The organism is Fictibacillus macauensis ZFHKF-1 (genome assembly GCF_000269865.1).
Lineage (GTDB): Bacteria > Bacillota > Bacilli > Bacillales > Fictibacillaceae > Fictibacillus_C > Fictibacillus_C macauensis.
Genome location: NZ_AKKV01000025.1, coordinates 170678 through 220714, shown reverse-complemented (window position 1 = coordinate 220714; position 50037 = coordinate 170678). Strand labels below are relative to the sequence as shown.

61 protein-coding genes and 2 riboswitches (1 of these 63 running past the window's edge) are annotated in these 50037 nt (G+C 39.9%); of the genes, 39 read left to right on the top strand and 22 right to left on the bottom strand.

Annotated elements, in window-relative coordinates; translation table 11 throughout:
- Positions 1-229: 229 nt before the first annotated feature.
- Positions 230-469 carry a NifU family protein gene (locus tag A374_RS10435; RefSeq protein ID WP_007202176.1) on the bottom strand — a complete coding sequence of 80 codons (240 nt, stop codon included), beginning with the start codon at positions 467-469 and terminating at the stop codon, positions 230-232.
- Between the two features lie 172 nt (positions 470-641).
- Here A374_RS10435 and A374_RS10430 point away from each other — a divergent pair, with 172 nt between their 5' ends.
- Positions 642-968 carry a YuzD family protein gene (locus A374_RS10430; protein ID WP_040340526.1) on the top strand — a complete coding sequence of 109 codons (327 nt, stop codon included), beginning with the start codon at positions 642-644 and terminating at the stop codon, positions 966-968.
- A gap of 94 nt (positions 969-1062) precedes the next feature.
- Here the strand turns inward: A374_RS10430 and A374_RS10425 are convergent, their stop codons facing one another.
- On the bottom strand, positions 1063-2127 hold the full coding sequence (locus A374_RS10425; protein WP_007202174.1) for an NAD(P)/FAD-dependent oxidoreductase: 1065 nt from the start codon (positions 2125-2127) through the stop codon (positions 1063-1065).
- A gap of 213 nt (positions 2128-2340) precedes the next feature.
- Between A374_RS10425 and A374_RS10420 the strand changes: the two genes are divergently transcribed.
- Positions 2341-2577 (top strand): YuzB family protein, encoded by a 237-nt coding sequence (locus A374_RS10420; protein ID WP_007202173.1) that lies wholly within the window; start codon positions 2341-2343, stop codon positions 2575-2577.
- Between the two features lie 66 nt (positions 2578-2643).
- On the opposite strand, the gene A374_RS10415 is transcribed toward A374_RS10420, so the two are convergent.
- A complete protein-coding gene (locus tag A374_RS10415) occupies positions 2644-3222 on the bottom strand; it encodes an ECF transporter S component (RefSeq protein ID WP_007202172.1) in 579 nt (192 codons plus the stop codon).
- A gap of 177 nt (positions 3223-3399) precedes the next feature.
- Positions 3400-3550, bottom strand: a riboswitch (FMN riboswitch).
- Between the two features lie 193 nt (positions 3551-3743).
- Here A374_RS10415 and A374_RS10410 point away from each other — a divergent pair.
- Positions 3744-3980, top strand: coding sequence for a hypothetical protein (locus tag A374_RS10410; protein ID WP_007202171.1), 237 nt, complete (start codon positions 3744-3746; stop codon positions 3978-3980).
- Positions 3981-4022: 42 nt separating this feature from the next.
- Here A374_RS10410 and mqnE read toward each other — a convergent pair whose 3' ends face one another.
- Positions 4023-5117 carry an aminofutalosine synthase MqnE gene (gene mqnE, locus A374_RS10405; protein WP_007202170.1) on the bottom strand — a complete coding sequence of 365 codons (1095 nt, stop codon included), beginning with the start codon at positions 5115-5117 and terminating at the stop codon, positions 4023-4025.
- A 333-nt stretch (positions 5118-5450) separates the two neighbouring features.
- On the opposite strand from mqnE, the gene A374_RS10400 reads away from it, so the two are divergent.
- A complete protein-coding gene (locus tag A374_RS10400) occupies positions 5451-5807 on the top strand; it encodes a HesB/IscA family protein (protein ID WP_007202169.1) in 357 nt (118 codons plus the stop codon).
- Positions 5808-5976: 169 nt separating this feature from the next.
- Here the strand turns inward: A374_RS10400 and A374_RS20620 are convergent, their stop codons facing one another.
- Both A374_RS20620 and A374_RS10395 read right to left on the bottom strand, forming a co-directional pair.
- The gene (locus A374_RS20620; protein ID WP_156793197.1) at positions 5977-6147 is read right to left on the bottom strand and encodes a hypothetical protein; all 171 of its coding nucleotides are present in this window, start codon (positions 6145-6147) and stop codon (positions 5977-5979) included.
- 18 nt (positions 6148-6165) lie between these two features.
- Complete coding sequence (locus A374_RS10395; protein WP_007202168.1) at positions 6166-7146, bottom strand: NAD(P)/FAD-dependent oxidoreductase; 981 nt, start codon at positions 7144-7146, stop codon at positions 6166-6168.
- Positions 7147-7610: 464 nt separating this feature from the next.
- Between A374_RS10395 and A374_RS10390 the strand changes: the two genes are divergently transcribed.
- The 6 genes from A374_RS10390 to A374_RS10365 all read left to right on the top strand — a co-directional run bounded on the left by A374_RS10390 (position 7611) and on the right by A374_RS10365 (position 12813).
- Positions 7611-8813, top strand: coding sequence for an NAD(P)/FAD-dependent oxidoreductase (locus tag A374_RS10390; RefSeq protein ID WP_007202167.1), 1203 nt, complete (start codon positions 7611-7613; stop codon positions 8811-8813).
- A gap of 151 nt (positions 8814-8964) precedes the next feature.
- On the top strand, positions 8965-9393 hold the full coding sequence (locus A374_RS10385; RefSeq protein ID WP_050979739.1) for an NUDIX hydrolase: 429 nt from the start codon (positions 8965-8967) through the stop codon (positions 9391-9393).
- Between the two features lie 142 nt (positions 9394-9535).
- Positions 9536-9661, top strand: a complete 126-nt coding sequence (locus A374_RS20820; protein WP_007202165.1) for a YuiA family protein — start codon at positions 9536-9538, stop codon at positions 9659-9661.
- Between the two features lie 557 nt (positions 9662-10218).
- Positions 10219-10536 (top strand): YuiB family protein, encoded by a 318-nt coding sequence (locus tag A374_RS10375; protein ID WP_007202163.1) that lies wholly within the window; start codon positions 10219-10221, stop codon positions 10534-10536.
- Between the two features lie 88 nt (positions 10537-10624).
- A complete protein-coding gene (locus A374_RS10370; RefSeq protein ID WP_007202162.1) occupies positions 10625-11299 on the top strand; it encodes a 3D domain-containing protein in 675 nt (224 codons plus the stop codon).
- A gap of 239 nt (positions 11300-11538) precedes the next feature.
- On the top strand, positions 11539-12813 hold the full coding sequence (locus A374_RS10365; RefSeq protein ID WP_007202161.1) for an MFS transporter: 1275 nt from the start codon (positions 11539-11541) through the stop codon (positions 12811-12813).
- Positions 12814-12871: 58 nt separating this feature from the next.
- On the opposite strand, the gene A374_RS10360 is transcribed toward A374_RS10365, so the two are convergent.
- Both A374_RS10360 and A374_RS10355 read right to left on the bottom strand, forming a co-directional pair.
- Positions 12872-13669, bottom strand: coding sequence for a cobalamin-binding protein (locus A374_RS10360; RefSeq protein ID WP_007202160.1), 798 nt, complete (start codon positions 13667-13669; stop codon positions 12872-12874).
- Positions 13670-13683: 14 nt separating this feature from the next.
- Complete coding sequence (locus tag A374_RS10355) at positions 13684-14166, bottom strand: divergent PAP2 family protein (protein WP_007202159.1); 483 nt, start codon at positions 14164-14166, stop codon at positions 13684-13686.
- A gap of 143 nt (positions 14167-14309) precedes the next feature.
- Here A374_RS10355 and A374_RS10350 point away from each other — a divergent pair, with 143 nt between their 5' ends.
- The 4 genes from A374_RS10350 to A374_RS10330 all read left to right on the top strand — a co-directional run bounded on the left by A374_RS10350 (position 14310) and on the right by A374_RS10330 (position 19332).
- The gene (locus A374_RS10350; protein ID WP_007202158.1) at positions 14310-14702 is read left to right on the top strand and encodes a DUF309 domain-containing protein; all 393 of its coding nucleotides are present in this window, start codon (positions 14310-14312) and stop codon (positions 14700-14702) included.
- A 24-nt stretch (positions 14703-14726) separates the two neighbouring features.
- Positions 14727-16217: a leucyl aminopeptidase gene (locus tag A374_RS10345; RefSeq protein WP_007202157.1), complete on the top strand. Its 1491-nt coding sequence runs from the start codon at positions 14727-14729 to the stop codon at positions 16215-16217.
- Positions 16218-16941: 724 nt separating this feature from the next.
- On the top strand, positions 16942-17874 hold the full coding sequence (locus A374_RS10335; protein ID WP_007202155.1) for a cation diffusion facilitator family transporter: 933 nt from the start codon (positions 16942-16944) through the stop codon (positions 17872-17874).
- A gap of 141 nt (positions 17875-18015) precedes the next feature.
- Positions 18016-19332, top strand: a complete 1317-nt coding sequence (locus tag A374_RS10330; protein ID WP_007202154.1) for a Na+/H+ antiporter family protein — start codon at positions 18016-18018, stop codon at positions 19330-19332.
- Positions 19333-19381: 49 nt separating this feature from the next.
- Here the strand turns inward: A374_RS10330 and A374_RS10325 are convergent, their stop codons facing one another.
- Positions 19382-19972 (bottom strand): biotin transporter BioY, encoded by a 591-nt coding sequence (locus A374_RS10325; RefSeq protein WP_007202153.1) that lies wholly within the window; start codon positions 19970-19972, stop codon positions 19382-19384.
- A 105-nt stretch (positions 19973-20077) separates the two neighbouring features.
- Here A374_RS10325 and A374_RS10320 point away from each other — a divergent pair, with 105 nt between their 5' ends.
- Together A374_RS10320 and A374_RS21300 are read left to right on the top strand one after the other, a co-directional pair.
- On the top strand, positions 20078-20674 hold the full coding sequence (locus A374_RS10320) for a sulfite oxidase-like oxidoreductase (RefSeq protein WP_007202152.1): 597 nt from the start codon (positions 20078-20080) through the stop codon (positions 20672-20674).
- Between the two features lie 86 nt (positions 20675-20760).
- A complete protein-coding gene (locus A374_RS21300) occupies positions 20761-20892 on the top strand; it encodes a hypothetical protein (protein ID WP_274517055.1) in 132 nt (43 codons plus the stop codon).
- 53 nt (positions 20893-20945) lie between these two features.
- On the opposite strand, the gene A374_RS10315 is transcribed toward A374_RS21300, so the two are convergent.
- Positions 20946-22046: a CapA family protein gene (locus tag A374_RS10315; protein WP_007202151.1), complete on the bottom strand. Its 1101-nt coding sequence runs from the start codon at positions 22044-22046 to the stop codon at positions 20946-20948.
- A gap of 214 nt (positions 22047-22260) precedes the next feature.
- Here A374_RS10315 and A374_RS10310 point away from each other — a divergent pair, with 214 nt between their 5' ends.
- From A374_RS10310 to A374_RS10295, 4 genes are all read left to right on the top strand, one after another.
- Positions 22261-22722 carry a hypothetical protein gene (locus tag A374_RS10310; RefSeq protein WP_007202150.1) on the top strand — a complete coding sequence of 154 codons (462 nt, stop codon included), beginning with the start codon at positions 22261-22263 and terminating at the stop codon, positions 22720-22722.
- Between the two features lie 30 nt (positions 22723-22752).
- Positions 22753-23319 carry a signal peptidase I SipW gene (gene sipW, locus A374_RS10305; RefSeq protein WP_007202149.1) on the top strand — a complete coding sequence of 189 codons (567 nt, stop codon included), beginning with the start codon at positions 22753-22755 and terminating at the stop codon, positions 23317-23319.
- 75 nt (positions 23320-23394) lie between these two features.
- Positions 23395-23976, top strand: coding sequence for a TasA family protein (locus tag A374_RS10300; RefSeq protein ID WP_007202148.1), 582 nt, complete (start codon positions 23395-23397; stop codon positions 23974-23976).
- A gap of 67 nt (positions 23977-24043) precedes the next feature.
- Positions 24044-24376 (top strand): helix-turn-helix domain-containing protein, encoded by a 333-nt coding sequence (locus A374_RS10295; protein ID WP_007202147.1) that lies wholly within the window; start codon positions 24044-24046, stop codon positions 24374-24376.
- 20 nt (positions 24377-24396) lie between these two features.
- Here the strand turns inward: A374_RS10295 and A374_RS10290 are convergent, their stop codons facing one another.
- Both A374_RS10290 and A374_RS20030 read right to left on the bottom strand, forming a co-directional pair.
- Positions 24397-24726, bottom strand: coding sequence for a helix-turn-helix domain-containing protein (locus A374_RS10290; RefSeq protein ID WP_007202146.1), 330 nt, complete (start codon positions 24724-24726; stop codon positions 24397-24399).
- Positions 24727-24920: 194 nt separating this feature from the next.
- Positions 24921-25070: an anti-repressor SinI family protein gene (locus tag A374_RS20030; protein WP_007202145.1), complete on the bottom strand. Its 150-nt coding sequence runs from the start codon at positions 25068-25070 to the stop codon at positions 24921-24923.
- Between the two features lie 279 nt (positions 25071-25349).
- Here A374_RS20030 and kynU point away from each other — a divergent pair, with 279 nt between their 5' ends.
- From kynU to A374_RS10270, 4 genes are all read left to right on the top strand, one after another.
- Entirely contained in the window at positions 25350-26618 is a 1269-nt protein-coding gene (gene kynU / locus A374_RS10285; protein ID WP_007202144.1) for a kynureninase, read from the top strand.
- The gene (kynB, locus tag A374_RS10280; RefSeq protein ID WP_007202143.1) at positions 26618-27241 is read left to right on the top strand and encodes an arylformamidase; all 624 of its coding nucleotides are present in this window, start codon (positions 26618-26620) and stop codon (positions 27239-27241) included. Before kynU ends, kynB begins: the two co-directional genes overlap by 1 nt.
- Before the next feature lie 76 nt (positions 27242-27317).
- On the top strand, positions 27318-27620 hold the full coding sequence (locus A374_RS10275) for a hypothetical protein (RefSeq protein ID WP_007202142.1): 303 nt from the start codon (positions 27318-27320) through the stop codon (positions 27618-27620).
- Positions 27617-28750 (top strand): conserved virulence factor C family protein, encoded by a 1134-nt coding sequence (locus tag A374_RS10270; protein ID WP_007202141.1) that lies wholly within the window; start codon positions 27617-27619, stop codon positions 28748-28750. The genes A374_RS10275 and A374_RS10270 overlap by 4 nt, the downstream gene beginning before the upstream one ends.
- A 26-nt stretch (positions 28751-28776) precedes the next feature.
- Here A374_RS10270 and A374_RS10265 read toward each other — a convergent pair whose 3' ends face one another.
- Positions 28777-29631 carry an alpha/beta fold hydrolase gene (locus tag A374_RS10265; RefSeq protein WP_007202140.1) on the bottom strand — a complete coding sequence of 285 codons (855 nt, stop codon included), beginning with the start codon at positions 29629-29631 and terminating at the stop codon, positions 28777-28779.
- 170 nt (positions 29632-29801) lie between these two features.
- Here A374_RS10265 and A374_RS20025 point away from each other — a divergent pair, with 170 nt between their 5' ends.
- The 3 genes from A374_RS20025 (at position 29802) to yugI (ending at position 32338) form a co-directional block, all read left to right on the top strand.
- Positions 29802-29966: a hypothetical protein gene (locus A374_RS20025; RefSeq protein ID WP_007202139.1), complete on the top strand. Its 165-nt coding sequence runs from the start codon at positions 29802-29804 to the stop codon at positions 29964-29966.
- Between the two features lie 445 nt (positions 29967-30411).
- Complete coding sequence (locus A374_RS10260) at positions 30412-31794, top strand: class II fumarate hydratase (RefSeq protein WP_007202137.1); 1383 nt, start codon at positions 30412-30414, stop codon at positions 31792-31794.
- Between the two features lie 139 nt (positions 31795-31933).
- On the top strand, positions 31934-32338 hold the full coding sequence (gene yugI, locus A374_RS10255; protein ID WP_007202136.1) for a S1 domain-containing post-transcriptional regulator GSP13: 405 nt from the start codon (positions 31934-31936) through the stop codon (positions 32336-32338).
- Positions 32339-32383: 45 nt separating this feature from the next.
- On the opposite strand, the gene A374_RS10250 is transcribed toward yugI, so the two are convergent.
- On the bottom strand, positions 32384-32620 hold the full coding sequence (locus tag A374_RS10250; RefSeq protein ID WP_007202135.1) for a DUF378 domain-containing protein: 237 nt from the start codon (positions 32618-32620) through the stop codon (positions 32384-32386).
- 221 nt (positions 32621-32841) lie between these two features.
- On the opposite strand from A374_RS10250, the gene A374_RS10245 reads away from it, so the two are divergent.
- From A374_RS10245 to A374_RS10235, 3 genes are all read left to right on the top strand, one after another.
- The gene (locus A374_RS10245) at positions 32842-34005 is read left to right on the top strand and encodes an iron-containing alcohol dehydrogenase (protein WP_007202134.1); all 1164 of its coding nucleotides are present in this window, start codon (positions 32842-32844) and stop codon (positions 34003-34005) included.
- Between the two features lie 156 nt (positions 34006-34161).
- A complete protein-coding gene (locus A374_RS10240; protein WP_007202133.1) occupies positions 34162-35511 on the top strand; it encodes a glucose-6-phosphate isomerase in 1350 nt (449 codons plus the stop codon).
- A 128-nt stretch (positions 35512-35639) separates the two neighbouring features.
- Positions 35640-36047, top strand: coding sequence for a YugN-like family protein (locus A374_RS10235; protein WP_007202132.1), 408 nt, complete (start codon positions 35640-35642; stop codon positions 36045-36047).
- Between the two features lie 20 nt (positions 36048-36067).
- Here A374_RS10235 and A374_RS10230 read toward each other — a convergent pair whose 3' ends face one another.
- From A374_RS10230 to A374_RS10220, 3 genes are all read right to left on the bottom strand, one after another.
- The gene (locus A374_RS10230) at positions 36068-36853 is read right to left on the bottom strand and encodes an ion channel (protein WP_007202131.1); all 786 of its coding nucleotides are present in this window, start codon (positions 36851-36853) and stop codon (positions 36068-36070) included.
- A 98-nt stretch (positions 36854-36951) separates the two neighbouring features.
- Positions 36952-38730, bottom strand: coding sequence for an anti-sigma-I factor RsgI family protein (locus A374_RS10225; RefSeq protein ID WP_007202130.1), 1779 nt, complete (start codon positions 38728-38730; stop codon positions 36952-36954).
- Positions 38727-39164: a hypothetical protein gene (locus A374_RS10220; RefSeq protein WP_007202129.1), complete on the bottom strand. Its 438-nt coding sequence runs from the start codon at positions 39162-39164 to the stop codon at positions 38727-38729. The genes A374_RS10225 and A374_RS10220 overlap by 4 nt, the downstream gene beginning before the upstream one ends.
- 506 nt (positions 39165-39670) lie before the next feature.
- On the opposite strand from A374_RS10220, the gene A374_RS10215 reads away from it, so the two are divergent.
- From A374_RS10215 to A374_RS10205, 3 genes are all read left to right on the top strand, one after another.
- The gene (locus A374_RS10215; RefSeq protein ID WP_007202128.1) at positions 39671-40084 is read left to right on the top strand and encodes a MerR family transcriptional regulator; all 414 of its coding nucleotides are present in this window, start codon (positions 39671-39673) and stop codon (positions 40082-40084) included.
- Positions 40085-40195: 111 nt separating this feature from the next.
- Positions 40196-40966 carry a DeoR/GlpR family DNA-binding transcription regulator gene (locus A374_RS10210; RefSeq protein WP_007202127.1) on the top strand — a complete coding sequence of 257 codons (771 nt, stop codon included), beginning with the start codon at positions 40196-40198 and terminating at the stop codon, positions 40964-40966.
- Complete coding sequence (locus A374_RS10205; protein WP_007202126.1) at positions 40963-41826, top strand: Cof-type HAD-IIB family hydrolase; 864 nt, start codon at positions 40963-40965, stop codon at positions 41824-41826. The genes A374_RS10210 and A374_RS10205 overlap by 4 nt, the downstream gene beginning before the upstream one ends.
- Positions 41827-41893: 67 nt before the next feature.
- On the opposite strand, the gene A374_RS10200 is transcribed toward A374_RS10205, so the two are convergent.
- Positions 41894-42739: a YitT family protein gene (locus A374_RS10200; RefSeq protein ID WP_007202125.1), complete on the bottom strand. Its 846-nt coding sequence runs from the start codon at positions 42737-42739 to the stop codon at positions 41894-41896.
- Between the two features lie 167 nt (positions 42740-42906).
- Positions 42907-43134, bottom strand: a complete 228-nt coding sequence (locus tag A374_RS20015) for a CotD family spore coat protein (RefSeq protein ID WP_162098294.1) — start codon at positions 43132-43134, stop codon at positions 42907-42909.
- 136 nt (positions 43135-43270) lie between these two features.
- On the opposite strand from A374_RS20015, the gene A374_RS10195 reads away from it, so the two are divergent.
- Positions 43271-43519 (top strand): hypothetical protein, encoded by a 249-nt coding sequence (locus A374_RS10195; protein WP_007202124.1) that lies wholly within the window; start codon positions 43271-43273, stop codon positions 43517-43519.
- A 142-nt stretch (positions 43520-43661) separates the two neighbouring features.
- Positions 43662-44531: a polysaccharide deacetylase family protein gene (locus A374_RS10190; RefSeq protein WP_007202123.1), complete on the top strand. Its 870-nt coding sequence runs from the start codon at positions 43662-43664 to the stop codon at positions 44529-44531.
- Positions 44532-44572: 41 nt separating this feature from the next.
- Here A374_RS10190 and A374_RS20615 read toward each other — a convergent pair whose 3' ends face one another.
- Positions 44573-44713: a hypothetical protein gene (locus tag A374_RS20615; protein ID WP_156793196.1), complete on the bottom strand. Its 141-nt coding sequence runs from the start codon at positions 44711-44713 to the stop codon at positions 44573-44575.
- Between the two features lie 176 nt (positions 44714-44889).
- Between A374_RS20615 and A374_RS20970 the strand changes: the two genes are divergently transcribed.
- The 3 genes from A374_RS20970 (at position 44890) to A374_RS10175 (ending at position 48653) form a co-directional block, all read left to right on the top strand.
- On the top strand, positions 44890-45216 hold the full coding sequence (locus A374_RS20970) for a hypothetical protein (protein WP_007202122.1): 327 nt from the start codon (positions 44890-44892) through the stop codon (positions 45214-45216).
- Positions 45217-45576: 360 nt separating this feature from the next.
- Positions 45577-47430, top strand: coding sequence for a PAS domain-containing sensor histidine kinase (locus A374_RS10180; RefSeq protein ID WP_007202121.1), 1854 nt, complete (start codon positions 45577-45579; stop codon positions 47428-47430).
- Between the two features lie 101 nt (positions 47431-47531).
- Positions 47532-48653, top strand: coding sequence for a glycosyl hydrolase family 18 protein (locus A374_RS10175; RefSeq protein WP_007202120.1), 1122 nt, complete (start codon positions 47532-47534; stop codon positions 48651-48653).
- A 39-nt stretch (positions 48654-48692) separates the two neighbouring features.
- Here A374_RS10175 and A374_RS10170 read toward each other — a convergent pair whose 3' ends face one another.
- On the bottom strand, positions 48693-48893 hold the full coding sequence (locus tag A374_RS10170; RefSeq protein ID WP_007202119.1) for a hypothetical protein: 201 nt from the start codon (positions 48891-48893) through the stop codon (positions 48693-48695).
- On the bottom strand, positions 48893-49216 hold the full coding sequence (locus A374_RS10165; RefSeq protein ID WP_007202118.1) for a heavy metal-binding domain-containing protein: 324 nt from the start codon (positions 49214-49216) through the stop codon (positions 48893-48895). Before A374_RS10165 ends, A374_RS10170 begins: the two co-directional genes overlap by 1 nt.
- A 155-nt stretch (positions 49217-49371) precedes the next feature.
- Positions 49372-49480: riboswitch (SAM riboswitch) on the top strand.
- 89 nt (positions 49481-49569) lie between these two features.
- Between A374_RS10165 and A374_RS10160 the strand changes: the two genes are divergently transcribed.
- A protein-coding gene (locus A374_RS10160) for a Na+/H+ antiporter NhaC family protein (protein WP_007202117.1) crosses the window boundary here: on the top strand, positions 49570-50037 show its beginning. The gene runs 831 nt beyond the window's last position; the window shows 468 of its 1299 coding nt (coding positions 1-468); it begins with the start codon at positions 49570-49572; the stop codon falls past the right edge of the window.

Here is a 50037-nt window from a genome sequence, read left to right as displayed (position 1 = left end):
GCGAATCGAGGGCCCCTGCGCGCGAACGGACCTGGCCTGCGCGCGAATGGACCTGGTCTGCGTGCGAATCAGGGGCTCCTGCGGGCGAATGGATCTGACCCGCACGCGTTTACAGAAGGGCTTGTTCTCTACTCCTTGCTTAATATGAAAAAATGGCTTCAGCATCAAAAACTGATGCTGAAGCCATTTTTTATGAGTGAGGGCTGTTTATGTCCCAGCCTTTTCTACATTAAAATACTTGTTCTAGTTCAACAACGCCCGGTACTTCTTCAAGAAGAGCGCGTTCGATCCCTGCTTTAAGCGTAATTGTAGAGGATGGACAGCTTCCGCATGCACCCATCAAACGAACTTTAACGATACCTTCTTCGATATCTACGAGTTCAACGTCTCCTCCATCACGAAGTAGGAATGGACGTAATTTATCTAATACTTCTTCTACTTGTTCACGCATTGTTGTTTCAGTAGCCATTATTGTATACCCCTTTCAATAGAAAACTGTATCTCTATTATATCGGTTCCACTAAAAAAAATCCATGACTTGCACTCATCTGTTTGCAAGAAGATCTTACTTTATTATCTGAAAGAAATCGTTTACAATAATGAAAGCAAGGAAATGCATGTGGGGTGGTGGCAGAATGGAAATGAAACAGCCAATTACGATTAAAGTGTTCGGTGGGGAACAAAAGTGTGCTAGTTGTGTAAACTTACCGAGCTCAAAAGAAACGGCCGAGTGGCTTGAAGCAGCAATCGCTCGTAAGTTTCCTAATCAGGTTTTTATTGTAGAGTATGTTGATATATTTACGACAACAGAAGGTGATAATTTCCTTTTTGCGCAACGTGTTGTGGAAGAAGATTTGTTTTATCCTGTTGTTGTCATTCATGATGAAATTATTGCAGAAGGAAATCCGCGCTTGAAAGACATTTATGATATTATGCAACAGCATGGTTATCAACATCCTGCTGTTTAAAAGATCAACGATGGTTGCAGCGCTAGTGATAGTGCGCCAATCATCGTTTTTTTTTATAAAGAAAGCCCGATCGTAGCAACGATCGGGCGAAGAGCTAGTTTTGATATTTGTACAACCAAAGAATCCCGGATTTTAAAAGACGTGGCACGCGTCCAATAAGAGAGGCGCTTCCCATCGTACCAAATCCACTTTTCTTACCAAGTGAGCCCATTACCCCTTTAAGCTTAATTTCATCAAGCTTAGGCATTGGCTCGTCTTTCCAACGGCAAAGTAAGACTTTAGCAATATGTTCTGCTTGTTCTTCTGCAAGTTGTGCACTTGGTGAGAACGGCATGCTAGCACAGTCACCTACAACGAAGACATGTTCGTTTTCTGGAAGGTGATGATAGTTCGCTAAGATCACACGACCTTGTGGGTCTTTTTCAACATCAAGATCACGAACTAATTTATTAGGTTGAATACCTGCTGTCCAAACGATGGCATCGCTCGGAATCGCAGTGTCATGATTGTAAAGAATGCCTTCTTCAACACGAGTAATATTGGAGTTGTTAATCACTTCAACGCCACGTTGAATGAACCAGTTTTGTACATAGTTACTTAAGCGTGGTTTAAAGCCATTAAGAATGATTGGTCCACGATCGAACAGCTTAATTTTTAAGTCAGGGCGACTTTCATGTAATTCACTAGCAAGCTCAACCCCACTTAACCCAGCTCCAACAACACTTACAACACCGTTATGAGGTAAGTTATTTAATGTTTGGTACGTATCGCGTGAATTATCGATGGATTGAATGCTATGTGTAAATTCAGCTGCCCCAGGAACGTTATGATACTTGTCTTCACAGCCTAAGCCAATCACTAATTCATCAAAGGAGATTGGTTCTTCATCAAGGAGATGAATTTCTTTTGTTTCTAAATTCATTCCTGTAATTTCTCCATACTTAATGTGAAGCTGTGGATGTTCTGGAAACGGCACGCGGATATGGTGATCAGAAATCGTACCAGCCGCTAGAGCATAATATTCTGTTTTTAAACAATGATAAGGGTTCTTGTCAATCAAAGTAATTTGTACATCGGACGGTAAATCTGAAGCATTTAATAAGCGCTTCATCAGGCGCATACCGCCATAGCCACCGCCAAGTAATACTAGATGTTTCATTGTCTTTCCCTTCTTTCTTCAGACGCTAAGTATATTGAAAATAATGTAAGACAACACAATAACAATAACCGATTTTTCTCCAAACACTACTTAGTATAGACATATTGTGACGATTTCTCAACCATTTTCACTAAAAGGCTCATAATTACCTCTCATTTATTGACTGGTATAATGATTCAAGTTACGATAAATAGCGTAAGGCGAGGTGAAGAAATGAAGCCACTGATAGAATTTTGTGTCAGCAACTTAGCAAGTGGCGCCCAGCGCGCACTAGAAAAGTTAGAGCAAGATTATGATCTTGATGTCATTGAATATGGTTGCCTCGGGTATTGTGGTCAATGTGCACGATCGCTTTTTGCCCTCGTGAATGGAGACATTGTTCACGGAGAGACAGCAGATGAGCTTGTCACGAATATCTACAAACATTTAGATGAAAATCCAATGTTCTAATCCATAAATGAAAATGCGCTTAGCAGATCGCTGCTAGCGCATTTTTTTAATAGAACAACTGTATGATTAGACCGTCGGCTGGGCTTGCTTGTTAAGCCATGGTGCAAGACGTGTATAGAGAAACACAAACAATGCTGTAATGAGCAGTCCTTTAATAATATTAAATGGTGCAATCCCAATCGTAATTAAGTTCAACATCGCTGTGTTTGACATTTGTGGCGCATGAAGAAACCATGTATACGCTGGTAAAATAATAATGTAATTTAACAGTGACATCATTAATGTCATCGCTACTGTTCCAATGACGAGGCCACCTGATAAACTTTTCGTTGTACGGTATTTTCGCACAAAGTAAGAGGCCGGTAAGATGAAAATCGTACCAGAAATAAAGTTTGCCACTTCACCGACAGGAACGCCTGTTAAATTTCCGATTAACCCGTAGTGTAATACATTTTTAATTCCCTCAACAGCTAATCCTGCCAAAGGTCCGAAAATAATGGCTGCTAGTAAAGCTGGAACCTCGCTAAAATCAATTTGTAGAAAAACCGGTAAACCTGGAAATGGAAAATCAAGTAACATGAGGACGTAAGCAATGCTGCTTAGCATAGCAACGGCCACCATTTTGTATACTTTTCCCTTGTGCATTGAAATCTCTCCTTTGTTGCGCCATCCTATGATTTCAAATGCAGTGCATGATGCGTACATAAAAATCCCCTTAACGAACAAGACGTTAAGGGAGAATGCAGGCATCGCTCAAGAGAGCGTTTTTTGATGTTACAAAAAACACTACTGAGGTTCAGTTAATTAAATCCGAACGTGCACCGTCATCTTCTCCCATCCAGACTATACTGTCGGCTCTGGAGTTACACCAGATCAGCACGTTCGTTTTAGCAACGATTGCGCTCACGGGCTGATGAAGAGGGAATCTTCAATTACCGCCGGTCGGGAATTTCACCCTGCCCCGAAGATGGATCGCTATTTTTAATTGAATGTACATTCATTATACTTGATAATTGCGCGCTTGTGAACTATGATGCTTTTACCACTTTTTTACCGATGGTTAAGGTAAAAAAATGCTGAATAGATGCACACAGTAGGGTCATTTGCTGTACAATGAATACTGAATTCATCAGCTATTTATAAGTTAGGTGTAAGGAGGGATCAGCATGTTAAAGTTTGAAAACTCTTGGCCATATGATCAAGTGATGAATGATATTTATGTAAATGAATGTCCATTTTGTCAACAAGAGAATGTACTAACCTCATTTTCTGAAAATAAATTACAGCTTGCGAAAGAAGGGATTAAGCAACTATTGGTAATGCCGTGCTGTCATAATAAATTGACGATTGTGCAAGCGGATGATGACTATTTTTGGAGCAATGAAAAGCTAAGAAATCAGTAAAAAAGAACCGTCCCAAATGGGAGCGGTTCTTCTTTCAATTGTTTAATATTCTTTAATAATATTGTAAAACGTATCGCGTTCAATCGGTTTTTTGTTCGCTGTTTTAATTAAGTGAACAAGCTCTTTACGCGTAATACCAGAAGACGTTAGGGCTCCTACAGAGTGAGAAATACGTTCTTCAATTAACGTACCGTGAATGTCATCTGCGCCAAACGTTAACGCCATTTGTGTTAATTGTACACCAATGTTAATCCAGTACGCTTTAATATGATCAAAATTATCAAGCATAAGACGACTAATCGCAATGGTTCTCATATCATCGAATGCAGATGTACGACGTGTAAGCCCCATAGAAGCTGTACGTGGTTGCATCGCTAATGGAATGAATACCATGAAGCCATTTGTTTCATCTTGTAGTCGACGAACACGATCCATATGAATTAAGCGTTCTTCTTTTGATTCAATGGATCCGTAAAGCATTGTCGCATGCGTACGTAAGCCAAGCTTATGAGCAATTTCATGTGCTTCTAGCCATTGATCCGTGGATGCTTTATCTGGGCTCATTTTTTCACGATAGCGCTCTGTTAAGATTTCAGCTCCACCACCAGGCATTGTATCTAAGCCGGCTTTTACTAATTCTTCAATCACTTCTTTCATAGACAAACCAGAAAGACGAGAGAAGAACTCGATTTCAGCACCTGTATAGGCTTTAACAGAAGCCGTTGGATAATGTTTCTTTAACGTACGAATCGTATCTAAATAATAATCAAAAGGTACTTCGTTATTATGGCCACCTACGATATGGAATTCACGAATGTTATCGTTCCAACGCTTGCTTACATATTCAAGCAATTGCGCCTCATCCATCGTATACGCGCCATCTTCTCCGGGCTTGCGTTTAAACCCACAGAAGCTACAAGAAGCTTCACATACGTTTGTTGGATTAATGTACATGTTTTCAATAAAGTATACATTGCTTCCATTTTTCATTTCATTTGCTTCATTCGCTAATTGCGCAACGCCCAATAGGTCGTTTGTTTCGTATAAATACAGCCCGTCTTCAATGGAAAGACGTTCGCCGTGGCGAATCTTTTCTGCGAGTTCTAAAATTTTCGCATCTTGTGTAATGATTGCCATTCTCTCTCTTCCTCCATTCGAAAAAAACGTCAAGTAATAATATTTCAGCTCAACACGCTGTCTATTATACGCTCATTTATTTGGAGAGACAAATGAATACCTTTACTTCTTTTTTATAAAAGAGTAGCAAATATTTCATTAAAAAGCAGAAAAGACACCAAATGTGGGAAAAATGGAGAGCGTGGGCTGTGATTATAAAAAACCTTCACCCTTTGCTCCTAACAGAAATATCAATAAGAAAGAGAAAGGACATTGGAAACGTAAAGGTTGAGTGTTAGAACATTCACTTGTATACTATACTAAGGATAACCTTCCATGAAGGAGAGTGTAGACATGATTGTAAATTTTACAGAAGCAGCGGTAAGCCGCATTAAAGAAATGATGGCTGCCGAAGAAGAGCAAGGATTAATTCTTCGCGTTGGTGTAAAAGGTGGCGGATGTAGCGGCCTATCTTATGGAATGGGATTTGATACAGAAGTACAGCCTGGCGATCACGAAGAAGAAGTGGACGGCTTGAAATTTGTCGTTGACGATGAAAGTGCTAAAATTCTTAACGGTACTACCGTTGATTTTAAACAAAATATGATGGGTGGCGGATTTACGATTGACAATCCAAATGCCATTGCATCATGTGGCTGTGGCTCATCGTTTAAGACCGCAACGAATGCTGGGACACCAGAAGAGTGTTAAGAAAGATGGATAAAGGAAAAACGGTGAGCGCTGCTCATCGTTTTTTTTTTTCATATATATAAAGAAAAACCCGATGCGCCAACATCGGGTTGTGTGTGTTTTATTGGGTTGCAGCTCTTGTCTGCATACGTAAGTTTAGCATAGAATGCTATCTCACTCAATGCCCTTTTTATTCCAAGTGCGCTAACACTTCATCAAGTAATTGTTGAATTTTTGGAAGTTCACCTTTTACCGTTTCCATAAAGTCTTCATCGGTAATGTGTAAGGTGCCAATTTTGCGTTGTATATCTTGAAGAAGTTCTGCTACGTGCATTTCATCTTCGGTCCATTGTCTATTCATAAGTAACTCCTTTACGATTTAAAACAAGCTCGTACTATGTTGAGGTTGTGTTTTAGCTTTCGGATCAATGTACGTTTTTGCATTGTTAACGGCCGTTGGTGCTTCACCAAAGCCAGCAGCGATGAGCTTAATTTTCCCATCATACGTACAGATATCTCCAGCAGCATAAATTCCTTTAATGTTTGTTTCCATGCGGGAATTGACAATAATGGAGTTTCGTTCAATGTCCAAACCCCAATTCTTGATCGGTCCTAGCGATGAAACAAAACCGTAATTAACAATCATAGCGTCTACTGCTATTTTTTCCTCTATGCCTTCATTTTCAAGAATAACCTCGGTAAGCTCTTCATTGTTACCAACTAATTCTTTTATTTGATAGGGCGTTTTCAGTTTAATGGAAGAATTGAGGAGCTGATCAACACTATGTTCATGTGCACGGAATTTCGGGCGACGATGTGTTAAAGTCACTTCACTTGCAAGTGGTTCTAACATGAGTGACCAATCGACTGCTGAATCACCACCGCCAGCGACAAGCACTTTTTTATTTTGAAAAGCTTGCAAATCGTTTACAAAATACAATAAGTTCTTGCCTTCGTACTGTGAGGCGTTAGGAAGCTCAAGACGTCGTGGTTGAAAAGCCCCAACTCCGGCTGTAATGATAACAGCTTTTGAATAATGTGTCTCTTTGTCTGTCGTTAAATGAAAGATATCTTCTTTCTTTTCAACGGTTTTAACAGATTCTTCCAATACAATATGGGGTTCGAACTGTTCTGCTTGTTGAATGAGATTATTGACGAGATCTTGTGCGAGTATTTTTGGAAACCCAGCTACATCGTATATGTACTTTTCAGGGTACAAGGCAGCAAGTTGACCGCCGAGCTGTGGCATGCTTTCAATGACTTTCACTTTCATTTGGCGCATGCCTCCGTAAAACGCAGCAAATAACCCGGTTGGACCACCACCAATAATCGTGATATCGTATAGATTTTCTTCCTTCATACTTACACCCCCGTTAAGATTTCTTCCTTTATTATACTATTAGAGATAGCAAATGGACAGCAGAGAGGACTAGGGTTCGTACGTAACAAAGTATACGCAAAAGGAACGCACTTTAGATTTAAAATAGTTGAAAAAAGTACCAAAACATATCATTTTAAGTGTACCGACTGTTTATGATAGTGTAGAACACGAAATCCATTCAAACGATGATTTCGATAAAGAAAAGGCTTTTATACACTAAGTCCTCACGATGTGTCAACTATTATATGGTTTTTTTCAAAAAACGGTTGAAATTGTGTAGAAAAAGGAATAAGATAAATGAAGTTGAAAAATATGTTGATTTTGTGACGTATTTTGTTTTTTTGTGTCATACTTAGTGAAAAGAGTCACAAACTTTTTTGATCTATCATATTTCGATCCAGGTTAGGTCAAACTAAAAAAAATTCGAACTGGAAGTGATCAAAATGAGTAAGCCAAAAATTTTGATTATTGGTGGAGGATACGGCGGCATGATGTCAGCTGTGCGCCTTGGAAAAGAACTAGGCACCAATGATGCAGAAATTACGCTTGTTAACAAGCATAACTACCATTACCAAACAACATGGCTTCATGAAAATGCGGCTGGTACGCTTCACCACGATCGTACGCGTATTATGATTGATGATGCCCTTAACTTGAATCGTGTGAACTTTGTTCAAGATACGGTAGTAGAAATTAAAAAAGATGAAAAACGTGTCATTCTTGAGAATGGCGAGTTAACATACGATTACTTAATTATTGCGTTAGGATCTGATCCAGAGACATTTGGCATTCCTGGTCTTAAAGAGCATGCTTATAGCATTCGTAGCATTAACTCTGTTCGTGAAATTCGTGAACATATCGACTATTGCTTCGCTCGTTACAACAATGAAGGTCAAAAGCAAGATTTGATTAACATCATCGTTGGTGGAGCAGGCTTTACAGGAATTGAATTTGTTGGTGAGTTAGCAGATCGTGTTCCTGAACTTTGCAAAGAATACGACATTCCACGTGAAAAAGTTCGTGTGATTAACATTGAAGCAGCGCCAAATGTTCTTCCTGGTTTTGATGAAGAACTTGTTGAGTATGCCATTAACAATCTTGAGCGTCGTGGTATTGAATTCCTAGTGAATACACCGATTAAAGAATGTAACGAAGATGGTGTTATTCTTGCATCAGGTGAAGAAATTAAAGCAGCTACCGTTGTTTGGACAGGTGGCGTTCGCGGTAATCACCTTGTAGAAGAAGCTGGTTTTGAAACAATGCGCGGTCGTGTGAAAGTTGAAAAAGATCTTCGTATGCCAGGTTATGACTACATTTTCGTTGTTGGTGATTGCGCATTAATTATTAACGAGGAAATTAATCGTCCATACCCACCAACTGCACAAATTGCGATTCAACAAGCGTACACGCTAGGACGCAATATGAAAACACTCATTAAAGGTGGCGGCCAATTAGAAGAGTTTACGTTCCATAACAAAGGTACAGTAGCCTCTCTTGGTAAAGGAGAAGCAATCGGGGTTGTTGGTAACAAGAAACTTTTCGGTACTTCCGCATCTGCAATGAAAAAAGTCATTGATAACCGTTACTTGTTCTTACTTGGTGGCGTACCAATGGTCTTGAAAAAAGGGAAATTGAAATTATTTTAAGGTAAAAAAAGAGCAATCGTTCCTTTGGGGCGTTGCTCTTTTTTTAATGTTGTTTTATGATGCATGAGATACCTACAGAGAGGGTTAAGAAAGGAGAAGCAAGGTGAAAAAAGAACGAGGAAACGTATGGCTTGGTGTTTCAGGCGTTGTCATGAAAGAGGGTAAGTATTTAGTTGTAAAGAAAAAATATGGAGGAAATCAAGGGAAATGGACGTTTCCTGCCGGCTTTGTAAATCCTAATGAAACGGCTGACGAAGCGGTTGTTCGTGAAGTTTTAGAAGAAACGGGGATTGAGACTACCGTACAGCGCATCATCGGCTTACGAACGGGTGTCATTGCTGAGGAAGTAAGCGACAATATGATTGTATTTCAGCTTGAAGCAACTGGCGGGAGATTACAAGCACAAGAACGAGAAATTGCCGAAGTTTGCTTTATGAGCAAAGAAGAACTGTTAAACGATCAGCAAACGTCGTTAATGGTCCCAATCTTTATGAATGAAAAAGAAGAAATGTTATATGACCAATTAAATCCTGGCGATGTTTTTCGTTATACATCTTATAAGTTATTTGATATTCGTTGAAATTGTAAGAAAATTTAAACATTTAAGAGGAAAACCTGTATTGTTTCCGCTTACATGACGAAAATCAGCGATAATGACCCCTTTTCAAGTAGGAGAATTCTTGTTATATTATCAGAAAATTCTAACAAGGGGAGTGTCGCATATGACAGCAACAAGAACGAAAGAAAAGTGTCAATATTGTGGAGGAAAGGGTTATTTTCAGCTTCTACTCGGCGGCTCTGAAACTTGTGAAGAATGTTCTGGTAGTGGAACCTCAAAGAAATCATAACGTCTCTTAAAAAGGTGTGAAAGAGGCTGAACATAAACAGCCTTAACACGTAAAAAATGGCTTCATCATCCGTTTCGGTGATCAAGCCATTTTTTTATGACACTCGTTAGATTGATTTTTAAAATTATCTTGCGTATGGTTGTAGCCAAAAAATGGAGTAGGGAGCAAGCTCTTCTGTAATCGCGCGCAGACCAGTTCCATTCGCGCGCAGGAGTCCCCGATTCGCGCGCAGACCCGGTCCGTTCGCGCGCAGGAGTCCCCGATTCCGATTCGCGCGCAGACCCGGTCCGTTCGCGCGCAGGCCCCCCCAATTCGCGCGCAGACCAGGTCCAATCGCGCGCAGGACCCCCCGATTCGCGCGCAGACCAGTTCCGTTCGCGCGCAGGAGCTTCCGGTTCGCGCGCAGACCAGTTCCATTCGCGCGCAACCAAGTCAATTCCCCCGCATGCGCCACGCAACAAAGGAAGTAGTGTGTTCTAAGTCTTTTTTTATCCTTTTATTGACTTTATCTGCATTTTTTTAGTAAACTATCACTGACATAGAGGGGAGAGGGACATATGTACGTACCGCAAATGTTTGTTTCGATGCTTCTTTTTATCGTTCTTTTTTTTGGAATCGGTTTCTTACTGAATATGCTGTTGCGCATGACGTGGGTGATGGCGATTGCCTATCCAATTGTTGTCATGCTCATTGTAGATAAAGTAGGGATTGCTGCCTACTTCAAAAGCCCTGGGACAAGCTTTACAGCGTTAGGCACGAATTTTATGCATTTAGCCATGGCTGATATTTTTATTTTAGCGAGTGGTATGATTGGTGCCATTTTTGCTGGCGTAGCGATTAAAATGCTTCGTGTTCGCGGCTATCAGATGTTCTAGATCTTCTATAATGAATAGAAGGTCTTTTTTCATGGTGTATAAACGTTTCCTTTCCTGGTAACTACTACTAGGGAGAGGGGCGAACACGATGAGAAAAATAATAAAGCGATTGATCATGACTATGTTATTTCTGCTTGCTTTTACAACAACTTGGCATGCCTTAACAGGCGTTGAACCAAAAGATATCGCCTTGTGGGCGCAAGCAAGCAAAAAAGAAGAGACATCAACCATACAAAAAGGAATGTTTGAAGTCATTGATGGCATGGCAAGCGCACTTGAACAATTACCTCTATTATGGAATCGTACGCTGAAAATTCATGCTGAAGCAAAAAATAATGCAGCGGCACTAGCAATTGATACTACGCACTATGAAGCAATCGCAGTAACGGCTACAGGGTATACAGCAGGTGTTGAATCAACAGGAAAAAGAAAAGGTCATCCAGCCTATGGCATTACGAAATCAGGAATTAAAGTGAAACGAGATGTCTATTCAACGATTGCAGCGGATCCGCATCTATTTCCACTTGGTACGATCCTGTTTATTCCTGGCTATGGCTTTGGTGTCGTTGCAGACACAGGCTCTGCGATTAAAGGTCATCGAATTGATTTATATTTTGAAACAACAAAAGATGTGTACGAGCAGTGGGGTAAAAAAACCCTGCGCGTTTTTGTCGTTCAAAAAGGAAAAGGGAAAGTGACAGAGCAAGAATTAAAAGCATGGAATGAGCAAAAGTCACTTCGTGCACTTCGTAAAAAAATGTAATGGTTGATATCAAACCGTTTAGAGTAAAGGATTACTCTAAAACGGTTTTTTCTTTGGAACTTTGGCTAGTAGGTCTTGGGTACTAAATTGAGAGCAATGTAAGACGAAAGGGTAGAGAGTGCGGTATGCTACTAGTAGTGTTTACTTAATTAATATAAATAAGAAACGCTTTAAGTAGGGTGCGTATACGCTTATACGGCTCTCTTTGACGTTGGTTTTAGAAAGGGATGTATTTGAAAATGAACAAACAAACAAGCCGTTATCGCTGGATTGTATTTGGTGTGGTGTTGTTTGCTTACTTTGTCATTGTTAGCCAGCGAACGGCTCCTGGACTCATTACCGATCAACTGATGAAGGATTTTGGCGTATCGGCATCAGTTATTGGTCTTATGAGTGGCTTGCAATTTTTTGCCTATGCAGGCTTGCAAATTCCTGTAGGCCTCCTATCTGACAGATATGGTCCCACTTATTTTTTAGTGATTGGAACGTTAATAAATGGCATCGGTGCTTTATTGTTAAGTGTGGCACCTAATGAATACGTACTGCTCCTTTCAAGGTTTTTAGCTGGAACAGGAGATGCAGCCATTTTCGTAAATGTTGTTCTGTTGCTTAATACGTGGTTCACTTCACAGGAATTTGTTCGTTTACTCGGACTCGTAACGATGGCAGGCAGTCTTGGGTCTCTTACTGCAACGGTTCCATATTCCATGTGGATGTCAGTGAGTGGATGGCGAATGCCGTTTGCTACAATCGCGATTACGTTATGTGTGACGAGTTATTTCATTTACTTGATTGTTATTGCTCAGCCGAAAAAACGATTTAAGGAAAGTGTTAAACAGAATAAGCCTACAGAGCGAGAGAGAATCTTACCTACACTAAAAGCATTATTTAGTGAAAAACAGGCATGGGCTACGTTTCTCTGTCATTTCGGACTTGTAGGAACGTATATTGGATTTATCGGTTCTTGGGGCGTTCCGTATGGCATTCATGTGTTTGGAATGAATCGACCAGAGGCGAGTCAGCTTATGATGTATGGACTATTTGGGGCGATGCTAGGCGGGCCGCTCGTTACATGGATTGCTAGTAGATTAGGAGCCATTAAAAAAGTATATATGAGCATTCATTTCCTCGTAGTACTGAGTTGGATGGGGCTATTTTTTAGTGGTGTTCATCCTTCCTTTACACTTGTTGTGGTCTTGCTGTGCTGTATTGGAATTGGTAACGGAGCAAGTGGATTAACATTTGCAATTGTCAGAGCTTCCTTTTCTGTAAAGAAAGTAGGCGCTGTTTCAGGGTTTGCAAACATGGGTGGTTTTTTAAGTGCAGTGTTATTGCCGAGTTTTTTTGGAAAAGTGTTAGATGCTTTTCCACAAACAAATGGAGTGGAAAGCTATCATTATGGATTGCTCATACCCGCTGTTTTTTCAATAGCTGGACTACTTGGCAGCATGCTTATTGTAGAACAGAAGAAAAACCGCTCAAGTGAGGAGGAAAAGCGCAGCGCTGTTTTGTGAAAAACAAAGAAATCACCATGTGCTAAAAAAGCGCGTGGCGATTTCTTGTCATTGCTGCTTAAGATTTTGTGGAGGATTGCAGTGGTTGTTCGTTCCAAAGCAACCGGTGTAATTTCTTCAGTCCATCTAACAAGCGTGGAGATGGTCGGCAAAATAAATGTTCTTCGAGAATATGAACCTTATTATTTTGAACTGCGCGAAGCTCATGCCAGTTAGGACGCTTCTCTAAGACGGATCGTTTTACTTTCGTTTGACGTACACCTACCCAGGCAATGCAAAGCACATCGGGATCACGCGACACGACGTCCTCCCATGTCGTTTGGATGGAGGCAAGCTCAACATCAGCAAATACATTCTCACCGCCAGCAAGCTGAGAGATTTCTGTTAACCAATTTAGTTTACCAGGTGTGAAAACAGGCTTTGGCCACCATTCCCAATACAATTTTTTCTTTTCTGTTACCGTTTCAGCAAACGCCGCGTATTCTTTAAGCGACTGTTTATATTGCGTAACAAGCTGTTGTGCGCGTTTCTCTACGCCGGTACGTCGTCCAAGATCAAGCAAATCGTTACCGATATCTTCTAATGTTTGGGGATTATACGTGACATGCGGAATATTGCGGCGCTTCAGTTCAGCAATGTTTTTTTCCATGCCAGGTACACTGAGTGACGCAATCACAAGGTCTGGCTTTAATTCTTCCACCATGTCCATATTAATCGAGAGATCGGGGCCAAGCTTAGGCAGCATTTGGACACGCTTTGGCCAATCGGAAAAATCATCAACAGCAACAAGCTGCTCCGTTAAACCTAAATAATCCACAAGCTCTGTATTGCTTGGGCATATTGAAATTAATCTCATGAATCAACCACTCCTTACAGAACGAAAAAAAGCCAATAGATGAAGAGAGTCTGAGCGATCCCGAGAACAGCGCCAACAAACACTTCACTTGGTCGATGTCCGAGCAGTTCTTTCAGCTGCTGTTGCTTTTCTTTTGCTCCGCTTTTTTGAAACATTTTACTGAGCTTTACATGCTCACGAAAGTCGCTTACTAATTTATTCAACACAGCAGCTTGTTCTCCTGCATGCCAGCGTATTCCTTTCGCATCATACATCACGATAATGGCAAACATACAGGCAATGGCAAATAAAGAACTACCAAAGCCTTCTTGGAGGCCAACAGCTGTAGCAAGTGCTGTCACGGAGGCTGAATGTGAACTTGGCATTCCCCCGGTACTAATGAGCAACGCCCACTTAAGTTGCTTCGTTTCGAAATATGTAATGGGGATTTTTAAAAATTGTGCCATGAAGACACCGAATAAAGCAGCGAGTAACGGGAAATTCGTTAATAATGCCATAACCATTCTCCTCACTTCATTAAGGATTGATTAGCTTTATTTTACCCTTTTTTTGTGCATAGCAATCTTCTTGTTCTTTACCGACTTACAAGTATATGATGGTCATATACTATGAGTGTATGTCTATATGGTGGAGGCGAATCATGGACCTCAAGCAGTATCCGATGGAATATTATACGTTTTTTATTACGTTTAATGAGGGCGATTATTATACGTGTCATGATTTATTAGAAGATCTATGGATGGTGGAGAAAGATAATTATTTCCTTAAAGGCTTATTGCAAATGACCGTTGCCATTTATCACTATGAATATGGAAATGTAAAAGGAGCACGGGCGATGATGCAAGCGGGTTATGAGTATATACAACCGTATCGTCCACTTTATTGGGGCTTGGATTTAGATCACGTTCATACGTTTATGGAACAATGTATTGCGAGGATACCTGCAGACATTGATAAAGTACCATTTGAGCAGGTTCACACGTTACCTTCATTTCCAGATCTTGTTCTCGTACTGCAAGAGGAACGTCAATAAGTAGACTAGGATGGAGGAATAAAGATGTTTACAACGAAAGTAGATTGGCAACGAGCCAATCATGATGAAGCTTTAATTATAGGTGTATGGTCAGATCGTAAAAAACTAGAAGGCTACGTGAAGGAAATAGATGAAGCATTTAACGGACATATTACGCAGCTCTTTAAAGAAGGCGACATTTCTACTAGTTACAAGGCTTTGTCTAAACTTCATACGTTTGGCATTATCGGTGCGAAACGTCTCTATTTTATCGGCCTTGGACGCAAACAAGATAGCTCTTATGAAAGAATAAGAGCTGCACTTGGTAAAGTCGTAAAAGAAATAGATCGTGATCAACGCGAGAGTGTGTCTATTCTTTTAGATACGTTTACGACGGAAAATGTAGCCATTGAACAGATGGCGCATGCATTTAGTGAAGCGATTCTTTCCGCAAGCTATACGATTCAGCATTACAAAGAGCGATCTAATCAACGAGACGTTTGGCTGAAAGCTGTTACCGTTTATACGAAAGAAGAGGTAAATCGTGCGCTACAGGAAGGAGCTGTTTTTGGAGCGGGGCTTAATACGGCTCGAACCCTCGTTAATACGCCTGCTAATTTACTCACTCCGTCAGATCTTATCGGTACTGCCGTAGAGCTGGCAATTTCGTCTGATATGGAATATGAGGTGTTAGAGCGAGCGGACATGGAGAAATTAGGGATGGGCGCTCTATTAGCCGTATCACAAGGATCTGTGGAACCTCCAAAGTTATTCGTAGCTAAATATACAGGAGGCGAAAAGGATGCTCCGTATTTAGCGCTTGTAGGCAAAGGTGTAACGTTTGATGCAGGTGGCTATTCCATTAAAACAGCAACTGGAATGGTGGATATGAAAAGTGATATGGGTGGTGCCGCAGCGGTGATTGGGGCATTAGAAGTCATTGGGAAATTGCGACCGCAAACCAACCTGCTGTTCGTCATTCCAGCTTGTGAAAACTTAATTAACGGTGCTGCTATGAAACCAGGTGACGTAATTACCTCGCTGAGTGGTTTAACAATTGAAGTGAAAAATACGGATGCTGAAGGGCGCTTGCTTTTAGCAGATGCCGTAACCTACGCAAAACAGCTTGGTGCTCATGCTGTCGTTGATGTAGCGACGTTAACCGGTGGAGTATCCGTTGCTCTCGGCGATTGCACAACAGGTGCAGTCACGAATGATGAAACGCTGTATCATCAACTGAAACAAGTAGCTGCTCATGAAGGCGAACTGCTCTGGTTATTGCCGAGTCATCAACCGTTTAAAGATATGATTCGCACAAGCGATGTAGCAGATCTTACGAATTCGAGTGGTCGGCTAGGTCATGCAATTACGGGAGGTTTATTTATTGGTACATTTGCTGGCGAAACGCCATGGGTGCATTTAGATATTGCCGGTACTGCATTTAGTGCTAGACCTTCGGATCTTGGGCCAAAAGGAGCCACAGGCGTCATGGTGCGTACGTTAGCGCGACTGGCTATGCAATGGCAAGCGGAATAAGTAAATAGCCTTCATTCATAAAAAAATGGCTTCACCATCGTTTTTGATGCTGAAGCCATTTTTTTTGCTTGTTCGCTTCATTTTAGAGTGTCTTGCGTTCACGTTTCCTGTCATGAACGCAACGCCTTATCGGTGAACGTGTTAACTTAAAGAGCATGTCAGAGAGGGAGAGGGGGTTCTCTAGAAATAATGATCGGGAAAAGAGTGAATCGCGCGCAGAGGTATTGGATTCGCGCGCAGAGGCACTCGAATCGCACGCAAACAAGACAAATCCACCCTCAGAGCATGTGCAAGAAATCAAAAAGAGAGCCAAGCTCGCGAATGCGCCCAAAAAACGAGTAAAATACTGTGCAAACCATGCAATGATCGCGAAAAGAGTATTCGCGCGCAGAGCAAGGTCGTTCGCGCGCAGAGGCATTCGATTCGCGCGCAGACCAGGTGAGTTCGCGCACAGAGGTACTGGATTCGCGCGCAGACCTGGTGAGTTCGCGCACAGAAGCACTCGAATCGCGCGCAAACAAGACAAATCCTCCCTCAGAGCAAGTGCAAGAAATCAAATAGAGAGCAAATCAACAGCCAGGCTCGCAAATGCGCCAGAAAACAGAGAAAATAGTGTATCCCAAGTCCTTTTAATCGTGTAAAATGATGGTTGCGTAGCATATAAAAAATGATTATAATAAAATTACTATTATTTTATAATTATTATAAAAAAGGGAGTTCGCATATGGCAGAGTATGACTTTCATCATCTTCCCCACGTAAAAGTTCAAGCGAAATCGAAAAAGACGTTATGGATTACGTTGCTGCTAACGTTATTTTTTACAATCGTTGAAGTTATTGGTGGGTTGCTTTCTAATTCATTAGCGTTGTTATCGGATTCAGCTCATATGATTTCTGACGTTCTGGCACTTGGTTTAAGTATGTTAGCTATTTATATGGCGACAAAACAACCGAATGCAAAGCATACGTTTGGTTATTTGCGTTTCGAAATTATTGCGTCATTTTTAAACGGTCTAGCATTAGCGGTTATTTCTATCGGAATTTTTATAGAAGGTATTAAACGATTTATTCATCAAGAAACCATCGATTTCACATTAATGATGACGATTTCTTCTATTGGGTTAGTCGTTAATATAATCTTAACGATTGTTCTTAGTCGTAGCATGAAAGAAGAAGAAAACTTAAATGTACAAAGTGCGCTTTGGCATTTTATCGGCGATCTCTTAAGTTCTATCGGTGTAATTGTATCTGCTATACTCATTAAGTTAACAGGCTTTTACTGGTTTGATCCGCTCATTTCCGTTATTATTGGTGGAATCATTTTCACAGGTGGTTTTAAGATTATTAAAGAATCCTATCATATCTTAATGGAGGCTGTGCCGGAAGAATTAGACGTAGAAGCCATTCGCGCCGATATTCATGGAATTGAAGGCGTAGAAGATGTTCATGAGCTTCATTTATGGACAATCACGTCTGAACATCATTCTTTAACTGCCCATGTTTTTGTCGCTGAACATATTCAACCACACTGTGTTATTTTAGCGATTAACGAAATGTTAAAAGAGAAATACAAATTAAGACATACAACGATTCAAATTGAAAATGCGCGCATTCATCATCATGGTGAATATGGCAAGCAATTTTTGGCACATAACTAATAAGGAAATGTAAAAAGCTGAATGGGTTCAACCCATTCAGCTTTTTACATTGACATTCGACGTTATTCGTGTTAATTTTGTAAATGATTTAATACATTATCGATTTAGCGGAATAAAGTGTTGGTTTTAGGGGGAATTTCAGTGAATTCAGTCATCGTTGCGATTGTGATCATGCTCGTGCTTAGCTTATTGCGTGTTCACGTTGTACTTTCATTAGTAGTAGGTGCCTTAATTGGAGGCCTTACAGGGGGGCTAGGTTTCGAGAAAACGATTCAAGTATTTAGTAATGGCTTAGGAGATAATAGCATTGTCGCGCTTAGCTACGCGATGCTAGGTGCTTTTGCTTTAGGACTTTCTAAGACAGGGTTACCAGATGTCCTTGTGCGCAGTGCTCTGAAACTCGTTAGCCGTAAAGGAGAAAGCGCTAAGAAATCGTTATCGAAAGCACTCGTTGTTCTTATTGTACTCATGCTTTCGTGTTTTTCACAAAACTTAATACCGGTTCATATTGCGATTATTCCTATTTTTATTCCACCGATGATAAAAATTATGAACGAGCTACAGATTGATCGTCGCCTCATCGCATCCGTAATTACGTTCGGCTTAATTACGCCTTATATGTGGTTTCCGGTTGGCTTTGGTAGCATCTTTCATGAAGTGCTTCATACGAATATGAAAGCAAGTGGTTTAAATGTAGCGTTAGATAGTATTCCTCGTGCTATGACAATTCCATCTCTCGGCATGATCGTCGGATTGTTAGTAGCTGTATTCATTAGTTATCGTAAACCGCGAAGCTATAATGAACAAAGTGATGCGGCAATCGTAGAAGAGCATACCTATACGAAGCGCTCGCTAATCGTTGCAGGTCTATCCATTGTTGCAACATTAATCGTTCAAATAGTAACTGACTCTATGATTTTTGGCGCTTTAAGCGGTATTATTGTTTTATACTTTAGCGGAAGCTTTAACGTGAAAGAATCAGATGCATTATTAACAGATGGGATGAAAATGATGTCCTTTATCGGTTTTGTTATGCTATCTGCGGCAGGGTTTGCTGCTGTTCTTCGTAAGACAGGCGATGTTGAGACGCTTGTAAAACAAAGCGCTTCACTCATTGGAGGCAGTCAAGCCATCGGAGCATTGCTCATGCTAATTATTGGCTTACTCATTACATTAGGAATTGGCTCTTCATTTTCAACCATTCCGATTATTACAACCATTTTTGTTCCACTTTGTATTCAACTTGGCTTTAGTGTACCGGCTACGATTGCGATTATTGGAACAGCAGCAGCGCTCGGTGATGCTGGTTCACCAGCCTCCGATAGCACACTTGGACCAACGTCCGGGTTAAATGTTGACGGACAGCATAATCATATTTGGGATACGTGCATTCCGACGTTTCTACACTATAATATTCCATTAATCGTGTTTGGTTTTATTGCTAGCATGGTACTATAAAGAAAATCGTCCACAATCAGATGACTGTGGACGATTTTTTTATAGAACTCTATGCGTAACGTTGTGTATGTGACGTTCGATTTTTAGAAATCGCATAGTAAATGCGCGGAGCAATGACCGCCGTAACGAAGGTTAAGACAAGATCTTTAGGAATAAAAACGAGCATACCTTTCCAAGTATTAAGGTATGTGATTCCAGGGACTGCTGCCCAATTTGTAAGCGCGACGTATAGAAGCGTTGTACCAATAACATAGCTTACCGCTAAACTAACAAAGGCTGCAACGAGGAACGTTGGGAACGTTGGCTTTTTGCTGCGATCCACAATAAGCCCAGCTGCATAAGCACCAGCGATATATGATAAAATAAAGCCGAAACTTGGTTTCATAATGGTAGCGAATCCGCCGGTAAAACCAGCAAAAATGGGAGCACCGATGAGACCAACGAGCAAGTAAACAATCATCGAAACAGCGCCCAATCGACGTCCGAGTAAAAGTCCAGCTAATACGCAGAAAAAATTTTGTAGCGTAAGGGGAACAGACCCAAAGGCAAGAGCAGGAATCCAAGCGGTAATATTTGCGCCAATCGCCATTAGAGCAGCGAACATAGCCGCTAATGTTAAATCAATAGGTTTAAATTTCATGATGTCACCTCAAAAAATAGTTATGTTCTATGTTTACTTTAAAGTACAGAAAGAATGATTGTCAACTTTATTTTATTAAAGGGTTAACGAAAAGGAGGAGCTACCATGTATTTTGGAAAACGCCGTAAACGTAACGATGATGGAAGAGTCCCTCCCAATCAAAATGTAACAGAACGATGGCCTGTACTACACTATGGAAATGTTCCGCACTATCCATCGTTGGATGAGTGGGATTTACACGTCTATGGTATGGTGGAACGTCCTAAGCGCTTTACATATAAGGAGTTGTTACAGCTTCCAAAGACTACGGTTGTGAACGATATCCATTGTGTCACGGGCTGGTCCAAGCTAGATAATACGTGGGAGGGCGTATTGGTAAAGGACGTCATCGCCTCATGCGGAATTCATCCTTTAGCTAAGCACGTTTTGTTGCATGCAGAGGAAGGTTGGACAGCTAATTTACCAATTGAAGATTTTCTAAAAGAGACAAGTTTGCTCGCGATGAAGCATAATAACGAACTTCTTTCACCTGAACATGGCTATCCGTTGCGTGGCGTTTTTCCTCATTTATATTTTTGGAAAAGCGCAAAGTGGTTACGCGGAATTGAGTTTTTGCCACTTGATACACCAGGATTTTGGGAACGAAATGGGTACCATAATTATGGTGATCCATGGAAAGAGCAACGTTTCACATGGGATTAGAAGCCATACATAAAGAAGCCCCTTTTGCATAAAACTTGTATAGAGCAAGTCATAAATAAAAAGCAAAGGTGGTGGCATAAAGAAGCGTGGATAATCCTTTCACAGCAGAAGATGATCGCTGTATTGTATGTGCAGGTGAGCTCATGAGCTTTGAAGAAGAGCAAATTACCGTTTGTGATCAGTGTGTGGAACGCGTAATTACATCTTTTAATAAGTAATGAAAAAGAAACCGAGCGATTTAGCAAAAAGTCGCACGGTTTCTTTTTTTTCGTTAGAAAGCAAGCTTAGGTACTTGCTGTTTCATATGTTGCTTAATGGAATCGTAGCTATGTTTCATAGCTGGAATGTCTTTCATCGGTTGAATAATCCACGACTTATTTACCCATGTTGGTAAAAAGGCAGGGTTTTCAATTTCAATAGAAGTATGCTTGTTTTTCGTTATTTTTTTAATCGTAAGTGTTAGAATTCCACCAATATCCTTATAATTTCCCCGCTGACCGGATATGAAGTTACCAAGCGAGTAAATGGCAAAGGCACTGCCACCATTTTTACTTTTTACCCATGTAGCTGGTTGAAGAACGTGTGGATGATGACCGATGATCACATTCGCGCCGGCATCAGCTGCTAATTGGACAAGCTGTTTCTGTTTAGGTGTCGGCATGCGCTCATATTCATTACCAAAATGAAGGCTAAGTACGACAACATCTGCTTTCTTTTTTGCTTTTCTAATATCATGTGCAATTGTAGTAGGTTCAATAAGGTTAACTAAGTATGGTTGATTTTGCGGTACAGGAATGCCATTGGTCCCATAGGTGTAGCTTAAAAAAGCAAAGGTCGTTTCGTTTTTTGTGATGGTTCTAATTTTCTTAGCATCATTTGGAGAAGCGTAAGCACCTGTATACGGCATGCCAATCTTATTCCAATGATTTGTTGCATTGAGAATGGCTTGTTTGCCACGATCTAACGTGTGATTATTAGCAAGGGTAACAAGATCAACACCGTTCGCTTTGAGTGCGTCGCCTACTTCATATGGTGAATTAAATGATGGATAGGTAGAGATGCCAAGGGCAGGACCGCCAATCATCGATTCTTGATTAACCATCATAATATCCGGCTTCCGTAAATACGGCGCTACATCTTGGAACATAAAGTTAAAATCATAGGTACCGTTGCGCCGCTTTGCTTTGTTGTATAGCACATCATGAATGAGGACATCCCCTGCTGCCCCAAGAGTTGTGTACGTTACGTTTTCTTGAGAATGAGAAAGTGTTGGCTGTGCTTTTGACTCTTTTTTCTGTGGCTTCTCTTCTTGCGCACACGCACTAAGTAACACGAAAACAGACAAAATAACCGATAACCTTCTAAATTTCATGTCATTCCCCCCATTTTGTTTTCTAAATTTACGAAAAATTAAGATAAAGGAAGATTAATGAAGAAATATAGTTCTATCATAGTCATAAACGGTTAAAAATAACCAGTTTTATAGGCTTTTAATTATGGTCTATATGTTCTATACTAATGTTACATTGTTCTTTAAATAGAACGCATCGTTCTCTGAATCGACTCTCATACAAGGAGGAGACAGGTTGAGAAATTTTTTTAATAAACTATTATCAGGACAGCATTCTACATACATACTGACGATGAAAGTTGGCGTCGCCTTTTATGCACTGCTCTTTATTTTCATAGCAATGTATGCGCCTACAAACGCTGAGTTTTATTCAAAAGCCACCGTAAAAGGAACTATTACGGCAGGGCATTGGGCGAAAGAACCAGATTGCAAGGATCAAAAGGATGAAAAGGATCAGAAAGCAACAGATGAAAAAGAGTCTAAGTGTAAAGAAGAAGATAAAAAGAAAGAAGATAAGAAACCAAGTGAAGAAGCTGTGAAAGAAAAAAAGCAAGATCATAAAGAAGAAGCAGATAACAAAAAGAAAGAGGACGCTTCAGAGAAAGAACATCAGAACGAGAAACAGTCCGATCAAAAGCCTGCTAAACATGATCAAGAAGATCAGAAGACGAACGTTAGTGACAAAGACCATTCATAACTAACACAAGGATTATTAAGGAGAGTGCTTATGAAAAAGGTAAGGAAAGTGATTAGTACACTCATTACTGCTGTTTTATTTATTGCATTGTTAGGAGTGGGCTTTATCGTCATTTCTTCCAAAGCATCTGGCGGTCAACCGAGTGTGTTCGGCTATCAATTGAAAACCGTCTTGTCAGGATCGATGGAGCCAGGCATTCAAACAGGCTCAATTATTGCAGTTAAGCCTGGTGGCGATGCATCGCGGTATAAAAAAGGTGATGTGATTACCTTTAAATCTGGCGAAAAGCTCATTACCCATAGAATTCAAAAAGTAAATGGTAGTGGCAATTCATTAAGTTATACAACAAAAGGTGACAATAACAATGCGGCAGATCCAGATAAGGTACTGCCAGGCAATGTTGTTGCTGAATATACAGGCTTTACGGTTCCTTATATCGGATATGGCATGGATTACGCACAATCGAAAAAAGGAACGATGATTCTCATGATTGTTCCAGGAGTCTTGCTTCTCTTGTATTCCATTTGGACAATTACGAAAGCCATCCGTGAAATTGATGTTAAAAAAGAAAAATCTTCTACACCGCCAGTTAATTAATGGTTGATTCCTGTATATTGTACAGGTTCAATAGATAGAAATTCATACTTCATGTATAGGGGAGGAACAAGTATTATGAGTTTAAAAGCAAAGTTAGGTTTAGGAGTAGCATCAGCAGTGGTGGGGTTATCTTTGATTGGTGGGGGAACGTACGCGTACTTTAGCGATCAAGAGGTTTCTCAAAATACATTTGCATCCGGTACACTTGATTTAAGCATGAATCCTACAACAATCGTTAAGGCAGATAACTTAAAGCCTGGTGACTACATGATTAAATCCTTTAAATTAGACAATAAAGGAACGCTTGATATTAAGAAGATTTTACTTGAAACATCGTATAAAGTAATGGATAAAGATAACAACAATGGTTCAGAAGATTTCGGAAAACATATCCGTGTTGATTTCTTATACAACCAAGATAAAGACAATGATGTAATCTACAGCACTACGCTTGCCGATCTTGCAAAAACAACTCCAGATGCTATTAAAAAAGGTTTATCTGGTGAGAAATCTGGCATTAAAGCTGGTACTTCTGATGATATGTTCGTTATGTTTACATTCGTTGATAACGACCAAGATCAAAATATGTTCCAAGGCGACGGCTTAGAGCTTACGTGGAAATTTAATGCACAACAAGGTGAAGGCGAAAGAAAATAAGGGATTAGCATAGAAAAGAGCGGCTTCCGCTCTTTTCTTGTTTTTACAAAGAGAGGAATAAAGACGCGTGTTTAAAATTGGGGCTCGTATTAGAGAGGTTCGCACACAAAAAGGGGTTAGCTTATGTCAGCTTGCTAATCTAGCAAGTATATCAAAAGGTTATTTAAGCAATATTGAAAACAATAAAAATCAGCCTTCGCAGCGAATGATTATAAAGATAGCACAGTCGTTAGAAATATCAGTAGAAGCCATGATGAGTCATCATGAAGGAATGTTAGATGATGAATGGGTAGGGCTTGTGAGGCAGGCGAAGGAAATGGGGCTATCATCAACCGAGGTGAGAGCATTTTTGCTAGAGCAAACAATTGCGACAGAAGTAAAACAACTTCTATATAAATAATCCGACGTGTACACGTCGGATTATTTATAGGTATCATTTTTCCATTTATTGTATTCTAAAAATTCTTTAAATTGTTCTTTGCTTATGCCGGAGTCCATTGCTTCTTTCACAAGCTTTGTCCAGTCATGATCCAGTTCAGTTGCTTCTTCCCCGCTATTTTCTTGTAGAAGTTGTTCAACAGGAAGATCTAGAACGGCACATAACTTTTCGAGGAGCTGAACAGAAGGATTTGTTTGTATGTTGCGCTCTAAAGAACTGAGGTATGATTTGGCAATGCCGGCTCGTTCGGCAAGGGCAGATATGGATAAATTCTTTTCTTTACGGTATTTTTTTACAATTTCACCAATCATAGGGGCCCCTCTTTAAAATGCACTTTTATTCTTATTATACAATTTTTTTTAGAATGGTGTAAATAGCATAAATCAAACCAATTTAGTTATAAAAAGTAATGATTTCAATGGTTAAAGACCATACAAAAAGACGACCTCATCTAGAGTCGTCTACCAATGTCATCCATATTATACAAGAGGATGAATAGGCTTCATCACATAGATGTCGCCTTTAATTCTTCTTTATGAGAGAGAATTGACGATCCTTGTAGAAATTTTCGAACTTCCTCAATCGTCAAGCCTTGTTCCTTTGCTACGTTCATGAGAGCAATCCATTCTTTGTCCAGGTCTTTTACGCTTTTCATAGTTCCCTCCAGAAATGAAAGTGTTCCAGATAATTCAACGTTCGAATTAGTGTAATTAAGATTAAGCGTCCATACTTTTTCTAAATGGTTGCGTTTATGCTGGAATGTTTTTTAAAATAGGTACAAAAGGAATAATTTAGTGCAATATGAATTTTTTAACCCTTATAGTAGTATTATAGCGTTTTATGCAAAGAAATGTTGTCGTAATTTGACTGTCACGAAAATGTAATATTTCAGAGAATATGAAGAATAATGTGAGTGAAATAGGGAGGTAATGGAATGGTAGAGAAAACTGGCTATGTGTTACTAGATGAGCAGGATGAACTAAAAAGTTTTCGGGAAGCATTTTATACAGGAGGTCCTTCGATCTATTTGGATGGGAATTCTTTAGGTCTATTATCTAAACGCGCTGAGCAATCATTACTAGAATCATTGCAAGATTGGAGGGAACATGGGATTGATGGTTGGACAGAAGGGACTCATCCATGGTTTACGATGAGTGAACAGCTTGGAGAGCGACTGGCAAGTTTAATTGGTGCCAAAAAGGAAGAAGTCATCGTCACAGGTTCAACGACTGTGAACTTGCATCAACTCGTAGCGACATTCTTTTCACCAGACGAAAAGCGTACTAAAATTCTTGCCGATGACTTAACGTTTCCAAGTGACATTTATGCGTTGCAAAGTCAATTGGCGCTTCGCGGTCTCTCGCCACAGCAACATCTTGTTCAAGTGAAAAGCAGGGATGGACGCTTGTTAGCTGAAGAGGATCTTATTGCGGCGATGAAGGATGATGTAGCACTGATTCTTTTACCGTCTGTCTTGTATCGAAGTGGGCAATTATTAGATATGAAGCGATTGACGAAAGAAGCTCATGATCGCAATATTATAATCGGCTTTGATCTTTGTCATTCGATCGGTGCTGTTCCTCATGAATTATCAGAATGGGATGTTGATTTTGCTTTTTGGTGCAATTATAAATATTTAAATGGCGGTCCAGGTAGTACGGCTGGATTGTATGTGAATGAAAGACACACTAAGCGAACGCCGGGTCTTACTGGATGGTTTGGATCCAATAAAGAAAAGCAATTTGATATGAATCATGTGTTTGAAGGTGCGGATACAGCAGGAGCTTTTCAAATTGGCACACCGCACATTTTAAGCACCGCGCCGCTCATTGGATCATTAAGTTTGTTTGAAGAAGCAGGGATGAAACGCATTCGTGAAAAGTCATTACAACTCACCCGGTACATGATGGACGAAATAGAGCGCGAGCTAAAAGCATTTCAATTTGCAATAGGCAACCCGTTAGAGGATGAGCGTCGTGGTGGCCATGTTTGTTTACTTCATGCTGAAGCTGCCCGAATTTGTAAAAGCTTAAAAGAATTCGGTGTTATTCCTGACTTCCGCGCACCTGACGTCATTCGATTAGCGCCCATTGCTTTATATACGTCTTTTACAGAAGTTCATGAGGCGATTCAAATCTTAAAAAAAATTATGACAGACAAGCATTATGAGAAATTTTCGAATGTAAGGGAAGTGATTGCCTAATGAATCGCTGGCTTGATATTTCTATGCCTTTACATGCAGAGATTCCCACGTGGCCAGGAGACACGCCTTATTCTTTTAAGCTCTCATGGCATAAAGAGCAATCTGGTTCGGTGAATGTTGGGCAATTTACGATGAGTACGCATACCGGAACGCATATTGATGCTCCCTATCACTTTGATGAACATGGAGACAAGGTGTTGGCATTAGAAGTCAATCAATATGCCGGTCGTGCGCTTGTAATCGATGCCTCACATACAGACCTTGTACGCTCCTATCTTTTAGAAAATATAGAGAAGTATGATGTAACGTGCGTGTTATTTAAAACGCTTTCTTGGAGCGATCGCTCTCACTTTCCAGAAAGAATTACAGCGATTGACGCAACCATTGTTCCTCTTTTAGCGGCAAATGGCATTGCGTTACTTGGCGTCGATGTTCCGTCAGTCGATCCTTTGGATAGCAAAACGCTACCCGCTCATCATGCGCTCCACAAGCATCAGATCGCTATTGTTGAAGGACTTGTCTTGGATGATATCGTACCTGGTGTTTATGAATTTATGGCATTGCCTTTACCGTTACAAGGAGCAGATGGCAGCCCAGTACGTGCAGTCTTGCGCGCGATCTAGTCTTCTTCCTTTCTTTGTGGCAATGTCCATGTTTATAATAGGTAGAAAGCAGCTACACAAGCATCGGAGGTTGACTATGTATAAATACGGATTTGAAAACTATTTTGAAGCTTCTTTCACTCATCTATCAGCTGAGGTCGTTATGACGCAGCAGTGGATCAATGTATATGTTCAATTCGACGGTTCAGAGGATACGGTATACCCATCAGATTTACAAGAACCAAGTGGGTTAGTTGTGTTTGATGCTACCGGGGAATTACACGATATGATTGTTCTTAACGAAGGCGTTGATTGTGAATATAAATTTACCGATCGTGAGAAAGAACAGCTGCTAACCTTTATTAAACAACAAGCATTCATAAAAGGGGTGGAGAAATGAAAATTACAGGAATTGAACCGACACCAAGTCCAAATTCAATGAAAATTAATGTAGATGAAACGCTCCCAGGCAATGAACGCTTTCATTATACGAAAGATGCGCATGAAGGTGCTCCTTCTTTTATCCAAGAGCTATTTGCCATTGAGGGGGTAAAAAGTATTTATCATGTTGCCGATTTCCTAGCGCTTGATCGTCACCCAAAAGCTGACTGGGAAAGCGTATTAGCTGGCGTGCGAGAAGTGTTTGGTGAGACAGAGGCAACAGCGGGGACGAGTGAGGAAAAAGCGCAAACAGAAGATGAATTTATGGAAATCGAAGTTCTTCTTCAAATGTTCCGTGGTCTGCCAATGCAAGTAAAAATGAAAACGGAAAACGATGAGCGACGTGCCGGACTTCCAGAACGGTTTATGGCAGCGGCTCTCCATGCGCAAAAAGCATCGGATAACTTAGTTATGGAGCGCCAGTGGGTAGAGCAAGGGACGCGTTATGGAACGTTCGAACAAATCGGCCGTGAAGTTGTGGAAGAAATTGATGCAGCGTATGATCAAGTTCGTATTGATTCCCTTGTGAAACAAGCTTTCGCTCAACAAGAAGGAAAAGAACTGCAGGAAGAAACAGTTTCTAGTGGCGAAGTTCAAGAAAAGATGAAGGACGAAGATTGGCAAACTCGCTATGCTGCTTTAGAACGTATGAACCCAAGCATTGATGACATTATGGTGTTAAAGCAAGCATTGAAAGATCCGAAGCCTTCCATTCGTCGACTTGCTGTTGTTTATCTTGGCATGATTGAAGATGATGCTGTATTGCCATTGCTTTATATAGCGCTAAAAGACAAAAATGTGGCGGTGCGTCGTACGGCTGGAGATTGTTTGTCCGATCTTGGTAATCCAAAAGCCATTGGGGCGATGTGTGAAGCCATTCTTGATAAAAATAAACTTGTGCGTTGGCGTGCGGCCCGTTTTCTTTTTGAAGTAGGCGACGAAACAGCGATTCCGGCGTTGCAACAAGCAGAAGACGATCCTGAATTTGAAGTGCGGTTACAAGCAAAAATTGCGCTAGAACGCATTACGAGCGGAGAAGAAGCGGCTGGATCGGTGTGGCAACAAATTACGAAAAGCAGAGAAAAATAAGCACAGAAGAAAAGAAGCGTTTTCTATTAAGTAGAGAGCGCTTCTTTTTGTATAGGCGATAAAAAGTGCACAATATCAGCGGCAATTTCCTGAGGTTTTTCTTCCATTAAAAGATGGCCGGCCTCTTTATACGTTTTTAAAGAAGAATGCTTTAAATCCTCATGAAGTCGTTTGCTAATCGATATAGGAATCACACGATCTTCCTCACCATGAAGAAGGAGGATGGGATGAGCAATTGTATTGAGTTCAAACGGTTTCAAATCACCTTCACGTTGCCGAAGCAGGCGAATTAAACATTCGAAAAAACCATCTTCATAAAATTGGGCACGATAGCTTTCAATTAATTCGTCTGTAACGAGGGCAGGGTTGTATAAAACGCCTTCTAAATTATGTCGGAGGTTTTTTCGGAGGACCCATTTTTTTAATCCCCATGAGAAAAAAGGAAAGTAAGAACACGTGACCATGAACGGCTGCGCTTTTTTTAAATAACCACAAGAGCCAAGTAAAACGAGGGCCGCGATTTTCACTTTCGTTTGCGGTACGCGAACGGCATGGAGAATGACTTGCCCACCCATGGAATGGCCAGCAAGAATTACGTTGTTTAAGTGCATTTCTTCAATAAAGGATGTTAGCAAGACTCCATAATTTTCGAAAGAATAAACAAAGGCTGTTGATTTTTCACTTTTTCCAAAGCCGGGTAAATCGAGGGCAATGACATGATAGTGAGCTGTTAAGTAAGGAATAAGTTTATGAAAACTAATCGTGGATGAGAGAAAGCCATGAACGAGAATCATGACAGGTGCATTCTGCTGCTGACTAGGATATTCCTCGTAATAAATGGTCACGTTGCCAATTCTTTTTTGGTGTCCTTTTTCGTTCATGACAGTCTCCCTCCTTATTTCTAAGTTAGTGTATCCAAGTTCAATAAACGTACAACTAAAAATATTTTCCTTCATATGGCACAAAATCCGCATTTGCCGCTATTCCTCTTTTGCAATCTTGTCATATTTTATTAATGTAATGGATGCTACTCGAAGGAGGTTTTGATGCAATGGCATATCCTTATGGAGGTTATCCTAGTTATGGCTATGGGTATGGTTATGGAGTTGGCGGAGGCTACGGCGGCTATGGATACGGATGGATTTGGGCGATTGTAATCATCATTTTCATTCTTCTCCTCATCTGTGGAGGATTATGGTGGTTCTTTAGGTATTAATGAGAAGAAGGGCTTGAAGGGTGGCTTCAGGCTCTTTCCATGTATAGAGGGGACGGAGAATGGAAACTCTGTAGAAAAAATGGAGCGAAGGCGCATGCATAGCAGACACACGGTAGTATACATTTGTGAAGAATATACCAGCGGCAATTGCTATTATTACAAAACGGAATTAATCACTCATGATTCTTGGAGAAACCCTGAGTCGCTTTCCTGGTCTCGCCCAAGGCCTATTTCCCGTGCCACCTTTTTGAAACAAAAAAAAGCAGGTTTCCGCACAGAATACCGAAAGATTAATAAAAAGCCAGCACAAGTGATTCCTTTACATAAGGATACGACGGATCAGGACCATAGCGAATAGCTAAGGTTTCTTTTTTTGTGCTTTTAAAAGACAGGATATAGGGAAAATAAAAGAGAAGCCTTAAAGGAAAAATGAGGAGGAATGAACATGGATCAAGTAAGAATAGCTAAAGATACGCTAGGTGAAGTACACGTACCTAAAGAAGCTTATTACGGAGCACAAACACAGCGTGCCGTTGAGAATTTTCCTATTAGTGGTGAACGCTTACCGTTTTCGTTCGTAAAAGCGCAAGCGATCATTAAAGCGAGCGCAGCGACAGCTAATCGGGATTGTGGTGTGCTCGAAGAAAAAAAAGCAAATGCCATTATTCAAGCGGCCGAAGAGATTATAAATGGCTATTTAGTTAATCAATTTGTTGTAGATGCCTTTCAAGCGGGCGCAGGCACATCGCAAAATATGAATGCAAATGAAGTGATTGCAAGTCGAGCAGCTGAATTACTTGGTGGTACGAAGGGCGACTGGGGGACCGTTCATCCGAATGATGATGTGAATATGGCGCAATCGACAAATGATACGATTCATGTTGCGATCAATATTGCCTGTGCGATGCAATTACAAGAGGCGTTATATCCAGCTTTACAACAAACGATTAACGTATTACGAGAGAAAGAGACCGCCTTTCATTATGTTATAAAATCAGGGCGCACACACCTTCAAGATGCTGTACCTATGAGAGTCGGACAAGCATTCGGTGGTTATCGTGATCTTTTAGAGAAAATTCAAGCGACCATACAAGGAATGGAACCTTATCTGTATGAAATCGGTTTAGGTGGTAATGCGGTCGGTACGGGCATTAATGCTCACCCTGACTATGGTCATCTCGCTATCCAAGAGGTTGCTCGCCGCACGAATCTCCCCTTCACCGCACCAAGTAACACCTTTCGCTTTATGCAAAACAATAGTGCAGCTATTCAATTAAGCGGTCACTTGAAAGAATTGGCCATTGCGCTTATTAAAATTTCGTCAGATTTGCGCTTGCTTAGTTCTGGACCACGAACGGGGATTGCAGAACTACTGTTGCCTGCTGTTCAGCCTGGATCTTCCATCATGCCTGGAAAAGTAAATCCCGTTATTTTAGAAAATATGTATATGATTTGTGCGCAAGTCATTGGAAATGATGCATGTGTTACAACAGCAGGTATTGGAAGCCAACTTGAAATTAATGTGATGATGCCGATTATTGCACATAATGTCCTACAATCGCTGCACATTCTTTCGACTGGAATGACCGTATTAAGTGAGCGTTGTTTAAAAGGGTTACAAGTGAATGAAGAGCGCACGCATACCTTATTGGAGCAAAGCATAGCGATTGCTACCGCTTTAAACCCAAAAATTGGCTATGAAACAGCTGCTGAAGTAGCAAAGAAAAGTTATGCTAGTGGAAAAACAGTTAAAGAAACAGCCATTGAAGAAGGGTATGTAACAAAAGAGGAAGCCGATGCGTTATTAAATCCGGAAAATTTAGTATAAAAGGACCTGTTGTTGGAAGGAATGTAAGTAAGTATCGTGCTTAATCACTAATTATGTCACTCTTCTTATTCCTTCCATTTTCTTTTATATCACTGTTATGTTATACTTAGTTGGTTAATAAATAGTTAGGAGTGTTTTCATGAATTTTGAAGTAGGTAGCATCGTTGAAGGTAAAGTTACAGGAATTAAACCATTTGGTGCTTTCGTCGCTTTAAACGATGAAGTTCAGGGATTAGTTCATATTTCTGAGGTTTCACATAGCTTCGTTAAAGATATTAACGACGTATTAAAAGTAGGAGATGCGGTTAAAGTAAAGATCCTTTCTGTTGATGAAGAATCAAAGAAAATCTCTCTTTCCATCCGTCAAACTCAAGAAGCGCCAGCGCAAGCACCAAAGCGTGAAAATCGTCGTCCAGCACCAAAGAAGCAAGCGACACAACAAGAAGCTTCTAAAGGCTTTAACACACTTGAAGCTAAGCTTAAAGAGTGGTTGAAAGAGTCTACAGATCGTCAAGCACAATTAAACAAACGTCTTAAGAAGTAATAAAAAAAAGTTCCCTTCAACTGAAGGGAACTTTTTTTTATGGCGTTAGATGCGGTTGTGTTCCATACGATCATCACGTTGGGCAACACGAGATGGTGCGAATAAAATCGTAAGGCAATATAGACCTGAAAGACCGACAAGTCCATAAACGATGCGTGAAATCGCTGCATCCTGTCCTCCGAAAATAGCGGCAACGAGATCCCATTGGAAGAAACCGATGAGGCCCCAGTTAATTGCACCAATAATGACTAATACTAAAGCAGTACGTTGTAATCCATTCATGGAAAATACCTCCTTGGAAATAAAATAGATTGCTGTTATAGGTTGCTTTGTTTTGCTTGTATTTATACATTTCCCCAAACAATATAATGTAAACCTAAGTTTTTTAAATATTTTGTACAACCTTCTTAAGAAAAAAAAAACGCAAGCTCATTTCTTTACAATTAAAATCATCATGATAGATAATACTAACGAAGATAAAACTTGTAGGAGGTCATTATCAAATGAATTCATTTACGTATTATAATCCAACACGTCTCGTTTTCGGTAAAGGTCAATTAAGCCAACTTGCTGAAGAAATGAAACCGTATGGAAAAAAAGTATTGGTTGTTTACGGTGGCGGAAGTATTAAACGTAGCGGCCTTTATGATAATGTAATGACAGAGCTAGAAAAAATGGGCGCGACTGTGCATGAATTAGCAGGCGTTGAACCAAATCCACGTTTAACAACCGTTAAAAAAGGTGTGGAAATCTGTAAAACAGAAGGTATTGAATTTATTCTTGCTGTTGGAGGCGGAAGTGTAATTGACTGCACAAAAGCGATCGCAGCTGGTGCAAAATATGATGGCGATGTTTGGGATCTCGTTACACGTCATGCAATGCCAGAAGCAGCTATTCCATTTGGAACAGTACTAACACTTGCGGCAACTGGTTCTGAAATGAACTCAGGTTCTGTTATTACAAATTGGGAAACAAGCGAAAAATATGGTTGGGGAAGCCCACTCGTATTCCCTAAATTCTCCATTCTTGATCCTGTAAACACATTTACTGTGCCAAAAGATCATACAATTTATGGAATGGTTGATATGATGTCTCACGTGTTAGAAACCTATTTAAATCACACGGGCAACTCTGATCTACAAGATCGTTTTGCTGAATCAATTTTATTAACGGTAATGGAAGCTGCGCCAAAACTCGTTAATGATCTTGAAAATTACGACCTACGCGAAACGATTTTATATAATGGTACAATGGCATTAAATGGTACAATCTCTATGGGTGTAGTTGGGGACTGGGCTACGCATAATATTGAACATGCTGTTTCTGCTGTTTACGATATTCCACATGCCGGTGGGTTAGCTATTCTTTTCCCGAACTTAATGCGTCACGTAGTAGATGAAAACCCAGCGCGTTTAGCACAATTAGCTGTTCGTGTATTCGGTGTTGATTCTGAAGGCAAAACAGATCGTGAAGTAGCTTTAGAAGGAATTGATAAACTCTCTGCTTTCTGGACATCGCTTGGCGCACCGAATCAATTAGCACATTATGATATTGATGATTCAAAACTAGATCTTATTGCGGACCGTGCTATGAAACGCGGCGAATTCGGTAACTTTAAAACGTTAAATAAAGAAGACGTACTCACTATTTTACGTATGTCATTATAAGCAAAAGAAGGGCCTTGCCCTTCTTTTCGCATGTGTAAAAAAAGTTAGAAAATTACGATTGTTACAAGGTAACGCTTTCACCAGACTGATTTCTTGAATTAGCCAATTGGTTTCGTTACAGTAGGAACGTAATAAATATTTCGGAGGCGATTCATAATGGGAAATAAACTCCATTTTGACTATAGTAAAGCTCAAGCTTTCTTAGGTGAACATGAAGTATCAAACATGGCAGCGCTCGTAAAAGCAGCACATGAGCAAGTGCACAATAAAACAGGCGCAGGAAGTGATTTCTTAGGATGGGTAGATCTTCCTACTGCGTATGATCAAGAAGAATTTGCACGCATTCAAAAAAGTGCAGAAAAAATTAAAAGTGATTCTGATGTTCTGATTGTGATTGGAATTGGTGGATCATACCTTGGCGCACGAGCAGCCATTGAAATGTTAAATCATTCATTCTACAACATGCTTTCAAAAGAAGATCGTAAAACACCACAAGTTATTTTCGCTGGTCAAAACATTTCTTCTACGTACATGCAAGACTTGCTTCAATTAATCGATGGCAAAGACGTTTCTGTCAATGTTATTTCTAAATCAGGAACAACAACGGAGCCTGCCATTGCTTTCCGTATTTTCCGTAAATTATTGGAAGAAAAATATGGTAAAGATGAAGCGCGCAAACGTATTTATGCAACAACAGATAAAGCACAAGGTGCATTGAAAACATTAGCAGACGAAGAAGGCTATGAGTCCTTTATCATCCCTGATGATGTAGGTGGCCGTTATTCTGTACTAACTGCAGTTGGCTTGCTTCCTATTGCGGTTAGCGGTGTAAACATCGAAGAAATGATGCAAGGTGCGAAAGACGCACAAGATGCATACAGCAACCCGAACCTTGAAGAAAATGAAGCCTATCAATATGCAGCGGCACGTAATGCCCTTTACAACAAAGGCAAAACAATTGAGCTTATGGTGAACTATGAGCCAGGCATGCACTACGTATCTGAGTGGTGGAAACAGTTGTATGGTGAAAGTGAAGGGAAAGATAATAAAGGTCTTTATCCTGCATCCGTAGACTTCTCAACCGATCTTCACTCTATGGGACAATACGTTCAAGAAGGTCGTCGTGATCTTTTTGAAACGGTTCTTAACGTTGAAAATGCACGTAAAGAAGTGACGATTGAAGAAGACGCACAAAACCTTGATAAGCTTAACTTCCTTGCGGGCGAAACAATGGATTTTGTAAACAAAAAAGCGTTCCAAGGAACATTGCTTGCGCATACTGACGGCGGTGTACCAAACTTAATCGTTAACATTCCAGAAATGACGCCTTACCATTTCGGTTATCTTGTTTATTTCTTTGAAAAAGCATGTGCGGTGAGCGGCTATCTTCTTGGTGTTAATCCATTTGACCAACCAGGAGTAGAAGCATACAAGAAGAACATGTTTGCTCTTCTTGGTAAACCAGGATTTGAAAAAGAAAAAGAAGAACTTGAAAAACGTCTATAATATAACAAAAAAAGTACTGTTCATCCACAGGTGTGATGAGCAGTACTTTTTTTGTGTGGTTCTTAGCTATAATGTGCACTGAAAACGGAAATGCTAAAAAAAGAACTGAATGATACGAGGTGACGAAAGTGATCCAATTAAAAAGCGCACTGCAAGGAGAATGCTATCCATTAGGTGAGTTAGAAGCGTTGTTAACAGAAGAAGGGTTTGTCATTGGCGGCAACTGGGATTATGATCATGGCTATTTTGATTATAAATTAGATGATGAAGTCGGCTATACATTTGTTCGCTTACCGTTTACAGCACATGAAAAAGAAGTAGGAGAAAATGGAGCTATCGTAAAATTAGGAGAGCCTTTTCTGTTAGCTCATAAATATCAAATCGGGTTAGATGATCATGCGAACGTAGGAAGCGTTATGGGAAGCTTTAATCAGTTTTCTGAACCACAAGATCCTGATGCTTCCATTGATCCTAAATGGCTCGACATTGGGCAGGCTTTACTTACAAAAATTGAACAAAAATTGCTAAACAACTAGAGGCGATGATGCCTCTTTTTTTAGTTTCTTTTTTGAAGGTCATGAAGACGGTTCACCATAACATTGCTTGCAATGACGGTTGTTGTAATTAAGTCATCTGCTCCGGCACGGTAACCATTCTGTTTTTGTTCAGCTGTTAATATTTCTGCTAGTATCACTACGTCCGGATGTACACCTCTTACGGTTAAGACAGCCAGAATGGTTTGCATATCTGCTGCACTTTCTTTTAAATTTTGATCAGCGGTAATCAGAACCGTAGAAGCCGTCTTAACATTTGCTTGAGCCCACGTATCGTCCTGTACAGGGCTTCCGTTAATAAAAAGAAGTTCTTGTTGATACATGGGATTTTCTTTTAATGTCTCATCAATGAGTACGATATGTTTGTATGGTGGCTGTGGCTGATGAAGCAATTCAGAAATGGTTTGTTTGCTGCGTTCGTTCCAACCAACAATAATTAAATGTTCTCGTCCTTTAAACATAAAATTTCCTTCCTTGTATTTGTTTTGTTTTTGAATAATGGCAGCAGCCACATTCACTGTAAAAAAGCCAATAAAGGCACTCCCCATGAATACAAGTAAAATGGACATCATACGCCCATAAGCTGTTTTTGGAACGAAATCACCAAACCCTACGGTAGCACCCGTAATAACAGCCCAATAAATACCTTCAAAAATGGTTGGGAAATTAGTAGGTTCAATGAAATGAATGATAATGCCAAATAAAATAATAAGCGGGCCTATGATAGAAAAGATCCGCAATAATAAAGGTAGACGTAAGTATGAAAAGAAATAATCTTTGAAGCGCATGAGATAATCTCCTTTTCTAGACTAGTACAAGTATGTCCTAATCCTTTCAAGGAAAACGAAAAAAGCGATGACTTTTTTTAAAAGTCATCGCTTTTTTATTACGCAGCTGGTTCTTCTTTTGGTGAAGTAAGCTCACTTGGCGGTGTTTCAAGAGCCGTTCCTTCCTCTGTCGACGGTGGAGGTACTGCTTCTTTTTGCTGTGCTGCCTGCTTGTCCTCTGCTAGTGATTGATCCGGAAGAACGACCGTGTTCTCATGATTACTAGTATGAGCAATCGTTTGTTCTTCTGCCGGTTGATCCTGTGCTGTTGCTGGTAGAGACGGTGCTTCATTTTGATCCTGTGTTACAGGAGGCTGACTCTTCTCAATCGGAGCCGTTTCCGTCGCTGGAAGAGTCGGTGTATTTTCTGTAGTTGATGGTCGTACTTGTTCTTCTTTTTTTGTCTCATCCGCTACAGGTGGAGTGATGCGCTCTTTTTGCTCAGGAGGATTTGTCTCTGTAGTCGGTTGCTTTTTCTCATCAGAAGCCGGAGTTGGGTTTTCTTGATGAGTGGGACCAGTTTCCTTGTTATGCGTAGGCTCCTTGGTTTCGGAACGTTTTGGTTCCTCAAGGGGTGGCGTGACTTTGTCGTCTTTACGAGACCCTGGATCAGGAATAGGTGTGACTGGCTTCTCTTCTTTTGGTTTCGGCAACACAGGCTCTTGTTTAGGTAACTCAATCGTTGGTATATCTGGTTTATTTTCCTTCAGCGGCGGCGGAAGCTTTAGCTCGGGTTGTTTGTACGGTATTTCTGAACCTGTAGTAACCGGTTTAGTGTCTTTTGGTAGAACCTCCACCTTTACTGTAGTAGGTGGTGGAGTAGTCTGTGTTGGCGTTGGTGTCGGTGTCGGTGTATCTAATGGATCAACAGTTAACGGTTTAGAAGAGCTGGAATCACCTGTAGGTTGTTGTGATTTCGGTTGTTGTTCAGTCGTCGCTGTTGGTCCATTCGTACCGATTGAATTCGTTAAATGTAGGGCCGACTCGGGATGTTCAATCGGCGCACCAGAAGACAAATTAACGTTCACTTCATCATCGGTTTCCTTCGGCTGATAGCTCAAATGTGCGCCGATTTTTGAATCATAGAGAAGTGTGCTAATGGGTCGACCGACTTTATCAGACAGTTCATCAATACTTTTATTTTTTATATCTGCTTCTGTTAACGGAATACCACTTTTCTTAGCTGCTATGAAAATGGCATATTTAGCAGGTGATACGCCAATTTCTAGGGCACGTTTGCGATCTTCATTAGACATAAGTAAGCTTGTCATAATCAGCATATTTTCTTTTGCTTTTTGTTGCATTAAATCGTTAATTTTTTGCTCAATTTGTTTTTTTATTTGTTGACTCACGTCTTTATTGAGCGTCGTTGTAACTAGAATTTCTTGGTTAGGCTTAATATAGCCTTGTTTACGACAGATGCTAAAAATCATATCGGTCACTTTTTCAATGGGTTGATTGCGCCAATTGTTTAGTTGAGATAGAAGTTTTTTGCCTCGGGCATTATACGTACTAATATCATGAACGAGAAGATGTTCATCAATTTCCATTTCAATATTAGCATCCATATCAATGCCAACATAAGCGTAGGCTCCTTGACCAGCAAAGCTATGAAATTGAAACAAAACTAATAAGATGGCAAGTGTAAAAGCAAATACTACTTTTCTTTTAAAGAACGAGCCTTCATTGGCTCTTTCGCGTCTTTTTCGTTCTTCTTGCAGTACGATGTCACTGCCCACAGTATAAGGTTGGCCAGAAATTTTTACTTTATGAAATACACCGTCGGATAAAACGATCATATGTCGACGCTTTACCTCTACCACAATTCCCCTTGTCATGAAAGGGCCTCCTGTTCTGGCAAATAGCCTTTAAGATAATGATAATCTTCTATAATAATAAGAGCTGCAGCAATAATGTAGGACGCATGCCGTTTAATACTCTTTTTATGATGAGCGGGCATTAATGAGAGCATTGGTAGTTGACGGTTTTTCAAAAACACATCGCGTAACTCCTCATGATCCGCAATAAAGTATGCTGTTTGTAAGGCAGAAGATCTTGCTTTATACCTTGAAGGCGTTTGTTTTGGCATGTCTTGCAGTTCAATGCCATATTGTAATAATTTATGTTTAAAGTGCTCTATTTCTTTATCGGGTGGGATGGCTTTACTTTTTAGCTCCATCACTACCGCGGCAGGAGAGGTGTAAGGGTCTTCTTCCGCAGCTGGGATTTGAGCACCGGTTAATGTTTTTTTTCGTCTAAGCCAGCTGATCATTTATTATATCCTCCATTCCAGCAACAACAGCCATCTAATATGTAATGTGATTAGAAAATATTAACTATCAGATTATAGTATGTAAATATTCAAAAAAACAGGTACAATAGTCATGCTTTCTGGCGTTGTGAAGGGAATTTTGTTTCATCCTTGCTTTAATAAGTAGCATATTGAGCGTTTTTTCTATGACATTTTTAGTACATTGACGTGTATAAAAGAGAAGGAGTATACTCTTTGGAAGAAGGAACTTACTTTTTTAATAGAAGAAATTCCGCTTCATTTTCAATGATTACATAGTAAAAGTCTATCCTACAAAGCGATATCGTTCAAGATGATATCTTTCTTATATAGAATTCATTTCAAAATGAAAGTATTAAAAAGGTAGGTAGTGCGTTTCGAGGAAATACGATGCGCAGAAAATGACAGAACTAAAAAGGAAAGGAGAGCTGCTCGATAACACGATCGTTATCCGTATTTTGGGTAGCAATAAATAAACGGTGAACTGGATGAAAATTGACGAAGTGGCAAAGCTAACAGGCATCACAAAACGTGCCATTCGCTATTATGAAGAAATTGGATTGACGGCACCACCTGATCGAAGCGATGGCCAAATGCGCCGTTATACAGAGCAAGATGTGAAGCAATTGCAACGCGTTGTAGATGCAAAAGAAGTACTAGGCTTTTCCTTGCAAGAGCTACAACATTTTCTTACGCTAAAAGAACGGATCCTAGAGCATAAAGAACAGTATACGTCTTCTTCAAGTGAAGTCTTAAAAAAACAAGAATTAAATGAAATTGAGCAAGGATTAACAGAACAACAACAGATGCTACAAGAAAAAATGGAAAAAATGAAACGGTTCCAAGATGAAATAGCAGACTTGTTAAGTAAAGTGCAACGTTTAAAAACAGATAAAACGTAAGAGATGAGAGTGTTAAAGCTTTCATCTTTTTTTATAAAACTTAAAAAACTTATAAAGTTGCAAGAAAACTTATATTAGCATATACTTACAGAAAGAGGTGATGTGTGCTTTATGTATCAAGATGAGCGGATGGAGGCCATTGTAGCCTATTTAAAGCAACATGAACGCATTGATATGGATGCCATATGTAACATGTATCATGTTTCTAAAGATACGGCCCGAAGAGATCTTGTTAAATTAGAGGAAGAAGGCAAAGTGATTCGCACGCGTGGCGGGGCTAAACTGTCGACTTTTTTTCATGAAGTTTATAATTATGAAGAACGGCTACAAAAAGGATCGGACGCAAAACGTAAGATCGGATCGTACGCTGCTTCGTTAATTAAAGACGGCGATTATGTGTTGCTCGATGCTTCGACGACCGTTCAATGCTTGGCAGAAAGCATGCATACAAAGCAAAATGTAGCGGTAACGAATTCGATAGATATTGCGAGCATTTTAAGTAAAAAAGACGATGTGGATGTCCATTTATTAGGTGGTCGATTAAATAATAAGCATCGCTCTATTTATGGTGCAAGAACGATTGCGCAGCTGGCTGATTTGAAAGTGAATAAGCTTTTTTTAGGCGCATGTGGTATTTCCTCTTCTGGGTTAACGCTACCGTTTGAAGAGGAGGGGTTTTTACTCAAAGAGATGATTTCACGCTCCAATCAAGTGATTGTGCTTGCAGATGTATCGAAATTTGATAAAGAATATTTTTATAAAGTATGTGGTTTAGATGAGTTTGATATTGTTATTACCGATCAAGAAATTCCGGAGTCATTAGCTGGACAGCTTCAAGATCACGGAGTGGAAACAATTATACTAAAAAGAGGGTTATTATGAAGTTAGTTGCAATTGATTTAGATGGCACGCTATTACATAAAGATAAAAAGATTAGTGAGGAAAATGCACGGGCGATTCGTGAGGCACAATCCCACGGAATAACCGTTTCCATTTGTACAGGGCGCGCTGTGAGTGATGTACTGCATTTATTAGAAGAAGCCGGTCTTACGTGTCCCGTTATTGGAGCAAATGGAGCGGTTATTGTAGAAGGCAATAACACGGTGTGTGCGTTCCCCCTTCTTAAAGAGGAGGCATACAGTGTTCTTCAAGAAATGGAAAAAGAGCACGTGTTCTATCATCTTCATACCAATCAAGGCATATACACCCCAACGTATGGAGAACAAGGTATTATGGCGGAAATTCAAGGATTGCAAAAGATGGATGAAACGATTGATTCTGAGCAACTATGGCAACGAGCACAAGGGTATTTACAGCAATATGGACAGCAACACATTGCTTCTTTTACGTCGATATGGAACGAAGAGCTGATTGTTTATAAGCTACTACCTTTTTCGTATTCGCTAGATAAATTGGCGAGAATTGAACAAAAAGCTCGACAGTTTGCTTCTATTTTCGTAACAAGTTCATCAACCAATAACTTAGAAATTAATCATAAGGAAGCCAACAAAGGAAATGGACTGCAGGCGATGGCCGATCATCTTAGTATTCCGTATGAGCATACGGTTGCCATTGGTGACAATTTAAATGATTTACCAATGATGAAAGTTGCTGGCACAAGTATCGCCATGGGAAATGCACTGAATGAAATTAAAGCGTATTGTGACTTTACGACATTGCCACACGATATGCACGGTGTTGCTCATGCTATTCGTACAGTTATTTTAAAGCAGGCAATGTAAAAAAGAAGCTTACCGGCGTGACTTTGCGAAAAGGCGTTACGGTAAGCTTCTTTTTTGAATGAACTCGTTAGACGATTTCTTTTTTAGGAAAGGTAAAGCCTTCACCAAAAACATCGCGAACATCATGAATGACAACGAAGGCTTGGTCATCTTGTTTGTGTACAATCTTCTTTAACTGAAACAGTTCTTGTTTATTAATAACAACATAGAGTATTTCTTTCGTTTCCTTACTATAGTTTCCTTGAGCGGAAAAGACAGTTACACCACGATCCATTTCAGCATTGACCCTCTTGGCAATTGCTTGTGGTTCCATCGAAATGATCGTGACGGCTTTTCTAGCATCAAAGCCATCAATAATATAGTCAAGCACTTTGGAACTAATGTACAAAGAAATAACAGTGTACATCGTATTTTGTGCGCCAATGACAAAGTAGGAACTTAACACAACAATTAAATCGATAATGAGCATCGTTGAACTAATGCCAAAGCCAAAATATTGATTTGCCATGCGTGCTAGAATGGTTGAACCTCCCGTTGTTCCCCCGGAACGCAACACAAGCCCGAGACCAATACCGATGAAAATACCAGCGAAGATGGCTCCTAATAAAGGATCGGTGACGGGTACGGACATTCCTTCTGTTATGTGGAGAAAGAGCGATGTACATACAATGCAAATTGTTGTATAAAGAGTGACTCTTTTGTGAAGTAGTTTATAGCCGATTAGAAGAAGCACGGCATTCATAGCAAAGTTGGTATAGCTAGGCGACCAATGAAAAACATAATATAAGAGCATGGAAATTCCGGTAACGCCGCCTTCTCCTAATTGATTAGGAAGAGCAAAGACATTTACACCTAAGGCAAAGATTAGTGATCCTATTATAACAAGTAATAGTTCTTTCCAAATCGTTTTCAAGTATAATCGCTCCTTTCTTACGAGAGCGTGGCTTTCAAGGTAACAAAAAAAGAAACCAGCACCATAGCTGGTCTCATGCATGAACACACGCGCTCCATGATTATACGTCATTTAAGATTTCACTATAGCATGGTATGAACGGTGTTTCAAGCGGTAACAATTTACGGTTAGCAGCAAGGTGGTGGACCACAATCAACAGATTGATGGTACACTTGACCAGTGGAGGAATGGCAAACTGGGTATTCATGAACATGTTTGTACACCATATGATTTACGTGTTGATATTGCACAGGATGAACGTGGACAACTTCCTGCGTTTGATAGTAATGCTTAACACAGCATTGCGTAGGGTGAACAATAACTTGAGGTTGGTTACAGCCACAACCATAATACATAAAGAATCGCTCCTTTTTAATTTTCATATACTTCACTACACAACGTATGTTAGACAAACTAAAACGGACAGGGTACATGTCTAACTTTTCGAATTTAGGCACGGAAAATAGGAAAGAATGAGTATAGGTGATGAAGATGAAACTGAATAAACAGAGCAAACAACTTTATAGTAAAGCTATTGATTCCATGCAAGAAGGTCTTGAAGCGATGATTGACTTATATAATGAAGCAGAGGAAGATCGCATGCTCATTCAATTCGATGAAGATGTAGAAGAGAAAATTGTAAACGCAAAAGAACTTCATGGAAGCGATTTCATTAATCGGAAAATTAATGCAATTATTAGAGAAGTGCTTACATTAACAAAAAATGAAGATAAAACCTAATTAAGGAAATAAAATTTCCAGTTCAAATCGGGGAAGTTCGTACTATTTTCATAATTTTTTAGCTTTCTTCTTACCATTTCCGACAAAAAAGCCGTATAATAGGTAACGTACTAGAAATGTTAAGATAAGGTGTTGGATAGTTATGAGAGGGCAAAGAAGAAAAAAAGCGGGAAAACGCGAAGCGATCATTGTCTTGTTGTTGTCAATTGTAGGGATTGCCATTATTTACGGCTCGTGGCATGTCAATAAAATCACTGCAATTGAAAAGAAAAAAGAAAAATCCGAAAGTAAAAACGATTCTTCGTCAGATTCTGTAGCCAAAAAAGAGAAAAAAGCGCATGATCACGACAAAAAGCCCGCAAATGTTGATCATCGCATTAAAGCAAGTAAAAAACCACTTCCGGCTACGAAAAAAGTAGTGTATTTATCTTTTGATGACGGTCCTTCGCCATATTCAAATCAAATTATGGATACGCTCAAGAAATACAATGCGAGTGCGACATTCTTTATGCTTTCACCTAACATCCTCAGTCATAAAGAGGCTGTTAAACGTATGGATAAAGAAGGATTCAATTATGGTTTGCATGGTGTTAGTCATGATGCGAAGTTGATTTATCGTACAAAGGACACAGTTGTAAAAGAGATGGATCAAGATAATGATACGTTATATAAAGTGACAGGCAAGAAAACAAACATGATTCGTACACCGTATGGTAGTGCACCTTATATGAAGCCACCGTATCAAAAAGCTGTAAAAGACCACGGCTATCATTTGTGGGATTGGACCATCGACAGCCGAGATTGGGCATTTAGAAGTCCAGCGTATGTACCTTATACGATTAATCAGTTCAATGCGTTAAAAAATACGCATGAGCCACTCATTATTCTCATGCATGAGAAGAAAACAACATTAGACAGCCTGCCTAGACTTTTAGCTTACATTCAATCACAAGGGTATAAGATGAAGCGTTTAGAAATGAATATGAAACCTTATAAATTTAAAGTGCACTAAGAGGAAAGCTCCTTCGTTGATGATGAACGAAGGAGCTTTTTTTAGCGTTTTTCGTTGCGTGTATGGTCGTTCTCGACCGCTTGTTGTTCCCATGCGATTAACACGATTCCCATCTCTTTTTCAACCTCGTTCAATACATGCTGTTGCTCGTTCGTTAGCTGCGCTAATTCAAATTGGTTCATTGTTTCCTCCACATTTTTTATGTGTAGGTTGTTCAGTAAGATGACGGTTTATGCAAAGGAATTAGTCGTTGTCCCAATAATAGTCATCACAGCGGTCACCAGCAACACTAATTCGATCGCCACAAGGACCAGGAATGCGCCAGTCAATATTATCGATGCAATTTTTGTAACAACGTTTGCGCTCTTTACCACTAAATGAAGAGCAGGCATCCTTACATACTTGCTTACTGTTTAAGGTATTGCCGCGACAGCTTCTGCAGGAAGAGCTTGAAGAGCTTGTACAACTAGACGAACTGGAACTTGTACAGCTCGAACTGGAAGAGCTCGAACTAGAAGAGCTTGAACTTGTACAACTCGAACTAGAAGAGCTCGAACTAGACGAACTAGAACTAGACGAACTAGAACTAGATGAACTTTCACTTGAGCTCAAATTTTCACTTAAACTTAAATGTTCACTTAATTCAATGACGAAAGTTGGAGTTTGGTCTACTGAGCTTTCATAGTGTCTTTCGTCTCGCACATAAGGAGACTCATATTCATCATAACGGTAGGCACTCACTTTTTTATACTTACAAGGCCTCTGATAGTGCGTTCTTTCTTTTGCGGTGACTGAATAACCGTATGGACGATAAGATGATTTTTTTTGTCGGCCACGGTTATAAGAACTATATCTTTTATTCATTCAATTAACCCCTTTCAACATACTATATTCACAGGAAAGCTCAGGGAAATGGACAAGTACCTTACTTTTTAAAAATAGGCAAGTTAGAAAATAGGAAAAAAGACAATACAAGCGAAAAGCCTTGATGTGCTATGATAAAACATAGCGAAACGAAAAATTTAACAATTAAGGTTGATTTTATATGAAAATAGATCCTATGAATGAAATACCTGTTATACAATTAATGGATGCCATTGCCAGTGGTGTCATCGTATTAGCGGAGGATAACACGGTCATTTATGTAAATGACATGGCGCGTAACATATTAGGTATTCAAGAAAAAGTGCAGGGGATGCACTATGAGCAGGCGTCTTTTTTAGCAATGAATGAATCGGGGTTACCGTTAGCCTTTGAGGATTTTCCGTCACAAAAAACAAAAGTAACCGGAAATAACGTTCAAGATGAATTAATTGGCGTTGTGTCACCTAAACATATGACGTGTAAATGGTATACAGTGTCAACAAGTCCTCTACAAAGTTCAACCGGCTCCACTCTAGTAGTTATTACAATTGCTGCAGTGACAGAACAAAAACAGATGGAAAACGCTCGCCAAAAAAGTGAAGAACCTTTTCGCTCATTAGTGACGTCTATGGAAGATACGGTTTTTACGCTGAATCGGGATTTAATTCATACGGGCGTATATGGAACGTGGATTAAAAAACAGCTCATTGACCCAGAAACGTTAATTGGGAAAAGTGTATCTGAAATTTTCGGTAGGTTTGCTGCTGGTCATGAAGAGGCTTGTTTAGAGGTGTTGGAGCAAGGAACATGTAAAATCTTTGAATGGAGTAGGGAACGTGGCGACCAAACGTTTTATTTCCAGGCACTACTTTCACCTTTGATCAATGAAAATGGCGAAGTGTACGGCATCGTTGGGGTGTCTCGAGACATTACTGTGCAAAAGCAAACCGAGCTCGGATTGTTAGAAAGTGAAGAACGTTTTCGACAGTTTGCAGATAATGCCAATGATGTGTTTTGGATGAGAGATTGCCAAAGTAAGCAGTTCATTTATTTAAGTCCATCCTTTGAAAGAATTTGGGGAAGACCGAGAGAAATGGGTTATGAAAATTTAACACAATTAAAGGAAACGGTAGTTCCAGAAGATTTACCGATTATTTCATCGGTTTTTCAATATCCACATGAGCAAGATCATGAAATTGAATATCGCATTAAACGACCGGATGGCGAGTTGCGCTGGATTCGATCGCGCGCTTTTCCAATTTATGATAAGCAAGGTACTGTATGTCGGATGGCTGGGATCGCTGAAGATATTACAAACATTAAAGAACAAGAGAAATTGTTGCAAAAATCGGATAAACTGATGGTCGTTGGTGAATTAGCAGCCGGAATTGCCCATGAAATTCGCAATCCACTTACGAGTATTAAAGGGTTTATGCAATTAATTAGTCCTGATATACAAGATCATATTCAAGAAATCATTCTTTCTGAATTAAATCGTATTGAGTCTATTATTAACGAGTTTTTAATTTTAGCAAAACCACACACAGATATTGAATTTCAAAAGAAAAGCATCAATGAAGTGATCACGCAAGCGATGGTATTGTTGCATTCCGAAGCCAACTTGAAAAATGTTCAATTTAAAGAACAATTATCTTCAACCTTACCTGCTGTTTTATGTGAAGGGAATCAGCTGAAGCAAGTATTAATTAATGTGATAAAAAATGCAATTGAAGCCATGCACCACGGAGGAATTGTAACTATTCAGACCGCTTTGTACAAGCGTCGCTTTATAAAAATTACAATTCATGATGAAGGGATTGGCATTTCCAAAGAACGGATCAATCGTTTAGGCGAACCGTTTTATTCTAATAAAGAAAAAGGCATTGGGCTTGGGCTGATGGTGAGCTTAAAAATTATCGAAAATCATAAAGGTAAAATTACTTTTTCTAGCTTAGTGAATAAGGGCACAACGGTAACCATTATGTTGCCTATTGATCTACATCGTACATCCAATCATGAAGCTGTAAGCGAATAATTCGCTTACAGCTTTTTTTATCTGGAAGAAAAATTTAACAACGCGCTTTTCGAATAGTTGAGGTTGAGGGAGGAAAAGTAACTAAAAAGGAGAGTTGAACGATGAAAAAAGTATGGCTTATCTGTTTTTCTGGATTACTATGTTTGTCGGCCTGTACGGCATCAAAGCAAGAGGATATGAAAAAAGAGCGTTCGTCCACGATTCAAAATGTTGCCTATAAAACGAAACAAAGCAATAAAACGCCAGTTACAACAATCGGTTACATTGAGCCGTTTAATGAGCAGAAAGCGATTGCTGAAGTAAAAAAGAATGCACGTCATTTATCGTATACTGCGATATTTAGTTATCAAGTCAAACAAGATGGATCGCTAATTGCGGTAAAAGATGAAAAGCTCATTAAAGAAATAAAAAAACAAGGCTCTTTGCCAATGTTTGTTCTTACAAATTTTGAAAATGGTACGTTTTCACCGAGCATTGCACACGCCTTGTTTACGAATCAACAAGCAATGAATACTGTGATCTCACAAGTACTTACGACGATGAAGAACAAAAGGTATGCAGCGATCAATGTCGATTTTGAACATATTAAACCAGAAGATAAGACGCGATATAATACGTTTTTACACAAGCTTTTATCAAAAGCAAAAGCGAATGGTTATGTAACATCTACAGCGCTTGCTCCTAAAACGAGTGGCACGCAAAGTGGGCCATGGTATACCGCGCATGATTACAAAACCCATGGGCAATTAGCTGATTATGTTGTCCTTATGACGTATGAGTGGGGATGGTCAGGGGGACCTCCGATGGCGGTTGCTCCCATTACTGAAGTACGGAAAGTGTTAGAGTATGCTTTATCAGAAATTCCGCGCACGAAAATTATTCTCGGTGCCCCTTTGTATGGGTATGATTGGCCGCTACCTTATAAAAAAGGTAATCCTTTTGCGAAACGTATTTCGCCTGAAGGAGCAGCGCAGTTAGCCATTGATCAGAAAATTCCGTTGCAATATGATGCAAGAGTAGATGCTCCATATTTTTATTACAGAGATGCTACGGGAAAAAAACATGTTGTTTGGTTTGAAAATGAAGCGAGTATGCAAGCAAAATACAATTTAGTGAAGGAAAAAGGCATACGTGGCGTCGCTTATTGGGTGTTAGGAGAGCCATTTGCACGAAATTGGTCGCTAGTAGAAGATCGTTTTTCGATTAATAGAGGAACGAAATAAAGGAAGCAAAAAGAAGGGAAGCTCCCTTCTTTTCTGTTGTTATTCCTCAATGTAAAGGCGCTCACCCGTTTCGGGGTTATAATACACTCTAGTCGTTACATTGGTAATGGGATCAATGGATACTTCATCTGTCGCATAAAAACCAAAAGGAGCTTTCTCTTTTGACCCTTTGTAGCGGATATCAAAAAACTTCCATGATACGAGGATGATGATTAGGGCGCCAATCAGTAGAATAAGCATTACACTTCTTCTTCGACGATCACGGCTGTACCATAAGCGACAATTTCACTCATGTTTTGTCCAATTTCACCAGAATCAAAACGCATCATGATGATGGCGTTTGCTCCCATAGCCGTCGCGTTTTTTACAAGACGATCGAGCGCTTCTTTTCGTGCGTCTTCAAGCATGGACGTATATTGTTTAATTTCTCCACCAACAAGACCTTTAAGGCCAGCCATAATGTTACCCCCAAGACCTCTCGACCGAACAACCACACCAAAGCTAGAACCGAGCACCTTTGAGACTTTATACCCCGCTATTCTTTCTGTTGTTACTATTAGCATCATGTTCACCTCCACTTTCTAGTGTACAGTGAAATAAAGGGAATTAATACAAAAATTATTATGTGTAGGGAACGCTTTAATAGGGTAGTAATTGACAGTAAAGCATAAACGCGATAAAGTAATACGTGCTGTTTATTAGTAGAATAATGAGTATATTCTTATCGAGAGAGACCGAGGGACTGGCCCAAGGACGTCTCGGCAGCAGACTCTTTGAAAGAGTGCTGTGCCAAATCCAGCAAGCAAAATGTGCTTGAAAGATAAGAAGGAACAGAGCTTTTCTAAAGATTCCTTCTTTTATAGAAGGAGTCTTTTTTTAGCATAAGCGAAAATAATGAATGTAGAGGTGTGGAAGCATGACGAATCAAAAAGCCAACGGCTGGGCGTTAATGCCATTTGTTTTATTTTTACTACTTTTTATAGGGACCGGCGTGATTACTGGAGATTTTTATAAACTGCCTGTTGTAATAGCTATTATGATTGCTGCTGTTGTAGCCTTAGCTATGAATAGAAAAGAATCATTGACTAGTAAAATAGAGCGCTTTGCAAAAGGTGCGGGGAATATCGATATTATGATGATGGTATTTATCTTTATTTTGGCTGGTGGCTTTTCTGAATCAGCAAAAGGAATGGGAGCAGTGAAAGCGACGGTTAACGTAGCCTTAACCATTATTCCAGAGAACTTATTAGTTGTCGGATTATTTTTGATTGCAGCTTTTATATCGTTAGCAATGGGAACCTCAATGGGAACGATTGCGGCACTTGGTCCAATTGGTGCAGGAATTAGTGGTCAAACGGATCTTTCCATGGCGCTTACGTTAGCA

Coding starts and splice junctions, on each gene's coding strand:
- A374_RS10165 (WP_007202118.1), bottom strand. CDS start 49,216: ATGCTAATAGTAACAACAGAAAGAATAGCGGGGTATAAAGTCTCAAAG.
- kynU (WP_007202144.1), top strand. CDS start 25,350: ATGGTAGAGAAAACTGGCTATGTGTTACTAGATGAGCAGGATGAACTA.
- A374_RS10435 (WP_007202176.1), bottom strand. CDS start 469: ATGGCTACTGAAACAACAATGCGTGAACAAGTAGAAGAAGTATTAGAT.
- A374_RS10220 (WP_007202129.1), bottom strand. CDS start 39,164: ATGATCAGCTGGCTTAGACGAAAAAAAACATTAACCGGTGCTCAAATC.
- A374_RS10300 (WP_007202148.1), top strand. CDS start 23,395: ATGAGTTTAAAAGCAAAGTTAGGTTTAGGAGTAGCATCAGCAGTGGTG.
- A374_RS10415 (WP_007202172.1), bottom strand. CDS start 3,222: ATGCACAAGGGAAAAGTATACAAAATGGTGGCCGTTGCTATGCTAAGC.
- A374_RS20025 (WP_007202139.1), top strand. CDS start 29,802: ATGGCATATCCTTATGGAGGTTATCCTAGTTATGGCTATGGGTATGGT.
- A374_RS10265 (WP_007202140.1), bottom strand. CDS start 29,631: ATGAACGAAAAAGGACACCAAAAAAGAATTGGCAACGTGACCATTTAT.
- A374_RS10420 (WP_007202173.1), top strand. CDS start 2,341: ATGAAGCCACTGATAGAATTTTGTGTCAGCAACTTAGCAAGTGGCGCC.
- A374_RS10325 (WP_007202153.1), bottom strand. CDS start 19,972: ATGAAATTTAAACCTATTGATTTAACATTAGCGGCTATGTTCGCTGCT.
- A374_RS20820 (WP_007202165.1), top strand. CDS start 9,536: ATGACAGCAACAAGAACGAAAGAAAAGTGTCAATATTGTGGAGGAAAG.
- A374_RS10355 (WP_007202159.1), bottom strand. CDS start 14,166: ATGGCATTATTAACGAATTTCCCGTTACTCGCTGCTTTATTCGGTGTC.
- A374_RS10335 (WP_007202155.1), top strand. CDS start 16,942: ATGGCAGAGTATGACTTTCATCATCTTCCCCACGTAAAAGTTCAAGCG.
- sipW (WP_007202149.1), top strand. CDS start 22,753: ATGAAAAAGGTAAGGAAAGTGATTAGTACACTCATTACTGCTGTTTTA.
- A374_RS10360 (WP_007202160.1), bottom strand. CDS start 13,669: ATGAGATTAATTTCAATATGCCCAAGCAATACAGAGCTTGTGGATTAT.
- A374_RS20030 (WP_007202145.1), bottom strand. CDS start 25,070: ATGAAAAGCGTAAAAGACCTGGACAAAGAATGGATTGCTCTCATGAAC.
- A374_RS10275 (WP_007202142.1), top strand. CDS start 27,318: ATGTATAAATACGGATTTGAAAACTATTTTGAAGCTTCTTTCACTCAT.
- A374_RS20015 (WP_162098294.1), bottom strand. CDS start 43,134: ATGTATTATGGTTGTGGCTGTAACCAACCTCAAGTTATTGTTCACCCT.
- A374_RS10250 (WP_007202135.1), bottom strand. CDS start 32,620: ATGAATGGATTACAACGTACTGCTTTAGTATTAGTCATTATTGGTGCA.
- A374_RS10210 (WP_007202127.1), top strand. CDS start 40,196: ATGTATCAAGATGAGCGGATGGAGGCCATTGTAGCCTATTTAAAGCAA.
- mqnE (WP_007202170.1), bottom strand. CDS start 5,117: ATGGCAATCATTACACAAGATGCGAAAATTTTAGAACTCGCAGAAAAG.
- A374_RS10270 (WP_007202141.1), top strand. CDS start 27,617: ATGAAAATTACAGGAATTGAACCGACACCAAGTCCAAATTCAATGAAA.
- yugI (WP_007202136.1), top strand. CDS start 31,934: ATGAATTTTGAAGTAGGTAGCATCGTTGAAGGTAAAGTTACAGGAATT.
- A374_RS10320 (WP_007202152.1), top strand. CDS start 20,078: ATGTATTTTGGAAAACGCCGTAAACGTAACGATGATGGAAGAGTCCCT.
- A374_RS10225 (WP_007202130.1), bottom strand. CDS start 38,730: ATGACAAGGGGAATTGTGGTAGAGGTAAAGCGTCGACATATGATCGTT.
- A374_RS10180 (WP_007202121.1), top strand. CDS start 45,577: ATGAAAATAGATCCTATGAATGAAATACCTGTTATACAATTAATGGAT.
- A374_RS10375 (WP_007202163.1), top strand. CDS start 10,219: ATGTACGTACCGCAAATGTTTGTTTCGATGCTTCTTTTTATCGTTCTT.
- A374_RS10385 (WP_050979739.1), top strand. CDS start 8,965: ATGAAAGAGGGTAAGTATTTAGTTGTAAAGAAAAAATATGGAGGAAAT.
- A374_RS10395 (WP_007202168.1), bottom strand. CDS start 7,146: ATGAAGGAAGAAAATCTATACGATATCACGATTATTGGTGGTGGTCCA.
- A374_RS10315 (WP_007202151.1), bottom strand. CDS start 22,046: ATGAAATTTAGAAGGTTATCGGTTATTTTGTCTGTTTTCGTGTTACTT.
- A374_RS10430 (WP_040340526.1), top strand. CDS start 642: ATGAAACAGCCAATTACGATTAAAGTGTTCGGTGGGGAACAAAAGTGT.
- A374_RS10425 (WP_007202174.1), bottom strand. CDS start 2,127: ATGAAACATCTAGTATTACTTGGCGGTGGCTATGGCGGTATGCGCCTG.
- A374_RS10195 (WP_007202124.1), top strand. CDS start 43,271: ATGAAACTGAATAAACAGAGCAAACAACTTTATAGTAAAGCTATTGAT.
- A374_RS10350 (WP_007202158.1), top strand. CDS start 14,310: ATGGACCTCAAGCAGTATCCGATGGAATATTATACGTTTTTTATTACG.
- A374_RS10260 (WP_007202137.1), top strand. CDS start 30,412: ATGGATCAAGTAAGAATAGCTAAAGATACGCTAGGTGAAGTACACGTA.
- A374_RS10370 (WP_007202162.1), top strand. CDS start 10,625: ATGAGAAAAATAATAAAGCGATTGATCATGACTATGTTATTTCTGCTT.
- A374_RS10230 (WP_007202131.1), bottom strand. CDS start 36,853: ATGCGCTTCAAAGATTATTTCTTTTCATACTTACGTCTACCTTTATTA.
- A374_RS10215 (WP_007202128.1), top strand. CDS start 39,671: ATGAAAATTGACGAAGTGGCAAAGCTAACAGGCATCACAAAACGTGCC.
- A374_RS10190 (WP_007202123.1), top strand. CDS start 43,662: ATGAGAGGGCAAAGAAGAAAAAAAGCGGGAAAACGCGAAGCGATCATT.
- A374_RS10365 (WP_007202161.1), top strand. CDS start 11,539: ATGAACAAACAAACAAGCCGTTATCGCTGGATTGTATTTGGTGTGGTG.
- A374_RS10290 (WP_007202146.1), bottom strand. CDS start 24,726: ATGATTGGTGAAATTGTAAAAAAATACCGTAAAGAAAAGAATTTATCC.
- A374_RS10410 (WP_007202171.1), top strand. CDS start 3,744: ATGTTAAAGTTTGAAAACTCTTGGCCATATGATCAAGTGATGAATGAT.
- A374_RS10245 (WP_007202134.1), top strand. CDS start 32,842: ATGAATTCATTTACGTATTATAATCCAACACGTCTCGTTTTCGGTAAA.
- kynB (WP_007202143.1), top strand. CDS start 26,618: ATGAATCGCTGGCTTGATATTTCTATGCCTTTACATGCAGAGATTCCC.
- A374_RS10240 (WP_007202133.1), top strand. CDS start 34,162: ATGGGAAATAAACTCCATTTTGACTATAGTAAAGCTCAAGCTTTCTTA.
- A374_RS10205 (WP_007202126.1), top strand. CDS start 40,963: ATGAAGTTAGTTGCAATTGATTTAGATGGCACGCTATTACATAAAGAT.
- A374_RS10175 (WP_007202120.1), top strand. CDS start 47,532: ATGAAAAAAGTATGGCTTATCTGTTTTTCTGGATTACTATGTTTGTCG.
- A374_RS10170 (WP_007202119.1), bottom strand. CDS start 48,893: ATGCTTATTCTACTGATTGGCGCCCTAATCATCATCCTCGTATCATGG.
- A374_RS10400 (WP_007202169.1), top strand. CDS start 5,451: ATGATTGTAAATTTTACAGAAGCAGCGGTAAGCCGCATTAAAGAAATG.
- A374_RS10345 (WP_007202157.1), top strand. CDS start 14,727: ATGTTTACAACGAAAGTAGATTGGCAACGAGCCAATCATGATGAAGCT.
- A374_RS20620 (WP_156793197.1), bottom strand. CDS start 6,147: ATGAATAGACAATGGACCGAAGATGAAATGCACGTAGCAGAACTTCTT.
- A374_RS10390 (WP_007202167.1), top strand. CDS start 7,611: ATGAGTAAGCCAAAAATTTTGATTATTGGTGGAGGATACGGCGGCATG.
- A374_RS20615 (WP_156793196.1), bottom strand. CDS start 44,713: ATGAACCAATTTGAATTAGCGCAGCTAACGAACGAGCAACAGCATGTA.